The sequence below is a fragment of the Clostridium punense genome (assembly GCF_017874425.1).
Taxonomy (GTDB): domain Bacteria; phylum Bacillota; class Clostridia; order Clostridiales; family Clostridiaceae; genus Clostridium_J; species Clostridium_J punense.
In genome coordinates this window covers 57672-115342 of the sequence record NZ_JAGGLL010000010.1, presented here as the reverse complement: position 1 = coordinate 115342, position 57671 = coordinate 57672, and the positions used below count along the sequence as shown (strand labels likewise).

The 57671-nt window shown below is 31.9% G+C and carries 60 protein-coding genes and 1 riboswitch (2 of these 61 cut by a window edge); all 60 genes read left to right on the top strand.

The genetic code is table 11. The features are described from left to right. A protein-coding gene (locus J2Z44_RS08140) for an MBL fold metallo-hydrolase RNA specificity domain-containing protein (RefSeq protein ID WP_021282950.1) crosses the window boundary here: on the top strand, nucleotides 1-163 show its final stretch. It extends 1232 nt beyond the left edge of the window; only the last 163 of its 1395 coding nucleotides appear in the window; the start codon falls outside the window, past its left edge; it ends in the stop codon at nucleotides 161-163. 233 nt (nucleotides 164-396) lie between these two features. Further along, on the top strand, nucleotides 397-3912 hold the full coding sequence (nifJ, locus tag J2Z44_RS08135; protein WP_021282951.1) for a pyruvate:ferredoxin (flavodoxin) oxidoreductase: 3516 nt from the start codon (nucleotides 397-399) through the stop codon (nucleotides 3910-3912). A gap of 348 nt (nucleotides 3913-4260) precedes the next feature. Then, nucleotides 4261-4614: a DUF1292 domain-containing protein gene (locus J2Z44_RS08130; RefSeq protein WP_021282952.1), complete on the top strand. Its 354-nt coding sequence runs from the start codon at nucleotides 4261-4263 to the stop codon at nucleotides 4612-4614. Nucleotides 4615-4863: 249 nt separating this feature from the next. Further along, on the top strand, nucleotides 4864-5502 hold the full coding sequence (locus tag J2Z44_RS08125; protein WP_021282953.1) for an HAD-IB family hydrolase: 639 nt from the start codon (nucleotides 4864-4866) through the stop codon (nucleotides 5500-5502). Nucleotides 5503-5638: 136 nt separating this feature from the next. Next, complete coding sequence (locus J2Z44_RS08120) at nucleotides 5639-6460, top strand: aminotransferase class IV (RefSeq protein ID WP_021282954.1); 822 nt, start codon at nucleotides 5639-5641, stop codon at nucleotides 6458-6460. Between the two features lie 196 nt (nucleotides 6461-6656). Continuing rightward, complete coding sequence (locus J2Z44_RS08115; protein WP_242833402.1) at nucleotides 6657-8657, top strand: flagellar assembly protein A; 2001 nt, start codon at nucleotides 6657-6659, stop codon at nucleotides 8655-8657. Between the two features lie 13 nt (nucleotides 8658-8670). Continuing rightward, a complete protein-coding gene (locus J2Z44_RS08110; protein ID WP_021282956.1) occupies nucleotides 8671-9120 on the top strand; it encodes a chemotaxis protein CheW in 450 nt (149 codons plus the stop codon). Nucleotides 9121-9135: 15 nt separating this feature from the next. After that, nucleotides 9136-9624, top strand: coding sequence for a hypothetical protein (locus tag J2Z44_RS08105; protein ID WP_021282957.1), 489 nt, complete (start codon nucleotides 9136-9138; stop codon nucleotides 9622-9624). A 26-nt stretch (nucleotides 9625-9650) separates the two neighbouring features. Next, nucleotides 9651-10799, top strand: coding sequence for a protein-glutamate methylesterase/protein-glutamine glutaminase (locus J2Z44_RS08100; protein WP_031271302.1), 1149 nt, complete (start codon nucleotides 9651-9653; stop codon nucleotides 10797-10799). An 8-nt stretch (nucleotides 10800-10807) separates the two neighbouring features. After that, a complete protein-coding gene (locus J2Z44_RS08095; protein ID WP_021282959.1) occupies nucleotides 10808-11572 on the top strand; it encodes a CheR family methyltransferase in 765 nt (254 codons plus the stop codon). An 11-nt stretch (nucleotides 11573-11583) separates the two neighbouring features. Continuing rightward, nucleotides 11584-14046: a chemotaxis protein CheW gene (locus tag J2Z44_RS08090; RefSeq protein WP_021282960.1), complete on the top strand. Its 2463-nt coding sequence runs from the start codon at nucleotides 11584-11586 to the stop codon at nucleotides 14044-14046. Between the two features lie 11 nt (nucleotides 14047-14057). Continuing rightward, a complete protein-coding gene (locus J2Z44_RS08085) occupies nucleotides 14058-14657 on the top strand; it encodes a chemotaxis protein CheC (protein ID WP_021282961.1) in 600 nt (199 codons plus the stop codon). 13 nt (nucleotides 14658-14670) lie between these two features. Next, nucleotides 14671-15030 (top strand): response regulator, encoded by a 360-nt coding sequence (locus tag J2Z44_RS08080; protein ID WP_209649482.1) that lies wholly within the window; start codon nucleotides 14671-14673, stop codon nucleotides 15028-15030. An 11-nt stretch (nucleotides 15031-15041) separates the two neighbouring features. Then, nucleotides 15042-15440 carry a chemotaxis protein CheW gene (locus J2Z44_RS08075; RefSeq protein WP_021282963.1) on the top strand — a complete coding sequence of 133 codons (399 nt, stop codon included), beginning with the start codon at nucleotides 15042-15044 and terminating at the stop codon, nucleotides 15438-15440. 27 nt (nucleotides 15441-15467) lie between these two features. Further along, entirely contained in the window at nucleotides 15468-16463 is a 996-nt protein-coding gene (gene fliM / locus J2Z44_RS08070) for a flagellar motor switch protein FliM (protein ID WP_021282964.1), read from the top strand. Then, on the top strand, nucleotides 16456-17595 hold the full coding sequence (fliY, locus tag J2Z44_RS08065; RefSeq protein ID WP_021282965.1) for a flagellar motor switch phosphatase FliY: 1140 nt from the start codon (nucleotides 16456-16458) through the stop codon (nucleotides 17593-17595). Before fliM ends, fliY begins: the two co-directional genes overlap by 8 nt. A 248-nt stretch (nucleotides 17596-17843) precedes the next feature. Further along, on the top strand, nucleotides 17844-18131 hold the full coding sequence (gene flgM / locus J2Z44_RS08060) for a flagellar biosynthesis anti-sigma factor FlgM (protein ID WP_021282966.1): 288 nt from the start codon (nucleotides 17844-17846) through the stop codon (nucleotides 18129-18131). Nucleotides 18132-18134: 3 nt separating this feature from the next. Then, complete coding sequence (locus tag J2Z44_RS08055) at nucleotides 18135-18548, top strand: flagellar protein FlgN (RefSeq protein ID WP_021282967.1); 414 nt, start codon at nucleotides 18135-18137, stop codon at nucleotides 18546-18548. Between the two features lie 9 nt (nucleotides 18549-18557). Further along, the gene (gene flgK / locus J2Z44_RS08050) at nucleotides 18558-20243 is read left to right on the top strand and encodes a flagellar hook-associated protein FlgK (RefSeq protein WP_021282968.1); all 1686 of its coding nucleotides are present in this window, start codon (nucleotides 18558-18560) and stop codon (nucleotides 20241-20243) included. A 14-nt stretch (nucleotides 20244-20257) separates the two neighbouring features. Then, nucleotides 20258-21178, top strand: coding sequence for a flagellar hook-associated protein FlgL (flgL, locus tag J2Z44_RS08045; RefSeq protein ID WP_021282969.1), 921 nt, complete (start codon nucleotides 20258-20260; stop codon nucleotides 21176-21178). Nucleotides 21179-21191: 13 nt separating this feature from the next. After that, nucleotides 21192-21617, top strand: coding sequence for a flagellar assembly protein FliW (gene fliW, locus J2Z44_RS08040; RefSeq protein WP_021282970.1), 426 nt, complete (start codon nucleotides 21192-21194; stop codon nucleotides 21615-21617). 5 nt (nucleotides 21618-21622) lie between these two features. Further along, nucleotides 21623-21838, top strand: coding sequence for a carbon storage regulator CsrA (csrA, locus tag J2Z44_RS08035; RefSeq protein WP_021282971.1), 216 nt, complete (start codon nucleotides 21623-21625; stop codon nucleotides 21836-21838). A gap of 16 nt (nucleotides 21839-21854) precedes the next feature. Further along, nucleotides 21855-22214, top strand: coding sequence for a flagellar protein FlaG (locus J2Z44_RS08030; protein WP_021282972.1), 360 nt, complete (start codon nucleotides 21855-21857; stop codon nucleotides 22212-22214). Between the two features lie 30 nt (nucleotides 22215-22244). Then, entirely contained in the window at nucleotides 22245-22634 is a 390-nt protein-coding gene (fliS, locus tag J2Z44_RS08025) for a flagellar export chaperone FliS (protein ID WP_021282973.1), read from the top strand. Between the two features lie 18 nt (nucleotides 22635-22652). Continuing rightward, nucleotides 22653-24203: a flagellar filament capping protein FliD gene (gene fliD / locus J2Z44_RS08020; RefSeq protein WP_021282974.1), complete on the top strand. Its 1551-nt coding sequence runs from the start codon at nucleotides 22653-22655 to the stop codon at nucleotides 24201-24203. A 26-nt stretch (nucleotides 24204-24229) separates the two neighbouring features. Then, nucleotides 24230-24571, top strand: coding sequence for a flagellar protein FliT (locus J2Z44_RS08015; protein WP_021282975.1), 342 nt, complete (start codon nucleotides 24230-24232; stop codon nucleotides 24569-24571). A gap of 242 nt (nucleotides 24572-24813) precedes the next feature. Continuing rightward, nucleotides 24814-25647, top strand: a complete 834-nt coding sequence (locus J2Z44_RS08010; RefSeq protein WP_021282976.1) for a flagellin N-terminal helical domain-containing protein — start codon at nucleotides 24814-24816, stop codon at nucleotides 25645-25647. A gap of 80 nt (nucleotides 25648-25727) precedes the next feature. Then, the gene (locus J2Z44_RS08005; protein ID WP_021282977.1) at nucleotides 25728-26564 is read left to right on the top strand and encodes a flagellin N-terminal helical domain-containing protein; all 837 of its coding nucleotides are present in this window, start codon (nucleotides 25728-25730) and stop codon (nucleotides 26562-26564) included. Between the two features lies 1 nt (nucleotide 26565). Further along, a riboswitch (cyclic di-GMP riboswitch) is annotated at nucleotides 26566-26657 on the top strand. A gap of 64 nt (nucleotides 26658-26721) precedes the next feature. Continuing rightward, nucleotides 26722-30186, top strand: coding sequence for an IPT/TIG domain-containing protein (locus tag J2Z44_RS08000; protein ID WP_021282978.1), 3465 nt, complete (start codon nucleotides 26722-26724; stop codon nucleotides 30184-30186). Between the two features lie 213 nt (nucleotides 30187-30399). Next, entirely contained in the window at nucleotides 30400-31374 is a 975-nt protein-coding gene (locus J2Z44_RS07995; RefSeq protein ID WP_209649481.1) for an IS1634 family transposase, read from the top strand. A 95-nt stretch (nucleotides 31375-31469) separates the two neighbouring features. Further along, nucleotides 31470-31907 (top strand): hypothetical protein, encoded by a 438-nt coding sequence (locus J2Z44_RS07990; protein WP_209649480.1) that lies wholly within the window; start codon nucleotides 31470-31472, stop codon nucleotides 31905-31907. Between the two features lie 412 nt (nucleotides 31908-32319). Beyond that, complete coding sequence (locus J2Z44_RS07985; protein WP_021284397.1) at nucleotides 32320-32664, top strand: DUF8042 domain-containing protein; 345 nt, start codon at nucleotides 32320-32322, stop codon at nucleotides 32662-32664. 34 nt (nucleotides 32665-32698) lie between these two features. Beyond that, nucleotides 32699-33934 (top strand): motility associated factor glycosyltransferase family protein, encoded by a 1236-nt coding sequence (locus J2Z44_RS07980; RefSeq protein WP_021284398.1) that lies wholly within the window; start codon nucleotides 32699-32701, stop codon nucleotides 33932-33934. A gap of 181 nt (nucleotides 33935-34115) precedes the next feature. Further along, a complete protein-coding gene (locus J2Z44_RS07975) occupies nucleotides 34116-35096 on the top strand; it encodes an NAD-dependent 4,6-dehydratase LegB (RefSeq protein ID WP_021284399.1) in 981 nt (326 codons plus the stop codon). A gap of 38 nt (nucleotides 35097-35134) precedes the next feature. Beyond that, nucleotides 35135-36310 (top strand): LegC family aminotransferase, encoded by a 1176-nt coding sequence (locus J2Z44_RS07970; protein ID WP_209649479.1) that lies wholly within the window; start codon nucleotides 35135-35137, stop codon nucleotides 36308-36310. Nucleotides 36311-36317: 7 nt separating this feature from the next. After that, nucleotides 36318-37370: a nucleotidyltransferase family protein gene (locus J2Z44_RS07965; protein ID WP_021284402.1), complete on the top strand. Its 1053-nt coding sequence runs from the start codon at nucleotides 36318-36320 to the stop codon at nucleotides 37368-37370. After that, on the top strand, nucleotides 37370-38005 hold the full coding sequence (locus J2Z44_RS07960; RefSeq protein ID WP_021284403.1) for an acetyltransferase: 636 nt from the start codon (nucleotides 37370-37372) through the stop codon (nucleotides 38003-38005). The genes J2Z44_RS07965 and J2Z44_RS07960 overlap by 1 nt, the downstream gene beginning before the upstream one ends. After that, on the top strand, nucleotides 38005-39003 hold the full coding sequence (neuB, locus tag J2Z44_RS07955) for an N-acetylneuraminate synthase (RefSeq protein WP_209649478.1): 999 nt from the start codon (nucleotides 38005-38007) through the stop codon (nucleotides 39001-39003). The genes J2Z44_RS07960 and neuB overlap by 1 nt, the downstream gene beginning before the upstream one ends. Next, the gene (gene neuC / locus J2Z44_RS07950; protein ID WP_021284406.1) at nucleotides 39000-40163 is read left to right on the top strand and encodes a UDP-N-acetylglucosamine 2-epimerase; all 1164 of its coding nucleotides are present in this window, start codon (nucleotides 39000-39002) and stop codon (nucleotides 40161-40163) included. The genes neuB and neuC overlap by 4 nt, the downstream gene beginning before the upstream one ends. A gap of 5 nt (nucleotides 40164-40168) precedes the next feature. Then, complete coding sequence (locus J2Z44_RS07945) at nucleotides 40169-41053, top strand: formyltransferase family protein (RefSeq protein WP_021284407.1); 885 nt, start codon at nucleotides 40169-40171, stop codon at nucleotides 41051-41053. Beyond that, on the top strand, nucleotides 41053-41715 hold the full coding sequence (locus tag J2Z44_RS07940) for a PIG-L deacetylase family protein (RefSeq protein WP_209649477.1): 663 nt from the start codon (nucleotides 41053-41055) through the stop codon (nucleotides 41713-41715). Before J2Z44_RS07945 ends, J2Z44_RS07940 begins: the two co-directional genes overlap by 1 nt. Continuing rightward, on the top strand, nucleotides 41715-42416 hold the full coding sequence (locus J2Z44_RS07935; protein WP_021284410.1) for an acylneuraminate cytidylyltransferase family protein: 702 nt from the start codon (nucleotides 41715-41717) through the stop codon (nucleotides 42414-42416). Before J2Z44_RS07940 ends, J2Z44_RS07935 begins: the two co-directional genes overlap by 1 nt. Nucleotides 42417-42512: 96 nt before the next feature. After that, complete coding sequence (gene fliB / locus J2Z44_RS07930) at nucleotides 42513-43712, top strand: flagellin lysine-N-methylase (protein WP_209649476.1); 1200 nt, start codon at nucleotides 42513-42515, stop codon at nucleotides 43710-43712. A gap of 95 nt (nucleotides 43713-43807) precedes the next feature. Next, on the top strand, nucleotides 43808-44644 hold the full coding sequence (locus J2Z44_RS07925) for a flagellin (protein ID WP_021283733.1): 837 nt from the start codon (nucleotides 43808-43810) through the stop codon (nucleotides 44642-44644). Between the two features lie 858 nt (nucleotides 44645-45502). Continuing rightward, on the top strand, nucleotides 45503-45904 hold the full coding sequence (gene flgB, locus J2Z44_RS07920) for a flagellar basal body rod protein FlgB (RefSeq protein ID WP_021283734.1): 402 nt from the start codon (nucleotides 45503-45505) through the stop codon (nucleotides 45902-45904). A gap of 2 nt (nucleotides 45905-45906) precedes the next feature. Then, entirely contained in the window at nucleotides 45907-46338 is a 432-nt protein-coding gene (gene flgC / locus J2Z44_RS07915) for a flagellar basal body rod protein FlgC (protein ID WP_021283735.1), read from the top strand. A 10-nt stretch (nucleotides 46339-46348) separates the two neighbouring features. Continuing rightward, nucleotides 46349-46657 (top strand): flagellar hook-basal body complex protein FliE, encoded by a 309-nt coding sequence (fliE, locus tag J2Z44_RS07910; RefSeq protein ID WP_021283736.1) that lies wholly within the window; start codon nucleotides 46349-46351, stop codon nucleotides 46655-46657. Nucleotides 46658-46672: 15 nt separating this feature from the next. Further along, a complete protein-coding gene (gene fliF / locus J2Z44_RS07905; protein ID WP_209649475.1) occupies nucleotides 46673-48238 on the top strand; it encodes a flagellar basal-body MS-ring/collar protein FliF in 1566 nt (521 codons plus the stop codon). Between the two features lie 3 nt (nucleotides 48239-48241). Beyond that, a complete protein-coding gene (fliG, locus tag J2Z44_RS07900; protein ID WP_021283738.1) occupies nucleotides 48242-49255 on the top strand; it encodes a flagellar motor switch protein FliG in 1014 nt (337 codons plus the stop codon). Then, a complete protein-coding gene (locus tag J2Z44_RS07895; RefSeq protein WP_021283739.1) occupies nucleotides 49239-49985 on the top strand; it encodes a FliH/SctL family protein in 747 nt (248 codons plus the stop codon). The genes fliG and J2Z44_RS07895 overlap by 17 nt, the downstream gene beginning before the upstream one ends. A gap of 67 nt (nucleotides 49986-50052) precedes the next feature. Next, nucleotides 50053-51363: a flagellar protein export ATPase FliI gene (fliI, locus tag J2Z44_RS07890; RefSeq protein WP_031271543.1), complete on the top strand. Its 1311-nt coding sequence runs from the start codon at nucleotides 50053-50055 to the stop codon at nucleotides 51361-51363. Between the two features lie 19 nt (nucleotides 51364-51382). Beyond that, entirely contained in the window at nucleotides 51383-51820 is a 438-nt protein-coding gene (gene fliJ, locus J2Z44_RS07885) for a flagellar export protein FliJ (RefSeq protein ID WP_209649474.1), read from the top strand. 4 nt (nucleotides 51821-51824) lie between these two features. Next, nucleotides 51825-53270, top strand: coding sequence for a flagellar hook-length control protein FliK (locus J2Z44_RS21930; RefSeq protein WP_021283742.1), 1446 nt, complete (start codon nucleotides 51825-51827; stop codon nucleotides 53268-53270). Between the two features lie 26 nt (nucleotides 53271-53296). Continuing rightward, nucleotides 53297-53914, top strand: coding sequence for a flagellar hook capping FlgD N-terminal domain-containing protein (locus tag J2Z44_RS07875; protein WP_021283743.1), 618 nt, complete (start codon nucleotides 53297-53299; stop codon nucleotides 53912-53914). Between the two features lie 110 nt (nucleotides 53915-54024). Continuing rightward, nucleotides 54025-55059: a flagellar hook protein FlgE gene (locus J2Z44_RS07870; RefSeq protein ID WP_021283744.1), complete on the top strand. Its 1035-nt coding sequence runs from the start codon at nucleotides 54025-54027 to the stop codon at nucleotides 55057-55059. A 180-nt stretch (nucleotides 55060-55239) separates the two neighbouring features. Then, the gene (locus J2Z44_RS07865) at nucleotides 55240-55431 is read left to right on the top strand and encodes a flagellar FlbD family protein (RefSeq protein ID WP_021283745.1); all 192 of its coding nucleotides are present in this window, start codon (nucleotides 55240-55242) and stop codon (nucleotides 55429-55431) included. Continuing rightward, entirely contained in the window at nucleotides 55424-56251 is an 828-nt protein-coding gene (locus J2Z44_RS07860) for a motility protein A (RefSeq protein ID WP_021283746.1), read from the top strand. Before J2Z44_RS07865 ends, J2Z44_RS07860 begins: the two co-directional genes overlap by 8 nt. After that, a complete protein-coding gene (locus J2Z44_RS07855; protein ID WP_021283747.1) occupies nucleotides 56244-56960 on the top strand; it encodes a flagellar motor protein MotB in 717 nt (238 codons plus the stop codon). Before J2Z44_RS07860 ends, J2Z44_RS07855 begins: the two co-directional genes overlap by 8 nt. A gap of 13 nt (nucleotides 56961-56973) precedes the next feature. Then, the gene (locus J2Z44_RS07850; protein ID WP_209649473.1) at nucleotides 56974-57474 is read left to right on the top strand and encodes a flagellar basal body-associated FliL family protein; all 501 of its coding nucleotides are present in this window, start codon (nucleotides 56974-56976) and stop codon (nucleotides 57472-57474) included. Nucleotides 57475-57482: 8 nt separating this feature from the next. Beyond that, nucleotides 57483-57671 carry the beginning of a flagellar biosynthetic protein FliO gene (fliO, locus tag J2Z44_RS07845; protein ID WP_021283749.1) on the top strand. 216 nt of this gene lie beyond the right edge of the window, so 189 of the gene's 405 nt are visible here — the first part of the coding sequence; the start codon lies at nucleotides 57483-57485; its stop codon lies beyond the right edge, outside the window.

Here is a 57671-nt window from a genome sequence, read left to right as displayed (position 1 = left end):
GGTATTGTATAACTGGTTAAAAGGTTTTAAAAACAAGCCAAGTACAGTGTTTCTGGTACATGGTGAAGGTGAAAATATAAAATCCTTCAATAGAGAAATAACTTCAAAGGGTTACAAATCAATAATTCCAAGTAGAAATGAAGAGTTTTACTTGGGGAAATAATTAAAAACTTCACAATGTAAGCTGTTGCAAAATGTAATTTAATACTTGAAATTTAATTTATATGAGTTATAATTTTATTGTAATGCCATGTTAATCTTTGGTAATGAACAAGGCCGAAGTTTAAGTGGTGTATATTGCAATTATGAGTAATATTCTAAAAGTTGTTACTGTTTTAACAATTGCAATGAATCATACAAGTTAGTAAATGTTTTATAGAAAGAGGGTTGCTTGTAATGAGAAAAATGAAAACAATGGATGGAAATACCGCGGCGGCACACGTAGCCTATGCTTATACGGATGTAGCGGCTATATATCCAATCACTCCATCTTCACCAATGGCTGAACACTGTGATGAGTGGGCAGCACAAGGAAGAAAGAATATTTTTGGACAAACTGTTAGAATGATGGAAATGCAATCAGAGGCAGGAGCAGCAGGTGCAGTTCACGGTTCCCTTCAAGCTGGTGCATTAACTACTACATTCACAGCTTCACAAGGTTTATTATTAATGATACCAAATATGTATAAAATGGCTGGAGAATTACTTCCAGGGGTTTTACATGTAAGTGCTAGAGCACTAGCTGCTCAAGCATTATCAATATTCGGTGATCATCAAGACGTAATGGCAGCTAGACAAACTGGATTTGCTCTTTTAGCAAACAATAGTGTTCAAGAGGTTATGGACTTAGCTCCAGTAGCACACCTTGCTGCAATTGAAGGAAGAATTCCTTTCTTAAACTTCTTTGATGGTTTTAGAACTTCCCATGAAACTCAAAAAATAGAAGCTTGGGATTATGAAACTTTAGAAAAGTTTTTAAATAAAGAAGCAGTTGAAAGATTTAGAAACAACGCATTAAGTCCTGAACACCCAGTAACTAGAGGAACAGCACAAAATCCAGACATATACTTCCAAGCTAGAGAAGCTTCAAATCCATTCTACAATGCTATTCCGGAAGTAGTAGAAAAGTACATGGACATGATAAATAAAGAGATAGGTACTGACTATCACCTATTTAACTACTATGGTGCTCCAGATGCTGATAGAGTAATCGTTGCAATGGGATCAGTTTGTGATGTAGTAGAAGAAACTATAGATTATTTAATGGCTAATGGAGAAAAAGTAGGATTATTAAAAGTTCGTCTATATAGACCATTCTCTCTTGCTCATTTCTTTAAACACATGCCTTCAACAGTTAAAAAAGTTGCTGTGCTTGATAGAACAAAAGAACCAGGTTCAGCTGGAGAACCATTATATCAAGATATAAGAAATGCTTATTATGATAGAGATGAAAGACCAGTAATCATTGGTGGAAGATATGGACTTGGATCAAAAGATACAACTCCATCACAAATAGTTGCTGTATTTGATCACTTAAAAGAGGAAGCACTTAAGAATGGATTTACAATTGGTATAGAAGATGATGTAACAAATACATCATTACCAATAACTAGAACAATCCAAACTACTGCAGAAGGAACTATTGAGTGTAAATTCTGGGGATTAGGATCAGATGGTACAGTAGGAGCTAATAAGAGTGCTATTAAAATTATCGGAGACCATACAAACATGTATGCTCAAGCATACTTCTCTTATGACTCTAAAAAATCAGGTGGTATAACAGTTTCTCACTTAAGATTCGGTAAATCACCAATAAAATCACCATACCTAATTAACCATGCAAACTATGTTGGTTGCCACAACCAATCATATGTTTACAATTATGATGTATTAGCAGGAATAAAAGACAATGGAACTTTCCTTCTAAACTGTATGTGGGATGCTGAAGGATTAGAAAAACACTTGCCAGCACAAATGAAGAGATATATTGCTAACCACAATATTAACTTCTACACTATAGATGCTGTTAAGATTGCTAATGAAGTTGGACTAGGTGGAAGAATCAACATGGTATGCCAAGCTGCATTCTTTAAACTAGCTAATATCATTCCAATAGAAGACGCTGTTAAGTACTTAAAAGATGCTGTTGTAGCTTCTTACGGTAAAAAAGGTGAAAAAGTTGTTGCAATGAACAATGCAGCAATAGATGCTGGTATCAATGCAGTTGTTAAAGTTGAAGTTCCAGAAAGTTGGAAAACTGCTGAAGATGATAACCTAGCAGTTAAAAAAGAAAAACCAGACTTCATTAAGAATATTGTTGAAGTTATGAATAGACAAGAAGGGGATAGCCTTCCAGTAAGTGCTTTCCTAGGAATAGAAGATGGTACTTTTGAACATGGAACTTCTGCTTTTGAAAAGAGAGAGATTGCTGTTAATGTTCCTGAGTGGCAGCCAGAAAACTGTATCCAATGTAACCAATGTTCTTATGTATGTCCACATGCAGTAATAAGACCATTCATTGGAACAGAAGAAGATTACAAAAATGCACCAGAAGGCTTAGTACATCAAGCAGCTAAAGGTGGAAAAGCTATGGAAGGCTTAAGATTCCATATTGGAGTATCAGTTCAAGACTGTACTGGATGTGGAAACTGTGCTCAAGTATGTCCAGCTAAGCAAAAAGCTTTAGTTATGAAGCCATTAGATTCTCAAAGAAATCAAATACCAAACTGGGAGTTTAGCTTAACTTTACCAAAGAGAGAAAACCCAATGAACGTTTCTTCTGTAAAAGGAAGCCAATTTGAAACTCCACTTTTAGAGTTCTCAGGTGCTTGTGCAGGTTGCGGAGAAACTCCTTATGTAAAACTTATAACTCAATTATTTGGAGATAGAATGATGATTGCCAACGCAACTGGTTGTTCATCAATTTGGGGAGCAAGTGCTCCAGCAACTCCATATACTAAGAATGAGTGTGGTAAAGGTCCAGCTTGGGCTAACTCACTATTCGAAGATAATGCTGAGTTTGGACTTGGAATGTATCTTGGAGTATCTCAATTAAGAGATAAGCTTAAAGATTTAGTTGAACAAGTTATAAATGAGGGAGTAAATGAAGAATTAAAAGCTGCATTTACAAACTGGTTAGAAAATAAAGATGATGCAGAAGGTTCTAAGGCTGCTACTAAGGCAGTATTACCACTACTTGAAGAAGTTAAAAATACTTCAGCTACTCTTGCTGAAATTTATAAAAACAAAGATTACTTCGTTAAGAGATCTCAGTGGATCTTTGGTGGAGATGGTTGGGCTTATGACATCGGATACGGTGGACTTGACCACGTTTTAGCTAGTGGAGAAGATATAAATGTATTAGTAATGGATACAGAAGTTTACTCAAACACTGGTGGACAGTCATCTAAAGCTACTCCAACTGCTGCAATAGCTAAATTTGCTGCTGCTGGAAAGCAAACTAAGAAAAAAGATCTTGGAATGATGGCTATGAGTTATGGATATGTTTATGTAGCTCAAATTTCTATGGGAGCTGACCAAAACCAAACTCTTAAAGCTATAAGAGAAGCAGAGGCTTATAAAGGACCATCACTAATCATTGCTTATGCTCCATGTATCAACCATGGAATCAAGAATGGTATGGGATGTACTCAATTAGAAGCTAAGAGAGCAGTAGAATGTGGATATTGGGGAATGTACAGATTCAATCCAGAGCTTAAAGAGCAAGGAAAGAATCCATTCACACTAGACTCTAAAGCTCCAACTGCATCCTTCAGAGATTATCTATTAGGAGAAGTTAGATATGCTTCTCTTGCAAAAATGTTCCCTGAAGCTGCTGAAGCATTATTTGCTAAAACAGAAAAAGATGCAATGGACAGATTAGAATCTTATAGAAGACTTGCAGCTCAATAATTTAATATTAAGAGGTAGCGAATAAGCTACCTCTTTACTTTTGTTATTAATTCCTAGTAAGGGTTTAAATATAAGGTATAGAGAAACACTTTTGGAATTTATAATTATATGAATAGGCTCATAATTTATGTTATGTAGCTTAATTTATTTATTTTAAAAATTTAATTAAATTAAATTTTTAAAACATAAATAATATGATTGTTATTGAGGAATTATAATAAATATGAAGAAAAAATGGTGAATTTTTCTGCGAATATATAAAAATTACCAAAATATAATATAAAAGTACTTTTAATATTTGCAAATAAAGGGTACAATTAAGACATACTACTTAAGGAGGTAATTGATATGGAAGAAAACAAGAACGGTTGCTGCTGTGGTGAAAATCATGAGCATGAACATGAACATCATCATGGAGAGGGAGATTGTGGCTGTGGATGTCATGATCATGAACATGAAGCATTAATAGTTGATTTAGAGGATGAAAATGGCAATACTATTCAATGCGAAATAGTTGATGGATTCCTTTTTGAAGAAAATGAATATGCTTTAGTGCAAAATCCAGATGATGGTTCTATATATTTATTCAAAGTTGTTGGTGATGAGGAAGTTGGAGAGCTTGTAGTTCCAGAAGATGAAGAGTATGAAGCTGCAAGAGCATATTATGAACAATTAATTGAAAGTGAAGCAGAAGGTAATTAATCACCCGAAATTTGTTCAAAGGAGAGTCGTTGGATTTCAGCGACTCTTTTCTATGATTAACTAACGCTTCAGTTAGTTGCTAACTTAAAAGTTAGTAACTAACTGAAGCGTTAGTTAGGCAGATGATAACAAGTATAAAAGTTGAATATTTTTAGGAGTGATATTTAATCTGCGCTAGCTAGAATTTAAGATTCTTACAAAGATAATTGGTGAAAAAGCTTATTCATTACTAAAAGGTGGTACTTATTTATGGAAAGATTAGCGATTTTTGATATTGATTTTACCTTAACAAAAAAGGAAACCTCTATTGAACTGTATAAGTATATGTTAAAGAAAAATCCAAGTCTGGTTAAACATCTTCCAAGGCACCTAGTCACCTTACTTCTTTATGGAATAAAGTTTTATGATGAAAAAAAAAGTAAGGAAGCATTTTTGAGGTTTCTAGATGGAGTAGAAGAAAAACAGCTTCAAAAAATTGTAAAGGATTTTTACAGAGAAAAGTTAAGCACTATACTTTATGAAGATGCCATTAATATGATTAAAAAACTAAAGAGTGAAGGATATAAAGTTTATCTAATCTCTGCTTCGGGAGAGTTTTACTTAAGTGAGCTTTATAATATTAAGGAAGTAGATAAAATTATTGGGACTCGATTTAAGATGGAAAATGGAGTATTTAAATCTCTTATAAATGGAGCCAATTGTAAAGGTGAGGAGAAAATTAAAAGGCTAATGGAGGAACTGAAAAAAGATAACATAGAAGTAGATTTTAAAAATTCTCTTATGTTTTCTGATTCCTTAGCAGACTTGCCACTTTTAAACCTAGTGGGAAAAGGTTATTTAATTAATTATAAGGGAAAACATGAATTAGAAATTTTGCGTTGGAAATAAAAATAACAAGGGTTACACATTAATAATTAAGTGCTCTATAAATAGGAAAAAGAGTAGATTAACATTATGATAAAAATTTAATAAATAGATTTTAAATAGGGCGATACCTCTATGCCATAAAAAAGGAAGTGTTACTATGGGTGAATGTATAAATAAGTTTTTTATTTATAATGGAGAAGTTAAGGAGTCCAAGGAATTTGATGTCTTTTATCCTAAATCTAAAAAGTTATTGTATGAAGTTATTAGGGTTATAGATAAGACGCCTCTATTTTTAAAAGAGCATTTTGAGAGATTAGATAATTCTATAGCTTTAGCAAATTTAACTGTGAACTTTTCAGAAAAGCATATGAGAGAGAGTATTTTAAAACTAATTCAAGAGAATTCCGTAGAAGATGGAAATGTGAAGCTAATTTTAGATGAGGAAAATATTTTAGTTTATAGCGTAAAACATAGCTACCCAACAAAGGAAATGTATGATAATGGGGTAAAAACTTTGTTCTACTTTGGGGAAAGAGAAAACCCAAATGCTAAAATCGTTAATAAAACCTTTAGAGAAGAAATAGATAAAATTTTAACGAAAACTCATAGTTATGAAGCTATTCTTGTAAATAAAGAAGGTTATATAACAGAGGGGAGTAGAAGCAACATATTTATGGTAAAGGGAAGTAAAGTGTATACAGCGCCTTTAGAAACTGTACTACCAGGTGTCACTAGAAAACTTATAATAAAGGTTTGTGAAGTTGCTGGTCTAGAAGTTTTGGAAGAAAGTATTCATCATAAGGAAATAAATAACCTTGATGCTTTGTTTATTTCTGGAACATCTCCAAAGGTATTACCTATAAGCGAGTTAGAGGGTGTAAAGTATAAGTCTGTTCAAAATGAAGTTGTTAAAAAAATAATTCGTAAATTTGACGAATTAATCATAAAAAATTTAGGGGGATTTAATGAGTTTCTATAAAAAAAACATAAAGTAAGGACGAATTTTGACGATAATTAAATATATAAGTACAAATATGAGAGTTTACTACGTTTGAATTATAACTTTTGTAATTAAGGGTTAATATTAAATTACGTAAATTGTATTTTTATGGTCTGATAATTCGTTTTAACTTTATGATTCTAAATAATATATTTAATGGGAGGAATCATGGGTGATGGAATACAATTTTCAAGGTAGAAATTTAGAGGACTGTTTAGAGCAAGCTAGCAATGCACTTAGCATACCTAAAGGGGAACTGATATACAAAGTTATTAGTGATAAAAAGGGTATTTTCAAAAAAAAAATTTGTATTATTGTGAATGTTGAGTCACAAGAGGACGGAGATACATACTATAGTAGTGAAGAAATTTCGGGAAAAACGCATGGTGAAGTTCAAGAAGGTAAGTATACAGATGTGTTAGAGGGTGGAACTGGAACAGCTGTTATTAAAGAGGGGAAACTTATAATAAATGATCCAGCAATTTCAGGGGAAGAAGTGACTATCTCTAAGGGGAAAGGGGTTAGCTTAAAAGTCGATGGAAAAGATGTTGTAGGAAAAGTTTCCGTAACTAGCAAAAGTCAAATTGATATAGAATTTGAAAGCAATGAAGCAAAACGTGAGATGAATATATCAATATCTGAAGATAAAATGGAATGTTATATTTCTATAAAATATACTCCGGAAATAATTTATGGACTTCAAGATGTTAAAGAAAGTAGAAGTGTAGTGCTAAATTCAGTGGTGATTGAAGAAAAATATCCTGCTTTGTATACTGATAAGGATATTATGACTGCGCTAAAAAGCAAAGGTATTAATTATGGATATTGTTTGGATAATATAAAAAAATGTAGCAACTCAAAGGATGTAAATAATGTGTTAGTTGCACAAGCTAAACCCTCAATACCCGCAGAAGATGATATTGTTGAAATTTGTTTTAAGCAACATGCTACCAATGAGTTTGACTTAGACGATTCCGGAAATGTAGATTTTAAATCTATTGGAAATATAGCAAGTATAAAAAAAGGCGATTGTTTGTGCAAAAGGATTGTCGGACACGATGGTGTTTCTGGCATGAATGTTTTTGGACAAGTTATTCCTGGTAAAAAAAGAAAAGTCAAAGATATAATAGCTAAAGAGGGATGCGAACTAGTTGATAGCAATATCATCGTTGCTACTATGGATGGTAAGCCACAAGTTAAGGGAAACATCTTTTCAGTACACAATGTTCATAAAATTATGAGTGATGTAGATATAAAAACGGGAAATATTCATTTTATTGGAGATGTTATAATCTTTGGTGATGTTAAAGAAGGTATGAGTGTTGAGTCGGGTAATTCTCTTTTTATAAACTCAAATGTGTTTAGAGCTATTTTGAAGGCTGGAAGTGATGTTAATATTAAGGGGAATGTAATTTCATCTTCAATTGTAGCTGGAAGTGGATTCGTTGAAGTATTAAAGTACAATGAGTCATTGAAAGTTTTAGCTAATACTTTGCATGAATTTAACAAAGTTATAGAGCAGGTGAAAAACAGTAAATTTGCCACACAAAATATATCAGATGCAGCTTTAATGAAAAATATAATAGATAGCAAATTTCGAACATTTAAGAGTGATGTTAACAACACCTTAAAGTATATGTATATTTTAAAGGACACGCAAAATAAAGTTTTTAGAATGATAAGTGAAAAATTATCAGATGCATATTTCTCAAAGATAAATGATTATAAAGAAATAAAATACATCGAAGAATTAATTAGTGAAAAAATAGTAACTATGAGTGGTTATGGTGAGGTTTTGTCAAACATAACTCTCAATTATGTACAAGATTCAAATGTTGAATGTTCAGGTGATATAATAATTACTGGTAAAGGTGTATATAAGTCCTATATAACAGCTATGAATGAACTTATATTTACTGGTAATGAAAATAGTACTGCAAAAGGTGGGGTTCTAAGGGCAAAAGGGAAAATTGAGGCTAAGACGGTAGGTGCGCCTACTGGTGTGGGAACGGTACTGGCGGTTTCAAAAGAAGGACATATATATTGCAGTGTAGCTCATCTGAATACTAAAATTATAATTGGAGAAAAAGAAACGATATTAGATGAATCTTATAGACAGGTGCATGCGTACTTAAATAAGGATTCAGAACTAGTAGTTGATAAATTTAAATTGTAGGGGGGAACATGACATGGCTAAAGAATTAAAGTTACTTGTATTTAATATAGGTGAACAATTTTTTGCAGGAGATATTATGGAAATTGAAAGAATTCTGCCTTATGAAACACCAACAAAACTTCCTGATTCACCTGAGTTTTTAGAGGGAGTTATTAACTATGAGGGTAACATACTGCCAATAATTAGCTTGGTGAGAAGATTTAATGTACAAGCTACTTCTAATAGTGATAAAAAAAGACATAGTATTATTGTAACTAGATACAATGACAAGGCTGTTGGTATAATTGTAGATGCAGTAAATGAAGTTAAGTCTATAGTGGAAGAAATGATTGAAGATGCACCGGAAATCTCCTCAAGTATTTCTAAGAGATATATAAAAGGACTGGTGAAAGCGGAAGATAAGATAATTATATTATTACAATTAAGCAATGTGTTGTCAGACGAAGAAAAAGAAAGTATATAAAAACTTGGTGAAGATATGGATTACAAGGAAATAAAAGTAGGAATTGCAGATTTAAAATTAGCTAGAGTTCCAGATCGATTAATAACTATAGGATTAGGTTCTTGTGTAGGAATAGCATTGCTCGATAAGACATCGGGAATTGGTGGTTTGGCTCATATTATGTTACCTGATAGTACAAAGTTTTCAAAAGTGAATAATGATATAAAGTTTGCAGACTTAGCTATACCTATCCTCGTAAATAAGATGAAAGAAATGGGGGCCAACGCAAGAAATTTAAGAGCTAAAATTGCTGGTGGCGCTTCCATGTTTAATTTCTCAGATAGTAAAATAAATATGGATATCGGAGAAAGGAATAGCAATGCTGTTAAAGAAATTTTAAGAATTTTTAGTATACCCATAGATAGTGAAGATGTTGGAGGAACTAAAGGTAGAACAATTACTTTTGATACAGTAACAGGTGAACTTTATGTCAGAACCGTAGGTGAGGGAACAAAAACGATATAATTTACACTAAACGGGGTGATTATATGATAAATAAAATTACTGTAATGGTTGCAGATGACTCAGCACTGATGAGAAGAATGGTTTCAGATATGGTGAACATGGAAAGTGATATGGAAGTTGTTGATATTGCAAGAGATGGTGAGGATTTATTAAATAAATTAAGAAATAGAGTTCCTGATATAGTAACCCTTGATGTAGAAATGCCGAGACTTAATGGTATTGAGGCGCTAAAAAAGATTATTGAAGCTAAAATTCCTGTAAAAGTAATTATGCTTAGTAGTTTAACAAAAGACGGGGCTGAGATTACGATTGAATGTCTCCAAGCTGGAGCTGTAGATTTTGTTCAAAAACCAGGCGGTTCTATTTCCTTAGATATAAATAAGGTAAGAGAAGAATTAATTAGTAAAATAAGAATGGCTAAAGGAATAAAAAGAACTATTACTGGAACGATTTATCCTTCCAAGACTAGCGATAGTACTAATCAGATGAGAAAAATTGAAGAAAAAAACGGTACAACTTCGCAAGTACATCATGAAACTAAGAGGGAAGGTTATAGTAAATTAGATAATAGCTTAACTAAAAAAAGTGCCTTCATAAGAAGAGTTGAAAAAGTAGAAGCTATAGTAATTGGAGCTTCTACTGGTGGACCTAAAGCACTTTATGAAGTTATTACAAAACTTCCAGAAAATCTTGGTGTACCAGTTTTTGTGGTTCAACATATGCCTGTTGGTTTTACAAAGGCATTTGCGGAAAGGCTTGATAAATTTAGTAAATTAAAAGTTGTTGAAGCAACGCATGGTTTGAAGATTGAAAAAAATGTAATATATGTGGCCCCAGGTGGCAGCCATATGGAGGTGTCAAGCGATAAAACCATAAGACTTACTCAGGAGCCAGCAATATGGGGGGTAAGACCTGCGGTTGATAAGCTTTTTATCTCTGCGGCAAAAGTATTTAATGGTAAACTTCTGGGGGTAGTTCTTACAGGAATGGGGAAAGATGGTTCAAATGGAGTAGTTGAAATTAAAAATCGGGGAGGGTACAATATATCTGAAGATGAATCAACTTGTACAATTTATGGAATGCCTAAGGCGGCCTATGAAACTCATATGGTTGATGAGGTTGTACCGTTATATAATATTACAGATAGAATTGTAAACGTAGTTGGAGGAAGGTAAAGTAAAATATGGACTTGAAATATTTTGAGCAATGGGTGTTAAAGGAGTTTAGCATAGATTTATCCGCATACAAGTCTAACCAACTTCATAGAAGAATATTGACTTTAATGTCAAGAGTTGGTGCACAGTCTGTAGAAGAGTATATATCTATGTTAAAAAATAGTAGTGAACAAAGGCAAAAGTTCCTTGATTATATCACTATAAATGTTACTGAGTTTTACAGAAACCCAGAGATATTTAAAGAATTGGATAGTTTTATTAAAGGCAACTTAAACTATAATAAACCATTAAAAATATGGAGTGCCGCTTGTTCTATTGGCGCAGAACCTTATTCCATAGCAATGATGTTAAAAGAGATGGCACCTTCAGTAAGGCATAAAATAATTGCTACAGATATTGATAATACGATACTACAAAGGGCTAGAGAAGGAATGTATGTAGAAGCGGATGTGAAGAATGTTCCCGCTTATCAATTAGGTAAGTATTTTATAAATAAAGATAATAAATTTCTTATAAAAAATGAAATAAAAGAAATGGTTAATTTTAGAAAGCATGATTTAATATTAGATAACTATGAAAGTAACTTTGATATTATTATTTGCAGGAATGTAGTTATTTATTTTAATAATGAAATAAAAGAAAAAATGTATAAAAAATTTAGTGATTCTTTAAACAAAGGTGGATTATTTTTCATAGGTGCGACAGAGAGTATTTACAATTATAAAAAGTACAACTTTGAAAAACTTTCTACATTTATTTATAAGAAGATTTAAGGAGGGTCAAAATGGATACTTCTCAATATCTTTCCATGTTCCTTGAAGAATCAAGTGACAATTTACAAACTTTAAACGAATGTCTACTTGCACTTGAAAATGAACCGAGAGATATGGAAAAATTAAACGAAATTTTTAGGGTTGCCCATACTATAAAGGGAATGGCAGCAACTATGGGTTATAGCAAAATGGCTGAACTAACTCATAAGATGGAGGATGTTCTATCTAACTTTAGAGAGGGCAAGGTTAAAGTTACACATAAGGTTGTAACTGTACTTTTTAAGTGTCTAGATACCCTAGAATCTATGGTTGACAGTATATCTGATGGTGAGGATGGTGATATGCCAATAGAAGATATTGTTAGCCATTTAGAGGGAATAGCAAATGGGACTGAAGATGGAATGGAAACAACTATAGTAAAAGAAAATATAGTTGAAGATATTACTAATAAAGATACTTCTAGTCAATATGGAATAGATTTAAATGAGTATGAACTAAATATTGTAAAGCAAGCAAAATACTCAAATGTTAATGCTTATCATATTAATATCACCTTAGATGAAGGAACAATTTTAAAATCTGCAAGAGCCTTTGTTTTATTTCAAACATTGGAGAAAAATGGGGAAATAATAAAATCGGTGCCAGTTCTTGAAGATTTAGAAGCAGAGAACTTTGATTTTAATATAGACTTAGTTTACTTGTCGTCTCAAACAATTAAGGAAATTGAAAAAGAGATAAAGAGCATAACTGAAATAAGTAGATTTCAACTTGTTTCTTTAAATGATGGTTTAAAGGTTGAAGAAAGTAATAATGAACAAACTAATATGAACTTAAATGAATATGAACTAAATATTCTAAAGCAGGCAAAGCATTCAAATGTAAATGGGTATCACATTCATATTACACTGGATGAAGGAACAATTTTAAAATCTGCAAGATCCTTTATTGTATTCCAAACATTAGAACAAAGTGGGGAAATAATAAAGTCTATTCCGGCTCTTGAAGATTTAGAAACAGAAAATTTTGATCTTGACATAGATTTGGTTTATTTATCTTCTAAAACTGCTACTGAAATTGAAAAAGAGATAAATAATATATCTGAAATAAGAAAGGTTCAGGTTTTTTCAATAGATAGCAATTCTAAATCTACAGAAAATAATGAAAGCGTAATATCTGCTTCAGGTTCTCTAGCTTCTATGGAAAAAGCAAATTTAAAGGAAATAGAAAAGGAAAAAAGTTTAGAATCGAAGATTAAAGAAAAGAAACCTATAACAGAGGAAATAAAAAGCAAACCAGTTGAACAACCTTCACAAAATGGACAAGATAAGAAAGTTAAAGCAAAAGGTATTGGACAATCTGTGAGAGTTGATTTGGATAGACTAGATAAATTTATGAATATGGTTTCAGAGCTAGTTATCCATAGAACAAGGTTAGAACAGATTAGTTCTAACCATAAAATAGCAGAGCTTAATGAAACTTTAGAGCAGGTAGCTAGAACAACTACAGATTTACAAGATTTAGTAATGAAGATAAGAATGTTACCTTTAGATGTAGTATTCAATAGATTCCCAAGGATGATTAGAGACTTATCCTTAGAATTAGGAAAAGAAATTGAATTAGTTATTCAGGGACAGGATACTGAATTAGATAGGACAGTTATAGAAGAAATTGGAGAGCCTTTAATACATCTTCTAAGAAATGCAGCTGACCATGGAATTGAAACAACTGAAGAAAGAAAAGCAAAAGGAAAAGACCACACAGGAAAAATTAAATTAGTTGCTTATTCTGAAGGGACAAAAGCTGTAATCAAAGTTGAAGATGATGGAAAAGGTTTAGATGTCAATAAGATTATGGCCAAAGCCGAAAAAATTGGGATAAACACAGAGGGGATGAGTCAAGCAGACATTAAAAACTTAATATTTGCTCAAGGATTCAGCACCAATGAAGTAGTTACTGATATTTCTGGAAGAGGAGTTGGTATGGATGTTGTAAAAACAAAAATATCCTCTCTAGGTGGAACTGTAGATGCTATAAGCGAAGAGGGTAAAGGTACAAGTTTTATAATAAGGTTACCATTAACACTTCAAATAATCCAAGCATTGTTAGTTAAAGTAGGCGCAGAAACTATGGCTATATCTTTAGGATTTATAGATAGAGTAATAGAATATAAAGAAGAAAATATTAGAAGAACTAATAACAAAGAAGTTGTTCTTTATAACGGAAATGTGATAAGCATTATAAGGGTAAATAACAAACTCGGATTAGAATCTGTGGATCAAGGTAAAAAATATATAATTCTTGTTAAAGTTGGTGAAAGAGAAATGGGTCTTGTGGTTGATTCATTACTTGGTCAGCAGGAAATTGTTATAAAACCTTTTGGTAAAACTCTGAGGTCAACTAAGGAATATATAGGTGCTACAATTTTAGGGGATGGTCTAGTTACGTTAATTCTCGATGTAGCTGCACTAATTTAGGAGGTGCGGTATTGAGTTACCTAGACTTTAATGAAATTCAAATTGATGCTTTAAGGGAAGTTGGGAATATTGGTATTGGAAATGCAGCAACAGCCATGTCTCAACTTTTAGGGAAAAAGATACAAATAACCGTTCCTAAAGTCAATGTTATACAACTTGAAGATATTTTTTCAAGAATTGATGGAGAGGAAGTAGTTTACTCTGTAATTGCAAGAGTTTTAGGTGATACACCTGGAAACATGCTTTTTATACTGGATAAGAAAACTATATTTAGAATAGTTGAATCTTTAGTAGGTGAAATGGGTGAGGAGTTAAATGAGGTAGGTTATTCAGTTTTAGGGGAAATGGGGAATATAATTTTTACAACCTATATGAATGCTATAGGAAAGTTGACAAATTTGTCATTATTCCCCTCAGTACCAGCTGTTGCTAAAGATATGTTATGTGCTATATTATCTACTACGTTTATTGAAGCAGGTCAATATAGTGATAATGTTTTAGATATAGAAACAGATTTTGTTCAAGAAAATGAAGAACTGAGAGGGAATTTTTATTTTATTCCAATGCCAGGTTCTTTAGAAAAAATACTAGAATCCTTAGGATTAAATTAATGGAGGTATAAAAATGGCTAAAGTATTAATTGTAGATGATGCAACTTTTATGAGAATGATGATTAAGGATATATTGGAGAAAAATGGTTTCCAAGTAGTTGGTGAGGCTGGTAATGGAGCTAAAGCAGTAGAATTATACAAGGCTGAAAAACCAGATGTAGTTACTATGGATATTACAATGCCAGAAATGGACGGAATTGAGGCTGTGAAAGCTATAAGAGAATTTGATCCATCGGCAAAAGTTATAATGTGTAGTGCTATGGGACAGCAGAGCATGGTTATGGATGCTATAAGAGCAGGTGCAAAAGATTTTATAGTTAAGCCATTCCAAGCAGATAGAGTCCTAGAAGCTATAAAAAAAGTAATAGGGTAGGGGGAGTTTAAGTGCAAGTTGTTGTTTTTGATATTGCCAATGAACAGTTTGCAGTGGAAACCAGTAAAGTACAAAGTATTAATGATTTAATGGAAATTACAAAAGTTCCCAAAGCACCAAATTATATAAAAGGGCTTATTAATTTAAGAGGAAATATAATAACTATTTTAGATATTAACTTACTTTTAGGTATGATTAATACTGATGTGAGAAATGATAATATTATCATTTTAAACCTCGATGAGGAGTTAGTGGGAATTACTGTAGATGCTGTTGATGAAGTGATCGAATTTGCTGAAGAGGAACTGGAAAAGGTTTATAACGATGTGGATAAACCATATATTAAAGGAATAATTAATTTAAAAGAAAGAATAATAACATTAATTGATTTTGATAAATTATTACAATAAAACTTAAGTGTGGAAATGAGGTAGGGTATGGCAGAAGTTTTATCACAAAACGAAATAGATGCTCTTTTATCTGCCTTGTCTTCTGGTGATATAGAAGCTGATGAACTCCAGGGTGGAGAGGAAAAACTTAAGGTCAAATACTATGACTTTAAACGTCCTCAAAAATTTTCAAAAGATCATATAAGAACATTAGAGTTGATTCACGACAACTATGCTAGGATAATAACGAACTATTTAACTGCTCAACTAAGAGCAAATGTTAAGGTTAAAGTTGAAAGTGTTCAACAAATCACTTACGAGGAGTTTATTCACTCTGTTCCAAATACAACTGTTCTTACTTTGTTCAAGATGCCACCATTAAATGGACAAATTCTTTTAGAAACCAATGAGGAATTTGTTCTGAGAGTTTTTGATGTTTTAGCTGGTGGCAAGGGTCTGAAAAAACCTAAATTAAAAGAACTTACTGATATAGAAAAAAACCTTATAAGACATATAAATGAAGGATTAATATCGAATTTAAAGCTTGCCTGGGAAGATGTTGTTGAAGTTTTCCCAGAGGTGGAAACTGTAGAAACTAATCCAGCATTAAATCAGACACTTGCTCCTAATGAACCAGTAGCATTAATTACTTTCACAGTAGAAATGTTTGGTACAAATATATTTATAAATATTTGTATACCATTTTTAAGTCTTGAAAAGATACTGCATAAATTAGTAATGCAGTATTGGTTTAGTGAAGGCGATGATGAACTTCAAAGAGAGTCTAGAGAGAAGCTTAACAGCAATCTTAAGAAAGTAAGTATAGAATTAAGTGCGTTGATAGGACGCACTAGTATTTCAGTGGGTGACTTTTTGAATTTAGAAATTGGGGATGTAATAACTTTAGATAATAAGTGTGAAGATCCTATTGAGGTTTATGTTGAGGAACAGTTAACTTATATGGCAAAGCCAGGATTACAAGGGAAAAATAAAGCAATTCAAATTATAGACTATATAGATAAGGATGTGGAGAATTATGAGTAATGGATTTCTTTCCCAAGAAGAAATAGATTCCTTACTAAATGGTGGCGGAGGGGAAAAAGCACCAACGGAAGTAGAACAACTCTCAGACTTAGAAAAGGACTTATTAGGCGAGGTGGGTAATATTTCTATGGGTTCGGCTGCTACAGCGCTGTCAACCATAGTGGGTCAAAAAGTGAATATTACTACTCCAACTATCAGCATAACAACGATGAAAGTGTTAAAAAGTACTTTTGAAACTCCAAATGTACTTTTGGATGTTAAATTCACCAGTGGAATTTCAGGTGGAAATTTATTGATAATGAAAATTACTGATGCTGCAGTAATTGCTAATTTAATGATGGGTGGAAATGGTGAAGTTGAATATCGTTTAGAGTTATCAGAACTTGAAGTAAGTGCAGTACAAGAAGCGATGAACCAAATGATAGGATCAGCAGCAACTTCAATGGCTACAATGTTTAACAGAGAAGTGAATATTTCTCCTCCATTCTCGTCTATTATAGATGAGAATACAACTCCTGTTTCTCAAGATATAGATGAGAATGACCAAATTATAGCTATATCATTTAGAATGACGATAGGTACGTTGATTGATAGTAATATACTTCAGATTCTTCCGCTGAATACAGGGACGAAAATAGTTTCTATAATGATGGGAACGGAGGAAGAGGAAATATCTATTCCAACTCAAGCTCAAGCTAATGAAAATAGGACTTCAGATGAGACTTTAAATAATAGCCGTAATTTTGATAATAGTTCTCACAACAGTGAAGTGGCTTATACTCATAAGGGGCCTGAGATTTATAATAATCCAGTTCAAGTTAAACAAGCTACATTCCAACAGTTAAATGAGGTGGCGGTAAATAATATGCCGAAAAACATTGATTTGATTTTAGATGTGCCTTTAGATGTTTCTGTAGAACTAGGAAGAACTAAAAAGAATATTAGAGATATTTTAGCGCTATCAGCTGGCTCATTAATAGAGTTGAATAAATTAGCGGAGGAACCAGTAGATATTTACGTCAATGGCAAGAAAATAGCTTATGGTGAAGTTGTAGTTATTGATGAAAACTTTGGTGTAAAAATTACAGGCATAGTTAGTGGAGAAGAGAGAATTAGAACTTTAGCTAAATAATTGCTTAATTTTTAATTATAGATTATATTGATATTTTTATAGCAATTTTTAATAAAACCCTAAACTTTACTGCTTAGCATACGAATATTATAGTATAGCATATTAAGTTAAGTAATGAGGAAAGATGTTTTGTTCAACGACTTTGGAAGGAATTTAACTTCCACCAAAGTATACTTTGTAGAAGGAAAGGTTAATTAAAGCAACTTAATAACCATTCCTTCCAAAATGTCGTTAATGGGGGAATTTAAATGAAAATTAACAATGCAAATAACATGAACAATATAAAATACATTAATAATTATAAGTCAAATGAAGAAAAAAATAAGACTAGTAAAAAATCTCAAAACAATGACAAATGTGAGATTTCTTCTATAGGTAAGGCTTTAAATCACTTCTCTATAGAAGAAAATGACCTAGGTATTAAAGGTAATAAAGATGTAGAATATATAAAAAAACAAATATCCCAAGGCAAATATAAGGTAGATACAAAAGTACTAGCAGATAAATTGATGGCTCATATGAAAGGAAAAGTCTAGTTTATGATTAAGGACTTAAAATCAGTTTTAAAACAGGAAATTAATATTGTTAATAACTTACTAGACCTCCTTGAAGAGCAGCACAGCTACTTAGTTAATCAGGAGGTTTTTAATCTTGATAGCATAATATCAAAAATAGAAGTAGTAGGCAAAGCACTAGCTAAAGAAGAAACTAAGAGAAGAACCCTTTTAAATGATAAAACTATGTCTTCATTACTTTTAGAATTTGGTGAAGATACGGAATTAGAAGAGCTATATAAAGGGCTATTGACATTGTTAGAAAATGTGAAAACCCAAAAGGATAGCAATGATTTGATAATAAAGCAAACTCTTAGTTACACAAATTCTATGCTTAATATGTTAAAGCCAAGAAAAGAAAATAATACTTATAATGTGAATGGTAAATTTAAAAAATAGGGGGGAATTATGTCAGGATTATTTCAAACTTTAAATATCTCAAAAGGAGCAATGTTTGCTCAACAACATAATATAAATGTCACAAGTCACAACATTGCAAATGCCGGTACACCAGGATTTTCTAGACAACATTTAGTGCTTCAAACAGCAAGACCACAAACGGTAATTGGTGCTGGTCAAATAGGAACTGGAGTAGTAGTTAATGAAGTTTTAAGAACTAGAAATAAGTTTCTTGACTATCAGATTAGAAAAGAGACAAGTCATTTAGGAAACTATGATGTTAGGGAAGAGTATCTTACAGAAATTGAGGGGATTTTAAACGAACCCACTGAAACAGGAATTTCAAAACTTCTTTCAGATTATTATAATTCGTGGCATGTTGTAGCAGGAAGTCCAGAAAAAGCTGATGCAAGAACTGTTTTAGCACAAAAGGCAAAAGCTCTTACCGATGAACTGAACCATACTTACAAAAAACTCACAGATGTAAAAGTTAATGCACAACAAGAAATTGATCATAGTATTTATGAAACAAACACCATATTAGAACAAATAAATCTTCTTAATAAAGAAATAAAGACAGTTACGGTAGCAGGAAACAATCCAAATGACTTGCTTGATAGAAGAGATTTATTACTAGACGAACTTAGTTCAAAATTTGAGTTTTCTAAAAAAGACATAGAATTAAATAGCATAAGGCTCTGGCCAGCTGGGTCTAAATATGATGACAACTTTAAGCTGGTGGAAGATGTAGATAGTGATGAGATTTACAGACTACAATATGTGGCACAAGTTGGAGAACCACCTAAGGATCCTGCTAATGGGAAATTTACATTTCCAGCAAACATAGACATCACTTATAAGAACAAGGAAGGGATAGATATAACTAAATCCATAGCTGTGAATGAACAACAATATAAAGATTTAGTTGAGTCCCACACTATATGGATAGATGAAAAGGGAGCCCCTGTTTCAGATGTTGACAAGATGATTTTTAGACCAGATTCAGGACGGCTAGGTGGATTAATGTCTGTGTATAAGGATGCTGATAACTACATCGCAGAGCTAAATAAGCTTGCTAAAGCTATTGCATACTCTACAAATGCAATTCACAATGAAGGTTATAATATTACTAACTCATTCTTTATAGACAAAACTGTAGGAATGACAGATAAAAACACAAAATTTGATGGAATAACTGCAGCAACAATTACTGTAAATGATGATATTTTAAATAATCCAATGTTAATACATACAGGTTTGTCAAGTACAAGTGGAAGTAATGATAATACGAGAGCATTAGCACTTGCTGCGTTAAGAGATTTTTCAATGGACATTTCACAAATGAATGGAAAATATAGCAATTATGCTGATTTTATAACTGATCACATTACTATTAATCCTACCCCTGGTATTCCAGGTAAAAAAACAATTACTGGAGGAGCTAAGGTTGAAAGCTATTTTAAAACCACAATAAATGAATTAGGTGTTGAAGGGCAAAAGGCTCAAAGAATTGTGAAGAATCAAGGAGAACTTCTTGAGGGTTTAATTGGTAGAAGAACTTCAGTTTCTGGAGTTTCTATGGATGAAGAAACTGTTAATTTAGTTCAATTTCAACATGCGTATCAAGCAAATGCGAAGATGATATCAACTGTGGATGAACTTCTAGATGTTGTTATTAACGGACTTAAAAGGTAGTAAGAGGTGAGAGAATGAGAATAACAAACAGCATGTTATCAGCTAGCTTTCTAGGTGATATGAATAGAAATTTAAATAACATGAGTAAGATACAAAAACAATTGACATCTGGAAAAGAGTTTTCTAAGCCTTCAGATGATCCATTTAGAGTATCTCGTTCCATGCAGATGTATAGTGATATTTATACTAATGAGCAGTACAATACTAATATAAAGGATACTCTTAACTGGATGGACACTACTGATACTGCGCTTACTCAAGCAACGGAATGCTTAAACAGAATACGTGAACTTATGAACACTGCTGGTAATGCTTCCTATGGAAGTACTCAACTTACAGCTATTAAGGATGAGATAAATGAAAGAGTGGCAGAGTTTGGTCAAATTATGAATACCACTTTTGATGGTAAGTTCATATTCGGTGGAGCTGAAGGATTAACAAAACCTGTGGATGTAACAGTAAGTGGTGGTGTTAACTCAATAAAGATAAATACTGCAAATGAAGTAAATATAAACAAAAAACTAGGAGTAGAAATTTCCTCGGGGGTCACAGTGGAGTACAACGTTAATGTTGCAGAAGTATTTAACTTTGCAGGATCAACTGGAGATTTACCACAATTATTTAGTGATATTCTAACAGATTTAGACACTAATAGGAATAAAATTATAGGTGCTGACTTAGAAAATTTGGATAAAGCAATTAATAATTTACTTACTGTTAGTGCGAAAAATGGTACAATACAAAATAGAATGGAAAATGCTAAAAGTTTAAATGAAGCGCAAAACTTCAATATGGTAGAGATACTTGCAGATAATGAAGATGTTGATTATGTTGAGAAAACAATGCAGTTTGCTACTGTACAAACTGTGTACATGGCAGCTCTTCAAACTAGTGCAAAGGTTCTTCAACCAACTCTTTTGGAATTTTTAAGATAATGGAGATAATACTATGAAACTAAAAAACAAATTTAACCAAATCGTGGATTGTGATGAAAAAGATATCATAATCTTTGAAAATGGTATTTTTGGTTTTGAAAATCTAAAAAAATTTGTGGTTATACCAATAGAAGAAAATGAGAAGTTTAAAATGTTGCAATCAACTGAAAATGACAGTATAGGAATAGTTATAGTCTCACCTTTTGATTTTAAGAAACAATATGAAATTAATTTAAGCGATGAATATATTGAAAAACTTAAAATAAAAGAGGAAAGAGAGGTTCTAGTTTATACTACTGTTACTTTAAACTCAGATATAGATAAAATTACAACTAATCTTAAAGCTCCAATCATAATTAATGTATGTAATAATTTAGCCATGCAGATAATAATGGATAGTGATAAATATAAAATAAAAGAGCCGCTTTTTAAGGAGTGATATGGTTGTTAGTTGTAAGTAGAAAAAAAGGAGAATCAATTCTTATAGGTAATGATATTGAAATAACTGTAGTAAAAGCTGAAAATGGTACTGTTAGACTTGCAATTGATGCTCCTAAAACAATTTCAATTTTGAGAAAAGAATTAAAAGAAGAAATAACTTTAGAAAATAAAAATGCAATAATATTTGACAGCTCAATTCTAAAGGGATTAAAAAAATAGATATGAGGTGTAAAAAATGGGGATTAGTGAGATTGGTGTAGGAAGACCAATAGAAATGGACAACTACAGTTTCATTATTAAAAATGAACAAGCAGCAAAACCAGAAATAGACAACAAAACTGAATTTGAATTTCTTGAAAATAGAGAGTACACAGAAGCGGAAGTTCAAGATGCTGTAAGATATATTAACAGATTTTTTGGAGACAGTCATGCTATATTAAGATATGAAAGACATGAAAAATCCAATATTATGATTTTAAAATTAGTAGATGAGGAAACACAAGAAGTTTTAAAAGAAATTCCGCCAGAAAAGATTATTGATATGGTGGATAGAATTTGTGAACTTGTGGGATTGGCAGTAGATAAAAAAGCATAGGTGCTTCAAGCTGAAAGGAAAGATGTGATAATGTTGGCTCATAATAATGGTTACAATGCTTATAAAAATAATAGTATTAATTTCGCATCTAAGGAACAGTTATTCTTAATGCTTTTAGATGGTGCAGTAAAATTTTCTAAGATAGCTAGACAAGCTATAGAAGACAAAGAAATTATAAAAGCCCATGAAAACATTATTAAAACACAAAATATATTTTATGAACTAATGGTAACTTTAGATACTTCTAGTGGAGAACCTTGGTTAAAAGATTTATTTAATATTTATGACTTTATAACTAGAAGGCTAATTGATGCCAATGTAAAAAAAGATGTAAAAATAATTGATGAAATAATTCCACTAATAGAAGATATAAGAGACACTTGGAATGAGGCCTATAGATTATCTAAAAGTGGAAAATAAATATGGTGGTGGTATATTATGGATAAAATTAGATTTGGGGGAATGGCTTCAGGGTTAGACACAGACACTATGGTTAAGCAAATGATGCAACCCTATAGAATGAAAGTTGATAAAGTTAAACAAGATAAACAAACCTTACAATGGAAACAGGATATATACAGAGATATTATTAAAGATATAAGAGATTTAAAAAGTTCTTTCTTTGACAATGCAAAGCCTGAAAATAACCTGTTATCAATTAAGAATTATTCTGCATATAATGTGACCAATAAAGATTCTCAAGTTGCTACTCTTTCAGCATCTACAACAGGTGTATTAGAGGGGAACTATACAGTGGATGTTAAAAGTTTGGCAGAACCAGGAAAAATAGTTGGTGGAGTTATAAGTAATGCTACCAGAGGAACAAAATTATCTGATTCTGCAATATTAGGAACAATAAATGCTACAGATAGTATAAAAATAACTATAGGAACTGGAACTCCAATTGAAGTTAAGGTTGATGACACGAGTATAACACTTCAGCAGTTTGCAGATAAGATAACTACGGAAACAAAAGGAGCTGCAGTAGCTAGATTTAGTGAGCTTACTGGAGAATTTGTTATAGAAACTAAGGAAACTGGAGCAAATGCTACTATATCTGTAGCAAATGGAAGTGGCAGCTTATTAAGTAATTTTAAAATAACCACATTAAGTGATACAGGAGTCAATGGTTCTGTAGAAGTAAAGGATCCATCAGGAGCTACTAAATTACTTTCAAAGGAAAGTAATAACTTTACCATAGATGGAGTTTCTTATTCTCTTAAAGGCGTAGGAGTTTCAACTACCAATATTACACCAGATTCTGATAAAACCTTTGATAAGATTGTAAGTTTTATCAACAAGTACAATGAACTTGTTGATAAAGTTACAAAGAGAACTGAGGAAAAGAGACAATATTCTTATTCACCTCTAACTGAAGACCAGAAGAAAGAAATGAAAGAGGATGAAATTAAAAAGTGGGAAGAAAAGGCACAAGAGGGGCTAATCAAGGGAGATAGCAGTCTGAAAGCCATGCTTTCAGAAATGAGACTTGCTTTTACAGATGCTGTTGAGGGAGCGGGAATAAGTCTTAAGGAAATAGGGTTTTCTACTTCAAAAGATACTACTCAAAGAGGTAAAATATTCCTAAATGATAATTTAACGCCAGAAGATGCTAAGAAGAAGTTTTCAGAAGTAATGAAGACTAAAGGTAGTGAAGTTGTTAATTTATTTACTAAAGATGGTGTAGATACAAAGAATAAAGGAATAGTAAGAAGATTAGATTCTATAGTAGAAAAATATACGTCTCCTTTTGGCGAAAAAGGTGTTCTTCTAAAAAAAGCTGGATTAAAAGGTAATAGTACAGAGAATAACAATATATTAACTGATCAAATAAAGGAAAAGGATAAAGTAATACTAAACCTAGAGAAAAGTTTAGCAGCAAAAGAAAATGCATATTATTTGAAGTTTGCTCAATTAGAAAAAGCAATGAATAATATGAATTCACAATCTGCATGGCTAGCGCAACAACTAGGTGGAGGAAAGATGTAGAGTATTCTACTAATGAGAGGAATTTCATGACAAGTTTATATGAAGCATTAAAAAGATTTCAGGATATAACTAAAGCGATAATACATGATTTAAGAGGCGAAGAAGTAGATAGGCTTATTGATTTGTTAAATGAAAGACAGCAGATTATTGATGCTATAAGTAATTTGAAGTATTCTTCTATGGAGTTTAGTTTGATATGTGAAGAATTATGTATTATGGATCTGGATAAAGAAGCTACACTATTAATAAAGGGAAACATGAATTTAGTACAAAATGAAATTAAAAAAGTGCAGCAAGCTAAGAATGCTAATTATGACTATAATAGTGTATTTTACAAAAATATAAAATTATTTGACAAGCAAGTGTAAAAAAATATTTATTTCCTATAAAGTATTATATTTGTGTTTCGATAAATATAGTATAGTTGCTAGATTAAATTACTTATAGTGGAAAAATAAATAAAAAAAGTTTCAAGATACTATAAAGTAGTAAAAACTTGAAACGATAATAAAAATATAACCAATAATTACTAAGTTTTAAAAGTCAAAGACTTTTAAATATATAACAGTGCAAAAGGAATTGCACTTTAAATTCAAGGAGGGTATATAAAATGATAATCAATCACAATCTTAATGCCATGAATGCACACAGAAACATGTCTGCAAACAATGTTAACTCAGGAAAATCTATGGAGAAGTTAAGCTCAGGTTTAAGAATAAACAGAGCTGGAGACGATGCTGCTGGACTTTCAATTTCTGAAAAAATGAGAGGACAAATCAGAGGATTAGATCAAGCTTCAAGAAATGCTCAAGATGGTATTTCAATGATTCAAACTGCAGAGGGTGCTTTAAATGAAGTTCACTCAATTCTTCAAAGAATGAGAGAACTTGCAGTGCAAGGAGCAAACGATACTAACGTTACAATTGATAGAAGTTCAATAGCTTCTGAATTAACAGCTCTAAATGCAGAAATAAGTAGAATTAAAGATAATACTACTTTTAATACTAAGAAACTACTAGATTCTTCTGCTGCAACTGTAAAAGTTCATGTTGGTGCTGATGCTTCTCAAACTATGGACTTAGACTTCACAACAGAAGGAATAGATTTATCTAAGGTTGTTTCAGAAACAGAGACTACTGCTAAAGTTCTAGTTGGTACTTCTGCTGAGGCATCAGCTTCAATTACAGCTATCCAAACACAAATTGACAGCGTTTCTAAAGGAAGATCTACACTTGGAGCATGGCAAAATAGATTAGAGCACACAATCAATAATCTAAACAACTCTTCTGAAAACTTACAAGCTGCTGAGTCAAGAATTAGAGACGTTGATATGGCTAAAGAAATGATGTCATTCTCTAAAAACAATATATTATCTCAAGCTGCTCAAGCAATGCTTGCACAAGCTAACCAAGCACCACAAGGAGTTCTTCAATTATTAAGATAATTTGGTGCAATACTAAGGCTAGGGAACTCTCTAGCCTTTTTATTATCAAATTTTCTTTTTAGTTAAAGGAAGGTGATATTATGGTTATTAATCATAACTTGCGTGCAATGCAAGCTCATAGAAGTGGTAAGGAAAAAAATGTAAATATAGGTAAGTCAGCTGAAAAACTTTCCTCAGGGTTAAGAATAAGTAGGGCTTCTGATGATGCGGCAGGTCTGTCTATATCAGAAAAAATGAGAGGCCAGATAAGAGGACTTGGACAAGCATCTAAAAATGCCCAAGATGCAATTTCTCTAACTGATGTAGCTGAAGGAGCGTTGAATGAAATTCAAGCATCTCTTCATAGGCTTAGAGAACTAGAAGTTCAAAGATGCAATGATACTAATGTAACCATAGATAGGGAAGCTATTGAAAAAGAGATGAGTGAAATTTTATCAAACATTAATCAGATTGCTGAAGTTACATCCTTCAATGGCATGAATTTATTAAATGGTTCATTACCAGAAGTAACTGTTCAAGTGGGAGCAGATGAAAATCAATTTATGAAGATTAAGTTTAGTGCAGATAAGGACTTTACAATCCCCTTCGGATTAGATTTACCTGAATCTAGTATGTTGGCGCCATATGGTACTCCAGGAATAAATAAGCTAGACATACCTAGAGTAGACAAAGCGCTTGAAAAGGTTTCTTCCCAAAGAGGAGACTTAGGAGCAGTAAGAAATGCCCTTGAACATGCTATAAATAATTTAAATAATGGACAAGAAAATACACAAGCAGCAGAGTCAAGAATAAGAGATGTGGATATGGCAAAAGAGATGATGATATTATCAAAGGAAAATATTTTAATGCAATCATCACAAGCCATGTTATCTCAAGCTAATCAAGCGCCACAAAGAATTCTTGACCTTTTAAAATAAATTCGTTTATGGGCAAAGCTATAGAAATGTAGTGACGCAAAGCCATGGGTCTTCATTAAGTTATAAAACTAATAAGATTGCCAGGTTGCTATTAATTTAAGTAATAGTACACTGCTATTACTTTTTTTTATAAATAATTTATTAGGAGGGAAATGTTATGAAATCAAAAAAAGGTCTTTCTTCATTTTTAGTATTGCTTTACTTGTTCACCTTTATAATGCCTACAAATATTGTTAAAGCAGCTACTGAGTACGTTTCTGTTACTAAAACAGTAAATGTTACTCAAATGACTAATGAAGAAGAAGCAGAAGTTACTTTATCAATTAAAGGAACACCACCAGTAGATGTGGTAAAGCCAAATGATGTTGTTTTGATAATTGATAAGTCAGGAAGTATGGGAACTGAAAAGATGGAAGCTGCTAAAAGTGCTGCAAAATCTTTCATTGATTTAATGGATATGACTAAGCATCAGGTAGGTCTTGTGGATTTTAGTGATAATGCTTATGCAACCCCATTAACAACTGATGTAACGGGCGTAAAAAATCGTATCAGCAGTTTATCTGCAGGTGGAGGTACTCAAACAGGAGTAGCTATAAGATCAGCAATAAATGTTTTATCTAATCATAGACCAGAGGCACAGCCGGTTATTGTTATTTTAACAGATGGTGCTGCTAGTAATACGCAGGATGCATTAAATGCTGCGCAACAAGCTAAGGATTTAGGTATAGTATTTTATACTATAGCATTACTAGGGTCTACTGATAATCCAGATACAAATCAGTGGAATACTCTTCTTAAAAACATGGCAACTACTGAGCATCATCATCATTTTGTTTTAGGATCTCAGGGGTTGGATGCCATATACAAAGCTATAGTACAAGAGATTGGTGTTGCTAGTGCGTATAATGTAGTTATTAAAGATACAATTGCGCCAAACTTCGAATTAGTTCCAGGTTCTGCAGATGGAAATATTCCTAAACCAACAATAAATGGTAATGAATTAACCTGGAATTTTTTAGAATTAAAGCAAGATACCTTGAATTTTACTTATAAAATAAGGCATAAGTCAGGTTCAGCCATGGGAACTATACCTGTTGGTACAAATACTACAGTATCGTATAGCGATTTTGCTGGATCGAAAAGGGAATTCACAGTTACGTCACCTTCCATTACAGTTAAATACCCTGCACCAATAATTACTTCTATTGAAGCTGATAATGGTGAAATAGCTGGTGGAAATGAAGTAATAATTAGAGGAGATAAATTCCGTCAAGGAGCTACAGTTCAGTTTGGAGCTAAAGCTGCAACTAATGTGACAGTTGTAAGTGCTAATGAAATAAGAGCAACAGTTCCAGCTAGTACTGTTGGGACTGTAAATGTAAAAGTTACAAATGATGATAGTCAATTTGCTACAAGCAACTATAGATATTGGGCTAACCCAACAATTACTAAAATCAATCCTAATAATGGTCCTCTGGAAGGAGGTAATATTGTTACTATAGAAGGTAATTACTTTGCAAGTGGAATAAAAGTCTTCTTTGGAAATATGGAAGCACGTGCTACTTACAAAAACCCAATGTTAGTGTATGCTTATGTTCCTCAGGGTGTTACCCCAGGAACGGTAGATCTAACATTAACAAACGTAGACGGAACTACAATAACTAGACCAAGTGCATATAATTACAATGGCAATCCTGCACCGACGATTACATCTATAACCCCTAATTCAGGAGAATTGAAAGGCGGAAATATAGTTACAATAACAGGTTCAAACTTAGGAAAAGCTACTTCAGTTAAGTTTGGGAATGTTGAAGGAACAAGCTTAACCATAGTAGATGGAAGTACAATTAAAGTGACAGCGCCAGCTTCCCAAACAGCTTCTGTTGTTGATGTGAGTGTAATTAATGCAGATGGACAAACTGCAACATTAACTGGCGCATACACTTATATTGAACCACCAAAGGCACCAAAGCCTGAAATTACTTCAATTACACCTAATGAAGGAAATTTAGCAGGTGGAGAATATGTATATATTTATGGAAGTGGATTCCAGAGTGGAGCACAGGTTAAGATCGGAAATCAAGACGCTATGCAAATAATATTAGTTGAAAATACAAGAATCAGAATAAAAGTTCCTGCATTTTCAACTCCATCAACAGTAGATGTAGCAGTTTCAAACCCTGATGGACAGACTGCTACATTAGTTGGAGCATACACTTATATTGAACCACCAAAGGCACCAGCACCTGAAATTACTTCAATTACACCTAATGAAGGAAATTTAGCAGGTGGAGAATATGTGTATATTTATGGAAATGGATTCCAGAGTGGAGCACAGGTTAAGGTGGGAAATCAAGATGCTATGCAAATAATTCTCGTTGAAAATACAAGAATCAGAATAAAAGTTCCTGCATTTTCAACTCCATCAACAGTAGATGTAACAGTTTCAAACCCAGATGGGCAAACTTGTACTTTTACAAAGGGCTATACTTATTTAGCTCCGCCGTCAATCCCAGCTCCAACCATAACTAGTTTATCTAAAACGTCTGGTGATATTAGCGGTGGCGAATATCTATATGTTACAGGAACAGGTTTTCAAAGTGGACTTACTGTCAAAATGGGAGGGGTTCAAATCCCAGTCGCGACATATTATGATTCCACCAAATTTAGAATAATAGTACCAAAAAGTTCGACAGCTTGCACTGTAGACTTACAGGTAATAAATCCTGATGGACAAGCTGTAACATTACCCGGAGCTTATACTTATTTACCACCACCACCACCACCAGCTCCAACCATTACAAGTTTATCAAGCACTACGGGGCTTACAATCGGTGGAGAGTATCTATATGTTACAGGAACAGGTTTTCAAAGTGGACTTACAGTTAAAATGGGAGGGGTTGAAATCCCTGTAGCAAATTATTATGACTCCACTAAATTTAGAATAATAATACCTAAGAGTGCAACAGCTTGCACCGTAGACTTAGAGATAATTAATCCAGATGGACAAAATGTTACTCTTCCTGCTGCTTATACTTACACATTAGCAGTACCAACTATAACTAGTTTATCACCAAAAACTGGTGCTTATAGTGGGGGATATTCTGTCTTTATATATGGAATGTATTTTGATTCTAACTCAAAGGTATATGTAAATGGCAATGAGGTAAGCTCATATTTTTATAGTGCAACTCAGATTAAAATTTTATCAATGCCTTCAGCTCAGGGGCTTGGATTACCAGCTCAAGGTGGAACTGTTAATGTAGAGGTAAGAAACTCAAGTGGAATTACTGTAAGCACGACTTTTACCTACCAGGCTAAACCATCAATACCTGTACCAGCAATTACTAAAATATCTGGTGCAGGTGGTGCAGCACCAGTAGGACCAAAAACAGGTAACACGTATCTTTATTTCTATGGTACTGGTTTTAGTGCAAATATGAAACTAAGAATATATAGCCCATCAGGTATAATGGTGCATGAAAATACATTAACCAATTTTTATAATACCACTTATGCAAGACAAAATATGCCAAGTGTTTCAACAGCAGGCATTTATAAATTGACATTAATTAACGAAGAAGGTATAGAAAGTAATGAAATGTTTTATGAATATAAATAAATTTTAATTATTTGCCTCTCACATATCTGTGGGAGGTTTTTTTATTGTATAGGAATTTCAAATTTTTTTCACTCTAAAGAGTTTCTGTTAGGTCTTAATATTATAACTCATATTCCGAATAACTTAATTTTCCAATTAAACAATTAATTTTCTGTATATTTTTCAATTCAATTTGTCTATGATTTTTATATAAACCATAGGAGGAATTGAATTATGGACTATACTATTTTAGATAAATATTATTATAGTAAAATGAATTTTATAGCTGGTATATGCAATAAACTTGGTGTCACCTCAACAATGAATCACTATTTGACTAGTTCAAATGGGCGAAAGCCCGATATTTCTTATGGAACTCTAGCTGAAATGATGATTGTGAATCTTTGTGATAGCTACAAACCACTATATATTATGAATGAATACTTTGAAGAAAAGGATTTAGCTACTATTTTTAATTCTGATATTAGCCTAGAACAAATCAATGATGACCGGTTTGGAGCATTTTTAGATAAACTTCATGCCGTAGGCCCAAGAAAGATATTCTCTCAAATTAGTGCTCAAGCTTTTGCTACCTACGGTTTGACAGTAAAAAATGTTAACTTTGACACTACTTCAAAAGTTATGTGGGGAGAATACGAAACTGAAGAGGGCAAAGTGGGTGCTGTAAACATTACCTTCGGTCATAGTAAAGATAAAAGAGAAGATAAAAAACAGATTAAAATGGCGATTGGAACAGCAAATGGAGTTATAGTAGATGCTAAAGTTCTTTCTGGTAATATCGATGATAAAACCTATAACTACGACAATTTAAATGATATAGATGAGCTATTACAAAGGACTCATACAGATAAGAGCAGCTTTTATTATATTGGTGATAGTGCTGTTTTCACAGAAAATAACTTAATTAGAGCAAGAGAAAAAGGTATTAAGATAATCACCAGAGTTCCAGATAAAACACTTATAGCTAAGCAGCTTATTTGCGAAGCATTAGATAAAAAACAACTTACTAATGAAGTTAGTATTGAAAATGCTCATAAGGAACTTGTTCACTATAAAGTATCAGAGTATATAGGAGACTATAAAGGTATTGACTGTAAATTTGCAGTTTGTTATTCACATAGCCTAGAAGGTACGAAAAATAGAAGTATTTTAAAGCAAGTATCAAAAGAGGCTGAAGACCTTCTATAAAAGAAAGTGAAAAGGTTTATAACTATAACATTGAATTTGAATTAGTTGTTGAAGAAGACAAAATTAACAAAAGCATTGAGGAAGCATGCACTTTCGTGCTTGTGAGTACTGATTTAGAGATTTCAGCTGAAGATATCTTAAGTGAATATAAGACTCAAAGTAGTGTAGAGAAAAAGTTTCAGCAATTAAAATCTCCAGGTTTTATCAACTCACTATTTGTTAAAACACCTGAAAGAGTAGAAGCGTTAACATATATGATGCTTATTACTATGATGATTTTGTCTGTAATAGAGCACGTAGTGAGAAGAGAACTGAAAAAGGAAGAGGCTATAGTGATTGGACCTGGAAAAATAAAGATGAAAAGACCTACATTTAAGGCAATCGTAGATATATTTTACAATATTGCAGTATTTGCTATAAAGGATAAGCAGGGAGTCAAGAGAATATTAAAAAAACCTTTAAACGAAAGCCAATCAAAGATCATGAGGTATTTGGGTTTAGATGAGTCTATATTTACAGGTACTGTTCTTTGATAAGATTAACTTCACTTTTTAAAATAGCCTAATTTATCTAAGGGGTTAGTCTATAATAGCTCCTTGGAATATTAAGGCTAATGCATTAAAATAATCCAAAAAAAACGATCAATAAAAAAATAATCGCTGAACGAAATTCATTCAGCGAAATATGAGTTATAAGGTTTCAAACAATATGAAAAAGTTACAAATATTATTTGAGTTTAAAAAGGGCGTGTGCATACACGCTTTTGTTCTTATGAAATTAAAGAATTTGATATATTATACGATAAAATTAATAAATGCAAAAACTAACTTATATTTTATTATGAACCTTAATTAAAGTATGTTAAAATAGAATACAATAGCAGGATTATTACGAAATTTATAAATAACTTTTATACTTTATAACAAAACAAAGGAGCGTAAATATATGAATAAAAAGCAAGAATTATTAGGAACTAGCCAGGAATTTATCATTGAAATCCTTAAAGATATTGATGATATAAGTGGCTTATTATTAGAAGATAAAGAAGAAGAAGCACTAAATGCAATTGCAAGTTTAACACAAGGAGTAGATGATTTAATACAAGCAATGACATTAACTGTAGATATAGAAAAAGGCAAAATTAATATCAATGAGATGATAGAAAGGTTACATGAGATGTTTGAAGCTATTCAACGTAGTGACTTTGTATTATTGGGTGATATACTAAAATATGAAATTAGTCCGATCCTTAAAAATTGGCACCTTGAAATAACTTCTATTTTAGTTTAAAAACACTTTATAAAATAGAGGAGTGATAAAGATTATGAGTAATCATAGTAAGAATAGAATTATCAAAATAGTAAATGGTAAAGAGGATGTTAAGACTATCACTGTTGATGGTGTTTTTTTACATAGCAAATATAATCCAATTAGTGAAGCTAATACTTACGTCAAAAGCAATGAAAACATTTATATCAATGAGGAAAAAGCTGTTGTATACGGAATAGGCTGTGGATACCACATAAAAGCATTGTTGGAAAATACTGATTTAAACTGTAAAATTTTAATATTTGACTTTGATAAAGAGGTGTTTAATATATCTAAGTTAAATGGGTTCCTAGATGAAATTATCTCAAACCCAAGAGTTCAGATATTTATCGGATATAATTATGAAAATTTACATAGTTTAACAAAAGCCTTAAGTAATTGTAAGGATATTTTAATCTGGAAACCTTCTTTAAAGGTTTTACAAGAGGAATATAACGATATTAAAGGTATTATTAAAGATTTTCAAATTAGTAAATTGGCTATTTCAAAATACTCCTCACTGATGGAGGAAAATTACCAAGAGAACATGAAAGTACCATGTAGAAAAATAGATGGGTTTATTCAAGAAAATACCTTAGAAAAAAAGCCAATAATACTTGTAGCTGCTGGACCTTCACTGGAACTAGTTGTTGAGGAGTTAAAGCAACTCTACGGAAAAATTAGAATTTTTGCAGTGGGTAGAGCGTTAAAATTCTTAATGGAAAATGGGATTAAACCAGATATGATTTGCATAATTGATCCAATAGACAAAATATATTTTGAACAATTAAAAGGCTTTGAGACTTTAGATGTGCCACTTTGTTTTCTAAGTACAGCAAATAATTTAGCTGTTAAAAATTATAAAGGTCCAAAATATATATTTTTTAATGAGGAAAAAATGGGTACGATAAAAATTGATACTGGAAAGTCAGTGGCTACAGCTGTGCTAGATATTGCTATTAAAATAGGGGCTAACCCAATAATTTTTGTTGGTCAAGACTTAGCTTACTTTAATAATAAAACACATTCAGGAGAAGCAGAAAATCATCAAAATAATATTAAATATAAGACTATATTAGGCATAAATGGTGAGATGTTAAGTACAACTGAAGGAATGTTAAGCTTTAAGCGATGGATTGAAAGAAAAATTCAACAAAATCCAGATACTACCTTTATAAACTGTAGCAAAGGAGCAAAGATTATTGGGGCACCAGCTAAGGATTTCGCTGATATTACACATATGCTGATATAGTTAAATATAGCCTATTTGTTCACATACAAATTAAAGAAGATAATTTTTAATAACATTAATCTTAAGTTTTTTCAACAATTTCTTTGAATAACTTAAGATAAAGATGTAGATATTTACATGAAAGTAATAAAAATTTGAATAAATATTACCTAGAATATTTTTATGCAAAATGGAGGAGTTTATGAAGAAGGTTTTAGTAACAGGAGCAGATGGTTTTATTGGAAGCCATCTTGTTGAAGCTTTGTTAGAGGAAGGATGCGATGTAAGAGCTTTTGTATATTATAATTCCTTCAATTCATGGGGCTGGTTAGATACTCTGCCTAAGAAGGATTTAAAAAGAGTAGAAGTTTTTAGTGGAGATATTAGAGATCCAAATGGGGTGAGGAAAGCTTTAAAGGATGTGGATGAGGTTTATCATTTAGCGGCATTAATAGCAATTCCTTTTAGCTATTATTCACCAGATTCATACGTAGATACTAATATCAAGGGCACATTAAACATATTACAGGCTGCTAAGGAGTTAAATACTAAGAGAGTGCTTATTACTTCCACATCTGAGGTTTATGGAACAGCACAATATGTACCAATAGATGAAAAACACCCCTTTCAAGGGCAGTCGCCATATTCTGCTACAAAAATAGGGGCAGATAGAATAGCAGAATCCTTTTATAGAAGTTTTAATATGCCCATTACAATTGTTAGACCTTTTAATACGTATGGTCCAAGACAGTCTGCAAGAGCTGTTATACCGACCATAATAACCCAGTTATTAGCTGGAAGAGAAACCATTTATTTGGGTACCTTATCTCCTACCAGAGATTTTAATTATGTTAAAGATACTGTTCAAGGCTTTATAGAAATAGCAAAGACTGAAAAAACTATAGGTGAAGAAATTAACATAGCTACTCAGAAAGAGATATCTATTGGGCAGTTAGCTGAAGTGCTTATAAGTAATATAAACCCAAGAGCTAAAATTATATGTGATAATGAAAGAATTAGACCTTCTAACAGTGAAGTAGAAAGATTATTAGGTTCAAATGATAAAATATTGACCTTAACTAATTGGAATCCTAAGTATTCTTTTGAAGAGGGTATTAATGAAACAATAGAGTGGATAAAAAATAATTTAGACAAATACAAAATAGATGTGTATAACTTATAGAATGTTAGAACATAAGATAAATGGTAAGGAGTGATTTTATGAATAAGCTTATTCCATTATCAGTGCCTAATTTAAAAGGAAATGAGCTTAAGTATGTCAGTAAGGCAATTGAAGAAGAATGGGTATCTACTGGCGGAGCCTTTATTAATGCCTTTGAAAATCAAATGGCTTCCTATCTAAATGTGGAAAAAGCCGTTGCATGTCAAAGTGGAACGGCTGCACTGCATTTGGCATTAATTTTATCTGGAGTGGAGAGTGGTGAGGAAATTATAGTTCCAACCTTGACTTTTATAGCATCAGTTAACCCAGTGAGATATGTTGGGGCTGAACCAATATTTATGGACTGTGACAATTCTCTTACAATGGATCCATATAAACTAGAGGAGTTTTGTAACAAAAAATGTCATATGGTAGATGGTTTTCTTATAAACAATAAATCTTGCAAGAAAATTAAAGCTTTAATTGTAGTTCATATTTTTGGTAATATGGCAGATATGGAGAGCATAGTTAAAATAGCAAAAAAGTATAATTTAATAGTCATAGAGGATGCTACGGAGGCTTTGGGAACCTATTATACAGAAGGTGAATTTGCAAATAGGCATGCAGGAACAATGGGAGATTTTGGTGCTATCTCTTTTAATGGTAATAAGATTATTACAACTGGTGGTGGAGGTATGCTTCTTGGAAATAGCAAGGATTTAGACAGAGCCAGGTATCTTTCAACACAGGCAAAAAAAGATAATATATATTATATCCATGATGATGTGGGATATAACTATAGAATGACTAATTTACAAGCAGCCTTAGGGGTGGCTCAATTAGAACAACTTGAAAAGTTTATCAATAAGAAAAAAGAAAATTATGAGTTATATAAGCTTTTAATTAGTGATATTCCAGGTTTAGAAATTCTAGAATTCAGAAGGGGGATAAGACCTAATTATTGGTTTTATTCATTAAGGATTAATAAAGAAATTTTTCCTATGGATAAGGATGAACTTTTACAATTCATGAATATTAATGGTATACAAACAAGGCCTATTTGGGGTCTAATTAATGAGCAAAAACCTTATGAACATAATCAGACCTACAAGATAGAAAAGAGCAGAAAGTTTAGTGAAGAGATTTTAAATATACCTTGTAGTAGCAATTTAATCAAGGAAGACATTTTTAAAGTGGTATCTGTTCTTAGTTCAATTACAAAAGAAAATAGGTGAAAAGCACATGGATTTAACAAAACTTATAATAGATGAAAATATAAGTATTCGTGAAGCTATTAAGAAGCTGGATATTGGTGCAAGAAAAATATTGTTAATCCTAGAAAATAGTAAGTTAAAAGCTGTACTAACTGATGGAGATGTAAGAAGATGGATACTTAAAAATGGTAGTTTAGAAGCTCCGGTAAAGCTTATAATGAACTCAAACCCGGTTTGTTTAAATATTAAAGATGCTAATAAGGCAAAGGAAATAATGAAAAATAGTTTTATTGAAGCTATACCATTGGTGGATGAACATAAAAATTTAAAATCCATTATTTTTTGGAATGATGAAAGTGATGAAAAACTAAATTGTTTTAATATACTGGACAACCCTGTAGTTATAATGGCTGGTGGGCGAGGAACTAGGCTCTATCCTTATACAAAGATACTTCCTAAACCTTTGATTCCTATAGGGGAAACCCCGATTATGGAAAGAATAATAAATAGGTTTGTTGAATATGGATGTAATGATTTCTATGCTACAGTAAATTATAAAAAAAATATGATTAAGTCTTATTTTAATGATTTGGAAAAGCCATACAACCTCCACTTTGTTGAAGAAGATAAGCCTCTTGGAACCGGAGGTAGTCTCCATATTTTAAAGGGTGTAATAAATAAAACCTTTTTTATTTCTAACTGTGATATTATAGTTGATGCTAATTATTCAGATATCCTTAAATATCATAAAAGTAAAAAAAACAAGGTTACTATGGTAACATCTCTTAAGCATTTTGTTATACCGTATGGTGTTATACATATAGATGATAATGAAATAGTAAATAAAATTGAGGAGAAACCTGAATTTACATACTTAGTAAATACGGGAATGTATGTGGTGGAACCCGAAGCTCTAGAAGATATACCTGAAAATCAGTATTTTGACTTTCCAACCTTGTATGAATACTACATAGAAATTGGAGAAAAAGTTGGGGTTTATCCAATAAGTGAAGGTTCCTGGATGGATATGGGACAAATTGATGAAATGCAGGATATGGTAAAAAGGTTAGGTATAGATTAATGGAAAATATAATACTAGTTGGAGGAGGAGGACATTGTAAAAGTGTCATTGACTCTATAATTGATTCTAAGAGGTTCAATGTGGTTGGGATTATCGATTTAAAGAGAAATATAGGCTTATTCATCAATAGTGTCCAGGTTGTTGGGCAAGATGAAGACTATGAAAAGTTTTTTTTAGAGGGAGTAAAGTATGCATTTATAACTATTGGGAGCACAACAAGCACTACCGAAAGGGAGCGGGTTTATAAGGATCTAAAATCTGTTGGATTTCAGCTTCCAATTATAGTTGACCCTTCAGCAATAGTTTCAAAAAACGTAGAAATAGGTGAAGGAACCTTTGTTGGGAAAGGTGCAATAATTAATACAAATTCAGTAATTGGGCAAAACTGTATAATCAACACAGGTACTATAATTGAACATGATTGTGTTATTCAAGATTATTGTCACGTCGCTCCAGGATCTACTTTAAGTGGTGGAGTAAAAGTTGGAAGAAGTACCTTAATTGGAACCAATTCCACAGTTATTCAAGGAGTGCAAATAGGGAGTAACACAATTGTCGGTGCAGGAAGTGTCGTGGTTAAAGATATTAAGCAAAATTGTATTGCATATGGAAATCCTTGTAAGGAGGTAAGGTAATGAATAAAGTTTTTATAATTGCTGAAGCTGGTGTAAATCATAATGGAAGCATAGAACTTGCAAAAAAGTTGATTGATGTTGCAAGCTTAGCAGGTGCAGACGCTGTAAAATTTCAAAGTTTTAAAGCAGAGAATTTAGTTTGCAAAAATGCACAAAAAGCAGAGTATCAAAAAGAGACTACTGGTTCTAAGGAAACACAGTTTGAGATGATAAAAAAATTAGAGCTAGACTATTCTAAACATAAGGAACTAGTAAGATATTGTAATGAAAAGAATATAATGTTTTTATCCTCTCCATTTGACTTAGATAGCATAGACCTTCTAAATAAATTAGGAATTGAAATTTTTAAAATTCCTTCAGGTGAAATTGAGAATATGCTATATTTGGAGAAAATAGGTAAATTAAACAAAAAAGTTATACTCTCAACTGGTATGTGTAACTTATCTGATATAGAGCTTGCACTAAATGTGCTAAGGAATAATGGAACTAACGATATTACAGTGTTACATTGTAATACTGAATATCCAACTCCAATGCAAGATGTAAATTTAAATGCAATGAACACAATAAAAGAAGCATTTAAAATTAAAGTAGGATACTCTGATCACACAGAAGGCATAGAAGTGCCTATTGCTGCAGTGGCATTAGGAGCAGAAGTTATAGAAAAGCATTTTACCCTTGATAAACAAATGAAAGGTCCTGACCATAGAGCGAGTTTAAATCCACAAGAATTAAAAGATATGATTGATTCAATTAGGAATATAGAAATTGCATTAGGAGATGGTGTAAAAAAGCCGTCTAGTTCTGAGATTAAAAATAGAGACGTAGTTAGGCGAAGTGTTGTTGCAAGAAGGAGCATAAATAAAGGTGAAGTTTTTACTGAAGAAAATATTACAGTTAAAAGACCAGGCTATGGAATTTCTCCACGCATGTGGAATTACATAATCGGAAAAACAGCCATAAAAGATTTTCAAAAAGATGAGTTGATAGAGATATGAAAAAGATTTGCGTAATAACAGGTACAAGAGCAGAATATAGTCTGCTAAAACCAATTATAGATAAAATAAATAATGAGGATGAGCTAAAAGTTCAGATAATAGCAACTGGGATGCATCTTTCACCTGAATTTGGACTAACTTATAAAGAAATTGAGAGTGATGGATATGAAATATCTGAAAAGATAGAAATTCTTTTAAGTTCTGACACTACCGTAGGTATTAGTAAATCTATGGGTCTTGCAATGATAAGTTTTTCCGAATGTTATGCAAGATTAAAGCCAGACCTAATAATAGTACTGGGTGATAGGTATGAAATGTTTTCAGCAGTGAGTGCTGCAATGATATCAAGAATACCAGTAGCTCATTTGCACGGAGGAGAATCTACAGAAGGACTAGTTGATGAAGCTATAAGGCATTCAATTACTAAAATGAGTTACCTTCACTTTACAAGTACTGAAGAATATAGAAATAGGGTAATACAACTTGGGGAAGCTCCAGAAAGAGTATTTAATGTAGGAGCAATCGGAATTGAGAATATAAAGAATACTAAATTTTTATCAAAAGAAGAGCTTGTGAATCAGATTAACTTTAATCTTGGTGATAAATTTGCTATTGTTACGTTTCATCCAGTAACTTTAGATAGCAGTTTAGCAGAAGAGCAATTTAGTAATGTCCTAAGTGCACTTGATAGTTTTAATGATTTAGACATTATCTTTACAAAAGCTAATGCAGATACAGAAGGTCGTATTATAAATCAAATGATAGATGAGTATGTTAAGAAAAACTCACATAGAACTATTTCTTTTACTTCAATGGGAAAATTGAGGTACTTAAGTGCAGTAAAATATGCTTCTGTAGTTATTGGCAATTCATCTAGTGGAATTATAGAAGTTCCTGAACTTAAAGTTCCAACAGTAAATATTGGGGACAGACAAAAGGGAAGAGTGCTATCAGAATCTATAATTAATTGCAACGCAAATAAGTGTGAAATTATAGATGCTATTAAGAAATCGCTAGATAATAATTTTACACAAACATTGCAAAATACAACTCATCCATATGGTGATGGAGAGGTGTCTTCGAAGGTTGTGTCAGTTATAAAGTCCTATTTATTAGATAACAAAATAGATATAAAAAAGCATTTTTATGATTTGAGGTGATTGAGTTGAGGATACTATTCATTGGTTGTGTTAAATCTTCAAGGATATTATTACAAAAACTAATTGATATGAATGAAAGTATAGTTGGAGTTATAACTAAGAAGGAATCAAAATTTAACTCGGATTTTAATGACTTAACTGATTTATGTATTGACAATAATATAGATTATAAGTTTACGAGGAATATAAATGATGTGGACAGCTTAGAGTACATCAGGAGTAAAACTCCTGATGTAATTTATTGCTTTGGATGGTCTCAAATAATAAAAAAGGAATTAATGGAAATTCCACCTAAAGGAATTATTGGATTTCATCCAACAGAATTACCAAATAACAAAGGAAGACATCCAATAATTTGGGCATTAACTCTAGGTCTTAAAAACACTGCTAGCAGTTTCTTTTTTATAGATGAAGGAGCAGATACTGGAGATATACTGTCCCAGTGCACTGTAAATATAAGCTATTCAGATAATGCTGAAAGCTTATATAATAAGATAATGGACGCAGCAGTAATACAAATGGAGAAGTTTACAAGCGAACTAAAAAATAATAATTTTAATGTGATAAGGCAAGATAACCATGAGGGTAATTATTGGCGTAAAAGATCGAAGCTAGACGGTAAAATTGATTGGCGTATGAATTCCTTAAATATTTATAACTTAGTAAGAGCTCTTTCAAAACCGTATATTGGAGCACACTTCGAGTATAATAATGCTGATTACAAAGTGTGGAAAGTAGAAGAAGTTAAAAATATGAATTTAAATAACATTGAGTTTGGAAAAGTAATAGAAGTTTATTCTTCAAATTCATTTTTAATTAAAGTTGGAGATGAATGCATAAAAGTACTACAGTGTGATGACATAAATTTAAAAGAGGGTGATTATTTATAATGAATATATTGTTCGTATCTCCCCACCCAGATGATGAAACACTAGGTTGCGGTGGAACTATTTTAAAATATAAAGAAGAGGGGCATAAGATTTACTGGCTCAATTTTACAAATGTAAAACAACAATATGGATTCTCTAGAGAAAAAGTAGAAAAAAAAAATAGTGAAATTAATGAAGTATCAAGATTATATAATTTCGATAAATTTTATAATTTAGAATTAGAGCCTACAAACTTAGGCAGATATGAAAAGAGTTATTTAATAAAGGAAGTATCAAATATAATAAATCAAGTTCAACCTAATATAATTTTTCTACCCTTTAGAAATGATGTTCATTCAGATCACAAAGCAGTTTTTGATATAGTTTTCGCGTGCACTAAAAGTTTTAGATATCCATTTGTAAAAAAAGTTTATGCAATGGAGATTATATCAGAGACCGATTTTGCAAACAGTGCAAATGGGTTCATACCAAATTATTTCATAGATATATCAAGATATCTAGATAAGAAAATAGAAATTATGAAAGTCTATGAAAGTGAGTTAGGAAATCCCCCTTTCCCACGAAGCATAGAAAACATAAAGGCAATAGCTACTTTTAGAGGTGCTACTGCAGGAGTTAATTTTGCAGAAGCATTTATTCTAATAAAAGGAGTTGAACACTAATGTATAATGAAAAAACAATTCTTGCTATAATCCCCGCTAGAAGCGGATCAAAAGGCTTTAGTCATAAAAATATAGCGGAAATAGATGGCAAACCTACGCTAGCATATTCCATTATAGCAGCTCAAAATAGCGGTATAATTGATGATATTGTTGTCTCCACTGATTCAATAGAATATGCTGAAATTGCAAAGGATTGGGGGGCTTTTGTTCCTTTTATAAGGCCTGACTACCTTTCTACAGATGAAGCAAGTACTATTGATGTAATACTTCATACTATTAAGGAATTAAGAAATACAGGGAGAGAATATGATTATCTTATACTCTTACAGCCAACCTCACCTTTAAGAAAAAGTACAGATATAACTAATGCAATAAAATTATGTTTTGAAAAAAGTGCTAATTCTATAATAAGTGTTTGTGAGGCAGAACACTCTCCTTTATGGTGCAACACGATTGATGAAGATTTATCTATGGAAAATTTTATAACTAGCAATGGAAATAAGAGAAGGCAAGAAATAAGTACTTATTATAGATTAAATGGAGCAATTTATATATCAAAAGTAGATTTTTTTGTAAAAAATAAGTCATTTTATAGTAGTAAGGCTTTTGCCTATATAATGGATAAGTACTCCTCAGTAGATATTGACAGCCAATTTGATTTAGATTTTGCAAGATTTCTAATGTTAGTAACTCAAAAATAACTATTATAAAATGCCAGTATTATTTAATAGTTACAACTTAATTTTTTTTGGTAAAGTAACTGATAAAAAGAACGATAAAATAAATGAGGTGAGAATATGGATAAGCTTTTAGTACCTGAGTTTTTATTAAACTTTAACTGTATAGGCTCTCAATGTGAAGATACTTGTTGTCATGAGTGGGAGATTCTCATTGATAAAAATACATACTATACTTATAAAAAATCTAAAAATAAGTTAATAAAAGAAAAATTTAACAGTAGCGTAGGGTTAAATGGAAAAAGTAATAACGATGGAAATTATGCAAAAATTGTTTTAGATGACAATAAAAGATGTGCTTTTTTAAATAAAGATAAACTATGTTTAATTCATAGTGAACTGGGACCTGAGTCATTGTGTTACACTTGTAAGATTTATCCTAGAATTTATAATAAGGTTGGTCAAGCTTTTGAGGAATCATTATCACTATCATGTCCAGAAGTAGCTAGACTAGCATTATTAAATAGAAATAAGATGAGTTTTACAGAAATTGATATAAATGTAAAATTTGAAACATATTGCACAAATACTGTAAATAAGAATGAGGATATATTTTGGTTATTAAGAATGTTTACCATTGATGTGCTACAAAATAGAAATTTTGAGCTTTGGGAAAGACTAGCATTATTAGGTGTTTTCTTTGAGCAAAGTTCAAATTTCATTGAAGAAGATAAAAAGAGTGATTTAATTTCCATCATTGACTCTTTTAATTTATTATTAGATACTGAGGAAGTACATAATATTTTAAATTCTTTGAATAAAAATGATGAAAATCAATTTAATATTTTAAATGTTTTTTATCAATTAGCAGGTTTTAAGAATACTATTCAAGTATTCGAGGAACTTTGTATGGATTTTCATGAAGGGTTGTTAGATACAGATGAGAGGGAAAAAATCTCAATTCATAAGTACAACAAAAACTATGAAGATTATTATAAGATTTTTATTCAAAAATATGAACATATTTTTGAAAATTATTTAGTTCATTATGTTTTTACAAATTTATTTCCAACCTCAAAAATTGGCAATGCCTATGATGAATACTGTGTTCTAGTGCTTAATTATGTATTGATAAAAGGTTATTTGATAGGAATTAGCGGGAAATATAAAATGATAGACGAAGAACTTACTATTAAATTAATACATTCATATAGCAGAAATTATGCACATGGAAATAATAATATACAAAATATATATAAAGTTTTAAAAAATAAAAAAATGATGACTTTAGAAAATATAATTTCCTTAATGAATAATTAATACAATTTGTTAAAAAACATATATGAATTAATTGATGGTTATACATAGTTTAATACTAGTATAATAAGAAAAACTTTAATTGTGGGGGTTGAAAAATGAGATTGTATCATAATATGGCTTCTGTAGATGTTTATAGAAGATATAAGGATAGTTTAGTGGATCAAAGCAAAGCACTAGGGAGGATAAGTTCAGGACTTAAGGTTCAAAATTACAAGGATAATCCAAACGCTATGGCAAAAGGAAAGAAGTTAGAATTACAAGTTAGAGGACTTCAAATGGCATCAAGAAATCTACAAGATGGTATGAGTCTTTTACAAGTTGCTGATGGAGGAATGCAAAATATTGAAGATAGCCTTCAAAGGATAAGAGAACTTACGGTACAGGCTGGCGGAATAAATAATGATAGTGATAAGAATGCTATAAAAATTGAAATCGATGAATTACTTAAACATATAGATGATACAGCTAATAGGACAGGAATGAATGGAATAAATTTACTAGCTAGCGGAAATGCAGGAAAATCTATAAAACTATTGGCAGGAAGCTATGCACAAGATGTTTTAGAATTGCCACTTTGTGATTTGACTTCTGCAGGTTTAGGTATTGATGGTGGTAAGATTAATATTAGTACTAATGCAGATATAGATAGTTCTTTAGGATATATTGATAAGGCAATAGATGATATTAATAGATATAGAAGCAAACACGGGGGAATAGCTAGCAGACTTGATAGTATTTATAACTATACAAGTAAAATATCTTTAAAATCTGAAACCGCCATGGCTACAACCGTAGGTGCTGACATAGCTCTAGAAATGATGGAGCTATCCAAATCTTCTTTGTTAGTTAATACAGGATTTTCTATTATGTCACAAACAAACAAAATACCACAGGATGTGCTTAGGATTTTAGAAAATATTAGAACTTACTAGATAAGGTGTTATAAAGTTAGCTACAAATTCAACTGAAAGTTGAGTTTGTAGCTAACTTTTTTATGTCATGAGTTATATTTTACATAACTAGTTTGAGAATTTATGTTTTTGGTTTTTGATAAGTGAAATTTTATTACTAGATAGTAAATTATTTTCGCAGAAAAACACTTCTAATTTTATGATTAATGTGCATGATATATCCAGAATGTTTAGGTAATTAATCAATGAAACATATATTATGACAACAAATCTTTATGTAATACGACTAATTACATAAAATACTGTACTAGGGGAAAGGTTCAGGAAAAAAATATATGAACATTATGTTAACATAAAAATGAAGGTTAAATGATTATTTATGTCAACTAAAAACTAGAAGATTAAATAATCAAAATGGAAGTGATATAAAAAACGAAAAATATGTCGAATTATACGATAAATTTAGTAATGATTTTAATTAAACAATAAAATATAATAAATATATCTACTGAAAATAACTGAGATCCTATGATATTGCTTTCAATATGGATAGAATTAAGGCGTATTGTCATATTATATAAAAAAATAGATAATTAAGACGAAATATAAAGAAATAACTAAGATGAATAATAAGAAAATAAATATACACATCTTAGTCTGCAATTCTTTAAAAGTGTAGTAAAATATTTAACATTAATAGACAAATATTCATAAAAATAATATTTGAACAAAGAGTTAACTTATATTAAAATTAAACTAGAAAAATATTAGTTGCAATCAGTACAAATTCTAAAATAATTTAAAATTTTCATTTTTTTTCAAATAAAAGAAGGAAAAAACAAGAAAATGTCTAATAATAATAAAGTGCGGGGTGATTTGATGAATAATGATATTAATCCAATTAGTAAAAGTACATACAATTTGGTTAAAAAGTCAATGGATTTTACTGTTACAGCTAATAAGGCAATTGCAAATAACATAGCCAATGTAAATACTAAAAATTATAAAAGATACTATGTCCCTTTTGAAGATGTATTGAACAGTACTATGGATAAAAATTCAATGAAAACTACTAACATGAAGCATATTTCAAGTTCTAATGGTGAGCCAACTATAAAAAAAGATACTAGCTCATCTATGAGGGAAGACGGAAATAATGTTGATATTGAAAGTGAAATGACAAGTCAAGCTGCTAACTCAATGATGTATGAATCATTAGTTAGAATTATAAATGGAAAGATCACTTCTACTAGAAGTGTGATTCAGGGAGGAGGACGTTAAACATGGAAGCTTTTAGAGGGCTAAGAATTAGCGCAAGTGGGCTTTCAGCAGAAAGGCTTAGGCTAGATACTATAGCAGCTAATATTGCAAATGCTTCAACTACAAGGGGGAAGGATGGACAACCTTATATAAGAAAAGTTGCAACCTTTCAAGAAAATATGAAGTCTCAGTTTAATAAGTCTACTGGAAAAGTTGAAGAGAAAAATTTAGGTGTTAAAGCAGTAGGAGTTGAAAATGACAAATCACCTCTTAAAAAAGTTTATGACCCAAGTCATCCAGATGCTGATGCAGAAGGTTACGTTAGCATGCCTAATGTAAATGTACTAAACGAAATGGTGGACTTAATTGCCGCTACAAGAGCATATGAAGCCAATATAAATACAATGAATGCTCAAAAAAGTATGTTCATTAAAACACTAGAGATAGGTAGATAGGAGTTAGATTATGGTGGTTAATAAGTATACACCTAATATGAGGGTGTTTCAGCAAGATTTAGTTGAAGTACATAAAGAAGGACAGGTTAATAGTCAGCAAGGATCGACATTTAGCCAGGTTTTGAAAGGTGAACTTGATAAGGTTAATGACAAACAGATTCAATCAGAAAATGTTATTCAGGGTTATATAAGTGGTGAAAAAGATATTCATGAGGTTATGGTGGCTACTGAAGAAGCAAAATTATCTTTAGAACTTGCCTTGCAAATAAGAAACAAGCTAATAAACGTATATGAGGAATTTAATAAGATGCAGGTATAGTAGGAGGTGAAATATTTGAACAAGCTATCAGACACGATAAAAGGTGCTGTTACTAAATGGAAAGAACTGAGCAAGTCTAAAAAGGTAGCTTATTCTATCATTACTACTGTAGCACTTTTAGTTATTGGCATTCTAATTTTTGTAAATGTTAATCCAAAGTATGTAGTGTTATTTTCTGATTTGAACTCACAAGATTCAGGAGCTATCATTGCTGGGCTAGATAGTAAAAAGGTAAGCTATAAAGTACAAGGGGATTCAATAATGGTTCCTAAAAGTCAGGTAGATAAACTTAGAATGGAACTTTTATCTGAAGTATCGCTAACTGAAGGAAGTCACGGATTTGAACTTTTTGATAATGGAAAGGTTGCACCAACGGATTCAGAAGCGAAGATTATGTATCAAAGAGCACTATCTGGGGAATTAGAAAGAACTATTAAGTCTTTTGAAGCAGTTGATTGGGCAAAAGTAAATTTAGTTCTTCCAGATAACTCAGCTTTCGTAACAAAACCTTCACCAGCGACAGCTTCAGTTACGCTGAAGTTAGTTAAGGGAAAAGAGTTAAGTGAGGAGCAGGTTAAAGCAATTGTTTCATTAGTTTCTGGAAGTGTTGAAAACTTACCTAAAGAAAATGTAACAATAGTATCCGATGATTTTAAATTGTTGACAGAGGGGATTTTTGATAAAGACAAGGATAATTATACAATCTCTTCGGATAAACAATTACAAACAAAAAAAGTAATTGAAGATGAGTACCAGAGAAAAATATTAAATGTATTAGAACCTATTTATAAAGATGGTATCAGAGTATCGGTTAACGCAAAGGTTAATTTCGATGCAAAGAAGCAGGATAATACAATTTTTGAACAGGGAGCTGTAGTTAGTGAACACGAAATCAACAATGAAACTACTACTGGAGCGAATACTTCAGGAAGTCCTGTTTCAAACAATATGACCAATGTTCAAAATGCTACTAATGGTAATGAAAGAACTACAAATAAAGAAACTACTAAAAATTATGAACCAACTAAGAAAAGTGAAACAGTAGTTTCAGCACCAGGGCAAGTAGAAAGAGTTACAGCTTCAATTGTAGTTAATGGTCAAATAGATGCTCAAACTCGTATGTCAATAACAAACCTTGTTAGTGAGGCTATCGGAGTTGACCAGAGAAGAGGAGATACTGTTACTGTGGAAAGCCTAGCATTCAATTCTGATGCTAAGGATTTAGCACAGAAAAACTTAGATGAGATGAAAACTGAAGAAGCTAATGCTAAAAGAAATAAGTTAATTGCTTTAGGTATTGGTGGTGGAGCAGCACTTATAATATTAATTATTATTTTATCATCTATGAGAAAAAGAAAATCTAAAAATGATATGGACGAAATGGCAGATTTTGAGGGAATTGATATGGTAATAGGAGAAACTATAACACCAAAACCACAGGAAAGCTTTGAATCATTGAATTTAGAATCAGAATCACAAAAAGACCATGTGGTAAAAGAGGTTAAAAAATATGCTGAGCAAAAACCAGAACAAGTTGCTGATATTATAAAATCATGGCTTGCAGAGGAGGAAGGAAGATAAGTAATGGCTAAAACTGAAAAATTAACAGGAGTACAAAAGGCTGCTATTCTATTTATCACCTTAGGTCCAGAAGCTTCCTCTGGTATCATTAAAAGATTGCCTGAAAGGGAAATTCAGAAAATCACCTACGAAATTGCTAATATGAATACAGTAAAATCTGAGGAACGCCAAAAGATTTTAGATGAATTCATGGAGATGAATAAGGCTAAGGATTATATACTTGAGGGCGGCGTTGAATATGCAAGAAGTCTTCTTTCTAAGGCTCTGGGAAGTCAAAGAGCTGGAGAAATCTTGGAGAGGGTCAGTGAATATTCACAACAATATAGACCTTTTTCAATTGCAAGAAAGGCTGATGCTACTCAACTTATAAATGTGATTATGAATGAACATCCTCAAACCATAGCATTAATACTTTGCCATCTTCAACCTGATAAGGCTGGGCAAATTTTATCTGCACTTCCAACAGATTTACAAAGTGATGTTGCGTATAGAATTGCTACTATGAGTAATGTATATCCTGTTCTTGTGAAAGAAATTGAAGCAGTGCTTAATAGTAAGCTTTCTAATGTAATAAGCTCAGAAAATAGCGTAGTAGGAGGATTGCCATCACTTGTAAATATACTAAATCAAGTGGATAGAGGAACAGAAAAAAATATTACAGAGGGCTTAGAAAGAGAAGATTCAGAGCTTGCTGAAAAGGTTAAACAATCTATGTTTGTATTTGAGGATATTATTACTCTTGATGATATTGCGATTCAAAGAATTTTACGTGAAGTGGATTCTAAGGAACTATGTCTGGCTCTTAAAGGTTCATCAGAGCAGGTACTTGAATCTATCATGAGAAATCAATCTAAGAGAGCTGCAGCTACGCTAAAAGAAGATATGGAATTCTTAGGACCGGTAAGACTTGTAGAGGTTGAGAAGGCTCAGCAAAAAATTGTTGGCTTAATTAGAAGATTAGAAGAAGCCGGAGAAATTACAGTTTCAAGAGGTGGACAAGATGCAATCGTCCTATAAAGTTATAAAGAAAAATTATGCTATTAGTGAAGGTAATACAGAAATTAAAACTGATTTTGTTATTCCAAAGGAAATTTTATCTAATGAGGATAGCGATAACACTGAATTGAATTCTTTTGAAAAAATTGGCGCTGGAATTATTGAAAATGCCCAACGTGAAAGTAAAAAAATAATTTATAATGCTTATGAGTCTGCAAAAATTATTGAAAATGATGCTAAAGAGATGGGCTTTAAAGTTGGGTATGATGAAGGACAAGATATAGGGTACCAAGAGGGTTATGATAAAGGTTTTAATGAAGGTAAAATTAAAGGAAATGAAATAGTTGAGAATGCAAATTTTATGTTATTTCAAGCCAAGGAAGAGTATAACAAGTTTTTGAAAGAGAAAGATTTGCAGTTTAGAAATTTAGTGATTACTACTGTGGAGACTATTCTTAAAAGAGAGGTTAATTACCCAGAGGCTTTAAATGAGTTAATATTTGAAACTCTAGAAGAAGAAAAGCGCGAAAGAACCTTTATAATTAAATGCAACTCTAATCATTATCCAGCTATTGAAGGTGAGATTCTTAATTTCAAGAACAAGTTAGCTTTTAGAGGAGAAATTTTTGTTATAGAAGATCCTATGCTTGATGATGGAACAGTTATCATCGAAAAGGATAGAGGCAATACTACATTAAGTATAGAGTACAGCATTGAAAAGCTTAAAGAAATTTTAATGGAGCAGAATTAAGAAATGAGTTGGAATTTTAAAGTATTTGTGCTTTATTAGGAATGCTACTAGGGAAATAGGTGAAACAATGATAACCTTAAATTTTGATAAATTGTCTTGTAATATTAAAAATGCTAATTTTAAGTATGTTGAAGGTAAAGTCACTAATGTTATAGGCCTTACCATTGAAGTTGAAGGTATTAGAGCTTTTGTTGGAGAAGTATGCACTATATATAACGAAAGAAATGAGCCAATAATTTCTGAGGTGGTAGGTTTTAAATCAGATAATATCATTTTGATGCCTTTAGGAAATCTAGTTGGGATTTCTCCTGGATGTCGAGTTGTTCCAAGTGGAAAACAGCTTAGTGTTCGATGTTCTGATGAATTATTAGGAAAAGTATTGGATGGCATTGGTAATCCACTAAACAATGATGAAATTACTAGATATTATTCATACCCACTTGAAGCAATGCCGCCGGACCCGCTTAAAAGAAGAAGAATTGAGCAAGTTCTTTCAACAGGAGTTAGAGCAATTGATTCATTTCTAACCTGCGGAGAAGGTCAGAGAATTGGTATTTTTGCAGGTTCAGGTGTTGGTAAGAGCACAACTTTAGGAATGATAGCAAGAGAGGCTAAGGCAGATATTAATGTTATAGCATTAATTGGAGAGAGGGGCAGGGAAGTATTAGAGTTTATTGAAAATGATCTTGGTGAAGAAGGACTAAAAAGAAGTGTTGTTGTGTGTGCTACTTCTGACCAACCTGCTTTAGTAAGATTAAAAGGTGCTTTTACAGCCACGGCTATAGCAGAATATTTTAGGGATAAGGGTCTAAAGGTTATATTGATGATGGACTCAGTAACACGATTTGCTATGGCTCAGAGAGAAGTCGGTTTAGCTATTGGCGAGCCGCCTGCAACAAAGGGATATACCCCTTCAGTATTTGCTATGCTTCCTAAACTATTAGAGAGAAGTGGTATGTCTAGTAAGGGATCAATAACAGCATTCTATACAGTACTTGTAGATGGAGATGACTTTAATGAACCTATAGCTGATGCAGTAAGAGGTATTTTGGATGGACATATAGTGCTATCCCGTGATTTAGCTGCAAAAAACCACTATCCAGCTATCGATATATTAAGAAGCATTTCTAGACTTATGCCGCAAATATCTGATGAAAACCATTTAAAGGCTGCTTCTGTAGCTAGAGATTTGCTTGCTGCTTATAAAGATTCTGAGGATTTAATAAATTTGGGGGCCTATGTAAAGGGAACCAATAAAAGAGTTGATATGTCTCTAAAATACATAGATGCAATTAACGAATTCCTTAAACAGGCTATTAATGAGCATACAAATTTTGAAGAAAGTTTAGATAAACTTTTAAATATGTTTTCAAATTAAACTTTGAGGAGAAACTTTTATGGCTAATAGGTACAATTTCAAACTACAAAAACTTCTAGAAATTAGAGAAGCAAAAGAAGAAAAAATGAAAGTACTATTTATGGAAGCAAGTAAAGAAAAACAACTTGTGCAAAGAAAACTCGATGATTTAGAAGATAATTATTCAAAGTATTCCGCAATGGATATTACTTCCTCAACATATGAGAGGAAGATACAGCAAAATTATTTAAATTTGTTGTATTCTAGCATTGAGGACACTATAGTAACATTGGATGAAAAGACCAATGAATTAGAAGAAAAAAGGCTAGATTTAGTAGATGCCCAAGTTCAAAGAAAAACCGTTGAAATACTAAAGGAGAAACAAAAAAAAGTATTTTTAGCTGAACAGGAAAGACTTGAACAACTTCAAAATGATGAGTTTTCCCTTTATGGGTTTATAAGACAAAATAGGAGGTGATTTAGTGGATATTTCTAATATAGAATTAGGTAAACAAAATTCCATATCCATTAAAAATAAAAACTCAAAACAGTTTGTAAATAAAAATGTAAATGAAGATAAGTTTACAGGTTTTTTAAATGCTTCTAAGTCAAGGCATGACAGTAAATCTACACCAAAGACAAACTTAGATAAAGTAGAAGTGAAAAATGAAACTAAATCTTTACAAGATAATGAAAGAAATGATTCAGTAAGTATGGATTATAAGTGTAAGGATAGCAAAACAAGCTTAGAGAAAATTGATAAAGAAGAGTTTAGTTCTGAGGAATCAGAAAATTTATCAGAAAATAATGACGTTACCGAAAAAACGTTACAAGATATTCTTAAGTTATTAGGGATAGATATGGGAAATTTGATAGAAACTCTTAAGAAGAGTTCAAATCCCACAAAAGAGATCCAAGATATGCTGAAAAGCGTAAATTTAGACGAGCAAAGTAGTAAGCTTACTGAAGCACAAAATAAACTAAATATGCTTATACAATTAATGGATAAAGCTTCAAAGGCGAGTATACCTAACAACTTAATCAGTGATATCCCCTCAAGAATTAAAAATGAACTCATGGATAGCAATTATGCTAGTAATTCTACGGTTGTTGAGGAATTAAGCAATGATTCTATTAGCAACAATTCTAAAGAAACTGATATGCGTAATAAATTAATTGAGAGTATTCTTTCTAAGTTAAAGGGCGCCAGAACAGAAGATTTAAGTAATAATTCAAAGATAAGTGGTCATGAGCTTTTTGATAAAAATAATACACACAATAACTTATTCGAAGAAATGCCAAGCAAAATTGGGGTAGAGGATGAAAAAACTTTAAAAGAAAATATTTCTTCTAAAGAAAGCGATCTACTAAAAAAGCTTGCTGAAGTAAATAAGTCTGACTCAAAGGTTGATAGGGTCACAAGTTTCATGAATATTCTTAGTAGTAATAGCTTAGATTCCAGTAAGGTAGAAGTAAACAATAAAGTTCCAGTTTATATTTCAAAGAGTACCTTTAATGAAGATATAATTAAGGCTGTAAAGTTCATGGATCTAAATGGAATAAAGGATTTAAGTGTTAAAATTTATCCTAAGGAACTTGGTGAAGTATTTATTTCTGTCACTATGGAACATGGAGCATTAAAAGCATCAATAAAAGCCACAAGCAAGGATGCTGTTGAGATGTTAAATCTAGGGCTAAGAGATATAAATGAAAAAATTAATTTTGATAATAGTAAAATTCAATCTGTGGATATAGGTTTATACAATGAAGATACTACTTACTTTTCAAATGGAAACTTAAATCAAAATCAACAACATGAATCTGAGCAATTTATGAGGAAAAACAGTAGAAACCAAGATATGTTAGTTGAAGAGGAAGTTATAATGGAACCAATCATGCACGAAAGTGCTGTTAATTTATTAGTATAAACAAATAAATTTAAATGGAGGATTTTATGGAAATTTCAAGTAAAAATACAAACCAGTTGTATAAAACTACTGAAAGGGGAACACCAATAGTTAAGCCTGGTGAGGATATGAATAAGAATACCTTTTTGAAAATTTTAGCTACTGAGATGTCAAATCAGGATCCAACAAAACCACAGGATACTACTGCCTATGTAACACAGTTGTCACAGTTTGCGTCCTTAGAGCAAATGTCAACTTTAAACACTACCATGAGATTTGCAGGGGCACAAAATCTAAACGGTAAATTTGTTGCTCTGGATGTATTTGATACTAAAGGTGTTCAGGAATCTGGAGTAGTAAAGTCTGTATTTAAAAGAGGAAATGAAATTTTACTTACTGTAGATAATGGTACTGGAAAATTAAAAGAGTATACTTTTGACCAAGTTTCTGACATCTTAAATATGGAAGATTCCAATAAGGATAATATTAACTTTATAAACACTTCAGCATTAATTGGTAAAACTGTTGATATTCAGGATGCTAATGGTAAGGTGCAAGGACTTGTTAAGGAAGTTTATAGAGGTGCAAATGGTATTATGGTTAGGCTTGATGTGAATGGACAACCTGTAGATTATCCATACGGCTATATTACAAATATAAGGTAGAATTAATTATAAATGTATAATTAGCACTATACTATGTGAATTGCTTATTATAAAAAATTGTATTTAAAACTATTTATAAATTATTATAAAGAAAAGTGGAGGAATAAACCATGTTAAACTCAATGTATTCAGGTATTTCAGGATTAAATGCAAATCAGAGAAAATTAGATGTAGTTGGAAATAACATAGCAAACTCTGGAACCACAGCTTTTAAGGCTTCATCTGTAACCTTTCAAGATAGTATGTATCAAATGATTAAAAACTCTTCTAGTCCAAGCTTAAACTTAGGTGGTACTAATCCAGCTCAAGTAGGACTTGGAGTTTCGGTTCAAAGCATAAATGTAAACACAAACCAAGGAAGTTTACAACCAACAGGAAGACCTCTTGATTTAGCAGTAGACCAAAAGGGATATTTTGTTGTTGCTAAAGGACCAGCAGAAACAGTGGACGGAGAAATAATAGTAGATAATAAAACTCATACAATGACTTCTACTATGCAAACCCTTTTCACAAGAGATGGAGCTTTTAAGTTAGACCCATATGGTAATTTATTGAACTCTAATGGATATAGGGTTATGGGATATGCAGTAAAAGATGCAGCAAATACTGCACCAGCATATGATGGTAATGCAAAATATGATGATAAATTTAAATTTGTTGACCCTGATGATGCAAAATTTCAGGCTGATGAAAGTAAATTAGTTTCTTTAAGAATTCCTGATTCTGTACAAATTACTGACCCAAAAACAGGAACTACAATGGATGCAAAAATACAAAGTTTCTCCGTTGAAAAGGATGGAGTTATAACAGCAGTTCTTGCAGATGGAAGTAGAACAGCGCTTGGACAAGTAGCTATGGTATCTTTTAATAATGAAAGTGGACTTAAGCAACTAGGACAAAATATGTATTCATCGTCATCAAACTCTGGGGATCCTATACTAAGATCAGGAGTTAAAGCTGATAAGGCTAATGATAATAGTAAAGCATATGGAGATATAATTCAGGGAGCACTAGAAATGTCAAATACAGATTTGGCTGCACAGTTTACTGATATGATAGTTGCAAGTCGTTCTTTCCAAGCTTGTGGTAAGGTTATCACTACTGGAGATGAAATACTTCAAGAGTTAGTTAATCTAAAAAGATAATAAATTAGTAAGCAAGCCATAGAGGCATTAATTTTGATATTGGGTATTCACAGCTTTTAAAGTGAATGTAACTTTATGGACCTTGCTTGCTAAATGATTTACTTATTTAATTATTTAAATAAGTATTAGTGCAACTACATAAAGTTCATTTCATTATTAGAATCTTTTAGGAGGAATATTATGATTGAAGTTAGCACTTTAACTGGAACTAAATTTATATTAAACTGCGAACATATTGAAAAAATTGAACATATACCAGAAACTGTAATCACTTTAATTAATGGGAAGAAGTACCTGGTAAAAGAAGATGTTGAAGAAGTAATTAATAAGGTAATAAAATATAAAAATATGATTTTTAACCTGCATGTTTAGGAGGATTAGACGTGAAAAAAATGATTTTTTAACCATAATAGGGTTTATTGCAGCTACAGCTCTTATTATTATAGGAATGAATAGTAATGCTGGATACCTTATTTTCTGGGATCCTCTATCCATTTATATCACTGTTGGAGGCGCCATAGGAACTCTTTTAATGGCTTATCCTGTGAGTGAATTTAAAAGGCTTGGAAAAGTTATTATACAAGTTATGAAGGAACAAGAGTTATCAAAACTTGACACAATTAGCTTGTTTATTAATTTATCAAAAAAGGCTAGAAGAGAAGGATTACTTTCTTTAGAGGATGAAATAGCTCAAATTGAAAATGACTTTGTTAAAAAAGCTATGAATATGGTAGTAGATGGGGTTGAACCTGAATCAATTAAGGAAATCATGACTTTAGAAATAAACGAAATGGAAAAACGTCATAATGATGCTGCATCTGTATTTAAGACCTTAGGTGCATATGCTCCGGCTATGGGAATGTTAGGAACTTTAATTGGATTAATACAAATGCTTGCTGACCTAACAGATTCTTCGAATTTAGCTAAGGGTATGGGAAAAGCTCTTATAACTACTTTCTATGGTTCTATTGTTGCCAATGTTATCGCACTTCCTATTGCTGCTAAGCTAGAGTACAGAAGTGCTCAAGAAATTGGAACAAGACAAATGATTATTGAAGGAGTTTTAGCAATTCAATCAGGGGTTAACCCAAGAATTATTGAAGATAAATTGGTAGCATACCTATCACCAGATGAAAGAAGTAAATATTATACTGTAACTGCTAGTAGTGAAGGAGTGGCAGAGAATGGCTAAAAAGGAGATTAAAACAGATGCCTGGCTTGGCACTTACTCAGATACAGTAACGTTGCTATTGACCTTCTTTGTTTTGTTGTACTCATTCTCTACTGTGGATGCACAAAAGTTTAGGCAAATTTCTAATTCATTTCAAAGTATATTTACTGGGAAAGCAGATGACTCTATGCTAGAGTTTAATATTGCAAGTGGTGAAGCTCCAATAGTTGGCACAACAGACCCGATATCTGATGCATCTAAGGAAAATCAAGAGAAAAAACTGTATGATGATATCAAAGCTTTTATTCATGAAAATAATCTGGAAAATGATGTTAATATTTATGAAAATAATAAAGGGATTAATATTGAGTTAAAAGAAGCTATTATTTTTGATACTGGGAAATCAGATTTGAGGAGTGATAGCCTCGGTGTGTTAGATAAGGTTAATGAAATGATTAATAAGGTAAATACTAATGTAATCATAGAAGGACATACAGATAATGTGCCTATAAAGACTTCTCAGTACCCAAGTAACTGGCATTTATCATCTGCTAGAGCTTTGAGCGTGCTAGATTACTTTTTAGTTACTAAGGGACAAAAAAATCCTGAAAGATTTTCAGCTCAAGCTTATGGGGAGTTTAGTCCTATAGTTTCTAATGATACCCCAGAGCATAGAGCGATGAATAGAAGAGTTAATATAATTATCGTATCAAATAAAAAAGCGTCGTAAAAGGAGTAAGAATATGGCTGCAGAAAATAAAGTTAAAAAAGATATTAAAGAAAAAAAAGGTTCTAAAGCTATTTTAATAGTAGTAGGAATTGTTGTTGGACTTGTGTTAGTAGGAGCTGTTGCTTTTGGTGCTTATTACTTTGCAGCTAAAAGCATTACGCCTGTAGCAAGTACAACAGAAAGTGTTGCGTCAAGTAAGGACAGCACTGGAGAAGTGGCAACTTTTGAATTAGATGAGTTCTTAATTAACTTAGCTGATGAAGGAAAGCCAAGGTATTTAAAGGCTAAAATCTTTATCGGATACGTTAACGGAAAAGAATTAGCTGCGGAACTTACTACTAAAAAGCCTATCATAAGAGATACTGTTAATAATGTGCTAAGAACTAAAAAGAGCACTGATTTGTCAGTTCAAGGAGAAGAGACAATCAAGAAGGAATTAGCTGACAAAATTAATGATCAGTTAACTAAAGGCAGAATAGCTAATGTTTATTTCTCTGAAATTTTAATTCAATAGGTGGAAGCATGGATGGAAACATTTGGACTACATTATTGAAGATTTTGGTGTTTTTTCCATTTACTATTGCTTTAATTTTGATTCTTGGAAAAGTGGGTAGCAAATTCAATCTGGGAACTAGCGGAAAATTCATGAAGATCCTAGAAAGGCTACCACTTTCAAAAGAAAATTCATTGCTCATTGTAAAAGTTGGTGAT

Bases quoted from the DNA above. Each gene is read 5' to 3' on its own strand.
- nifJ (WP_021282951.1), top strand. From the start codon at position 397: ATGAGAAAAATGAAAACAATGGATGGAAATACCGCGGCGGCACACGTA.
- J2Z44_RS08130 (WP_021282952.1), top strand. From the start codon at position 4,261: ATGGAAGAAAACAAGAACGGTTGCTGCTGTGGTGAAAATCATGAGCAT.
- J2Z44_RS08125 (WP_021282953.1), top strand. From the start codon at position 4,864: ATGGAAAGATTAGCGATTTTTGATATTGATTTTACCTTAACAAAAAAG.
- J2Z44_RS08120 (WP_021282954.1), top strand. From the start codon at position 5,639: ATGGGTGAATGTATAAATAAGTTTTTTATTTATAATGGAGAAGTTAAG.
- J2Z44_RS08115 (WP_242833402.1), top strand. From the start codon at position 6,657: ATGGAATACAATTTTCAAGGTAGAAATTTAGAGGACTGTTTAGAGCAA.
- J2Z44_RS08110 (WP_021282956.1), top strand. From the start codon at position 8,671: ATGGCTAAAGAATTAAAGTTACTTGTATTTAATATAGGTGAACAATTT.
- J2Z44_RS08105 (WP_021282957.1), top strand. From the start codon at position 9,136: ATGGATTACAAGGAAATAAAAGTAGGAATTGCAGATTTAAAATTAGCT.
- J2Z44_RS08095 (WP_021282959.1), top strand. From the start codon at position 10,808: ATGGACTTGAAATATTTTGAGCAATGGGTGTTAAAGGAGTTTAGCATA.
- J2Z44_RS08090 (WP_021282960.1), top strand. From the start codon at position 11,584: ATGGATACTTCTCAATATCTTTCCATGTTCCTTGAAGAATCAAGTGAC.
- J2Z44_RS08080 (WP_209649482.1), top strand. From the start codon at position 14,671: ATGGCTAAAGTATTAATTGTAGATGATGCAACTTTTATGAGAATGATG.
- fliM (WP_021282964.1), top strand. From the start codon at position 15,468: ATGGCAGAAGTTTTATCACAAAACGAAATAGATGCTCTTTTATCTGCC.
- fliY (WP_021282965.1), top strand. From the start codon at position 16,456: ATGAGTAATGGATTTCTTTCCCAAGAAGAAATAGATTCCTTACTAAAT.
- flgM (WP_021282966.1), top strand. From the start codon at position 17,844: ATGAAAATTAACAATGCAAATAACATGAACAATATAAAATACATTAAT.
- J2Z44_RS08055 (WP_021282967.1), top strand. From the start codon at position 18,135: ATGATTAAGGACTTAAAATCAGTTTTAAAACAGGAAATTAATATTGTT.
- flgK (WP_021282968.1), top strand. From the start codon at position 18,558: ATGTCAGGATTATTTCAAACTTTAAATATCTCAAAAGGAGCAATGTTT.
- flgL (WP_021282969.1), top strand. From the start codon at position 20,258: ATGAGAATAACAAACAGCATGTTATCAGCTAGCTTTCTAGGTGATATG.
- fliW (WP_021282970.1), top strand. From the start codon at position 21,192: ATGAAACTAAAAAACAAATTTAACCAAATCGTGGATTGTGATGAAAAA.
- J2Z44_RS08030 (WP_021282972.1), top strand. From the start codon at position 21,855: ATGGGGATTAGTGAGATTGGTGTAGGAAGACCAATAGAAATGGACAAC.
- fliS (WP_021282973.1), top strand. From the start codon at position 22,245: ATGTTGGCTCATAATAATGGTTACAATGCTTATAAAAATAATAGTATT.
- fliD (WP_021282974.1), top strand. From the start codon at position 22,653: ATGGATAAAATTAGATTTGGGGGAATGGCTTCAGGGTTAGACACAGAC.
- J2Z44_RS08015 (WP_021282975.1), top strand. From the start codon at position 24,230: ATGACAAGTTTATATGAAGCATTAAAAAGATTTCAGGATATAACTAAA.
- J2Z44_RS08010 (WP_021282976.1), top strand. From the start codon at position 24,814: ATGATAATCAATCACAATCTTAATGCCATGAATGCACACAGAAACATG.
- J2Z44_RS08005 (WP_021282977.1), top strand. From the start codon at position 25,728: ATGGTTATTAATCATAACTTGCGTGCAATGCAAGCTCATAGAAGTGGT.
- J2Z44_RS08000 (WP_021282978.1), top strand. From the start codon at position 26,722: ATGAAATCAAAAAAAGGTCTTTCTTCATTTTTAGTATTGCTTTACTTG.
- J2Z44_RS07995 (WP_209649481.1), top strand. From the start codon at position 30,400: ATGGACTATACTATTTTAGATAAATATTATTATAGTAAAATGAATTTT.
- J2Z44_RS07985 (WP_021284397.1), top strand. From the start codon at position 32,320: ATGAATAAAAAGCAAGAATTATTAGGAACTAGCCAGGAATTTATCATT.
- J2Z44_RS07980 (WP_021284398.1), top strand. From the start codon at position 32,699: ATGAGTAATCATAGTAAGAATAGAATTATCAAAATAGTAAATGGTAAA.
- J2Z44_RS07975 (WP_021284399.1), top strand. From the start codon at position 34,116: ATGAAGAAGGTTTTAGTAACAGGAGCAGATGGTTTTATTGGAAGCCAT.
- J2Z44_RS07970 (WP_209649479.1), top strand. From the start codon at position 35,135: ATGAATAAGCTTATTCCATTATCAGTGCCTAATTTAAAAGGAAATGAG.
- J2Z44_RS07965 (WP_021284402.1), top strand. From the start codon at position 36,318: ATGGATTTAACAAAACTTATAATAGATGAAAATATAAGTATTCGTGAA.
- J2Z44_RS07960 (WP_021284403.1), top strand. From the start codon at position 37,370: ATGGAAAATATAATACTAGTTGGAGGAGGAGGACATTGTAAAAGTGTC.
- neuB (WP_209649478.1), top strand. From the start codon at position 38,005: ATGAATAAAGTTTTTATAATTGCTGAAGCTGGTGTAAATCATAATGGA.
- neuC (WP_021284406.1), top strand. From the start codon at position 39,000: ATGAAAAAGATTTGCGTAATAACAGGTACAAGAGCAGAATATAGTCTG.
- J2Z44_RS07940 (WP_209649477.1), top strand. From the start codon at position 41,053: ATGAATATATTGTTCGTATCTCCCCACCCAGATGATGAAACACTAGGT.
- J2Z44_RS07935 (WP_021284410.1), top strand. From the start codon at position 41,715: ATGTATAATGAAAAAACAATTCTTGCTATAATCCCCGCTAGAAGCGGA.
- fliB (WP_209649476.1), top strand. From the start codon at position 42,513: ATGGATAAGCTTTTAGTACCTGAGTTTTTATTAAACTTTAACTGTATA.
- J2Z44_RS07925 (WP_021283733.1), top strand. From the start codon at position 43,808: ATGAGATTGTATCATAATATGGCTTCTGTAGATGTTTATAGAAGATAT.
- flgB (WP_021283734.1), top strand. From the start codon at position 45,503: ATGAATAATGATATTAATCCAATTAGTAAAAGTACATACAATTTGGTT.
- flgC (WP_021283735.1), top strand. From the start codon at position 45,907: ATGGAAGCTTTTAGAGGGCTAAGAATTAGCGCAAGTGGGCTTTCAGCA.
- fliE (WP_021283736.1), top strand. From the start codon at position 46,349: ATGGTGGTTAATAAGTATACACCTAATATGAGGGTGTTTCAGCAAGAT.
- fliG (WP_021283738.1), top strand. From the start codon at position 48,242: ATGGCTAAAACTGAAAAATTAACAGGAGTACAAAAGGCTGCTATTCTA.
- J2Z44_RS07895 (WP_021283739.1), top strand. From the start codon at position 49,239: ATGCAATCGTCCTATAAAGTTATAAAGAAAAATTATGCTATTAGTGAA.
- fliI (WP_031271543.1), top strand. From the start codon at position 50,053: ATGATAACCTTAAATTTTGATAAATTGTCTTGTAATATTAAAAATGCT.
- fliJ (WP_209649474.1), top strand. From the start codon at position 51,383: ATGGCTAATAGGTACAATTTCAAACTACAAAAACTTCTAGAAATTAGA.
- J2Z44_RS07875 (WP_021283743.1), top strand. From the start codon at position 53,297: ATGGAAATTTCAAGTAAAAATACAAACCAGTTGTATAAAACTACTGAA.
- J2Z44_RS07870 (WP_021283744.1), top strand. From the start codon at position 54,025: ATGTTAAACTCAATGTATTCAGGTATTTCAGGATTAAATGCAAATCAG.
- J2Z44_RS07865 (WP_021283745.1), top strand. From the start codon at position 55,240: ATGATTGAAGTTAGCACTTTAACTGGAACTAAATTTATATTAAACTGC.
- J2Z44_RS07860 (WP_021283746.1), top strand. From the start codon at position 55,424: ATGTTTAGGAGGATTAGACGTGAAAAAAATGATTTTTTAACCATAATA.
- J2Z44_RS07855 (WP_021283747.1), top strand. From the start codon at position 56,244: ATGGCTAAAAAGGAGATTAAAACAGATGCCTGGCTTGGCACTTACTCA.
- J2Z44_RS07850 (WP_209649473.1), top strand. From the start codon at position 56,974: ATGGCTGCAGAAAATAAAGTTAAAAAAGATATTAAAGAAAAAAAAGGT.